Source organism: Chromatiales bacterium, assembly GCA_014323925.1.
In the GTDB taxonomy this organism is placed as follows: Bacteria; Pseudomonadota; Gammaproteobacteria; order Poriferisulfidales; family Oxydemutatoraceae; genus SP5GCR1.
This window is the reverse complement of the sequence record JACONC010000004.1, coordinates 57501-115156: the sequence shown is the minus strand read 5'-3', so window position 1 is coordinate 115156 and position 57656 is coordinate 57501. Positions and strand designations below refer to the sequence as shown.

Here is a 57656-nt window from a genome sequence, read left to right as displayed (position 1 = left end):
GTTTTCTTTGCGACATCCACGCCAATGGTGGTAGCTTGTTTAGGTTTCATCATAATCCTCCGTAGTTGCTATTAAGTAGATGGTATGTCATCATAAGCATGGTCTGGGGAAGCCCTGACTACGACACTTAAACAGGTAAATACGAGATCTAATAAGTCCCAAGCTGCCTTTCGAGTTCTGTAGTCAAAGCACCAGAGGTGTACCAATCATATGGGCGAACTTTTAGTTCATATCTGGTATTGGTGTGTCACCTCTGGCTTCCCAGGCATTGCATATGCCCAAGCGTTTAGCTTACAGTAAATCAGCCGAATCTAAATATACCTGTTTCTGGCATTATACATATACTGTACGATGCCACAGCAGGTGTGATATCAATTTCTTATTTTTTGAAATTAAGTGTTGTATAATTTCCACAAATTTTATGTTTTTTGTGTTTTTTTTTCACATTTGTGACATAAATTTTTGTATAATGCGATGTTATACAACATTCAAATGTAATTGCATAGGAGAGTTAACTCATGAAGAAACTATACCAAATGACAATTTTTTCAGTAACCTTGCTTTGTCTTCCACTGGCTGCTTCGGCACAATCAATGGAAGACAAAATCAAGAGCCTGGAGGCAACCGTTGAGCAACTGCAAGAAACCTTGATGAAGATGCGCGACGAAATGGAAAAGAGCAAAGAGGCAAGTGCATCTAAGTCCGGGGGTGTGGTACGCACCGACGGTGAGAACATTACTGTATCCACTACTGGTGGCGGCATTAAGATGAAGTCCGACAACGGTAATGCCTTTCAGTTCGGCGGTCGTCTGATGTGGGATTACGACAATTATGACTTTGACGGACCAAATATTGGAGACGAAGGCGATTCCTCTGAAGCTCAATGGCGGCGTTTGCGTTTTACTACCAAAGGCACCGTCAAGAAAGATTGGCACTACGAATTGACCATTAATTTTAGAGAGGGAGAAGGTGGTGCTGCCAACGATTCCTCTGATGTCAATATGGCGTATATCAAATACACTGGCTTTAAACCAGTGACCATGACGCTGGGTCACTTCAAAGAACCGTTCAGCTTGGAACGGCTCGCCAGTTCTAACTCTATTTTAACAATAGAGCGCGGTATGATATTGGATGTGGTGAACGAAGGACACGGACAGCCAGAGAACGGTGGTTTTATGGTTTCAGGCGCTTATCCGGAGATGGCAAACTTGAACTGGGCGTTAGGCATATTTGACGATGACAGAGAAGACGAGGACGGCGACGATAATTATGCGATTACTGGTCGAGTTGCTGTAGCCCCAAGCCTCAACTTCGGCAACAACAGCTTTATGCATCTGGGTGCGGCATTTTCCAATCGTGAAAGAGATAATGACCGCTACAGAGTGAGAACCCGCTATGGTATAAGTTCCATAGGAAGAAATCATGAGTGCCCAAACTGTCGCACAACCCTAGGAGATTTACCTGCTGGAGATGACATAATGCAATGGGGCTTGGAAGGGGCATTTGTTACTGGTCCTTTCTCTCTGCAAGCTGAATATGTTGATTTAGAAGTAGATGGCGGAACAGCATTCAATCCCGACGGCACTGTTCTAGAACGGTATAACGACTTGGAAGCTGATGGCTATTACATCCAAGGTGCGTGGACGATTACTGGTGAACAACGCCGCTATAAAACCTCAGGTGGATTCTTTGATAAGGTCAAGCCCAAAGGTCCATACGGAGCATGGGAACTGGTCGCCCGCTACGAAGAAATAGATGTCGAATATGACGGTGTGAGAGGCACACGCGCCGATGCAACTGATAACGAAGCCGAAAAGATGCTACTGGGTCTCAACTGGTATCCAAACAACAATCTCAAGTTTATGCTCAACTATATTGATGCAGAGGGTGAACTACCTGGACAAGATGTAGACGCCGACGCGATTTCATTCCGTGCCCAATATGCCTTCTAAGCAAAACCGCATGATAGGTTAGGCATTTAGTCCGATCTAGAGAGTTTCTAACCTAACATCAGATAAAGAGCTGCCGGCAGCATAGCCAGCAGCTCTTTTTTTATAACCTCTCATTCCTGAAGTGCTATTGTTTACTGGACTCTATTGGTAGTCGATCAATCCAAATACACAGTTCCGAGAGCGTATCAAAAATCGCTTCTGCACCCCAGTCAGCGATATCCGCTTCCTTTGCTCGGTAACCATAAGAGACCGCCAGTGCGCGCATCTCGGCGTGTAGTGCTGCATTGACATCGTTTAAGGTATCTCCTAGATAAGCGCAATGTTGCGGTGCTAGATTAATTTGTTGTGCCGCATAAAGCAAAGGTTTAGGGTGTGGCTTCTTCTCTGTCGTCGTATCACCGTAGACTAAGCAATCGGCATCATCGTATAAGTCCATTTTCTGCAATATCGGCACTGTCAAACGCTCTGATTTATTGGTGACGATACCCCACTTCATGCCGCGCTGCTTGACGCGTGCTATCGTTCCACTCGCTTCTGGGAATAGGGTAGTGGTGTCGTGCATAAGGGTTTGGTATATCTCGAGAAACTCCGATGTCAGTTGGCGGTATTCATCCTCGCTGAGATTATTACCGAAGCCTGCTCTTATCAGCGAATAGCTACCTTGCCCAGCGTGTGGGCGCATCGCTTCTGTCGTACAGGTTGCCAGACCTTTTGTCTCTAATAAGACATTGAGCGAGCGGATTAAATCACCGGCTGTGTCGATGAGTGTGCCGTCAAGGTCAAATAAAATGGCTTGTAGAGGTTTCAAAACCGTTTGCAGTGCATCAGGTAGTTGACCTCAGGTTTGGAAGTCAGCACCGCTGTATCGACGATGGGCAAATAGTGCATCCCGCTGATATCGCAGATATCTGCACCGTTTTTCTTGACCATCGTAGCCAGTTCAGACGGTTTAATCAATTTTTGATAATCGTGGGTGCCTTTGGGGATTAGCTTAGCGATATATTCTGCGCCGACAATTGCGACTAGATAGGCTTTGGGTGTGCGGTTGATAGTTGAAAAGAATAGATCTCCACCAGGCTTAACTGCGCGTATGCAAGCACTTACTACGGATTGCGGCTCAGGGACATGCTCCAGGAGTTCCATGCAGGTGACGATATCGTAGTACTTTTCATGTTGCTCGGCGTGTTGCTCGGCACTTTCACATTGGTAGGCAACCGATAGCCGAGATTCGCGCAGATGCAAACGCGCCGTTTCAAGCGACGCGTTGCCTAAATCAATCCCCGATACTTCCGCTCCTTCGCTTGCCATCGCCTCGCATAATAAACCACCACCGCAACCTACATCTAGTACCCTTTTAGCGGTTAGCGTAGTGCGCGCATTGATATACGCCAAGCGTAGCGGATTGATAATGTGCAGTGTTTTGAATACGCCTTCGGCATCCCACCAACTGCTGGCTGCTGCTTCAAACTTATCTAATTCTTGTTGTTGTACATTCATCTCCATAAGGCTATTCTAACACTGCCGACTGCTTAGCCGCCTGATGTTGACCTTTATGTATAACCTTATGTATACAAGGCTATGATTGATCAGCTTTGCCATATCTTTCATCTATCCCTAGTGCCTTATTGGGTATTTGTGGTATGATACAGGCTTAAAGTATTGCTGTAACAAAGGCTTGTTGCTGCAGTTAGTCATACTGTAAATTATAGGAGAATAGTTATGCCCAAAATAATCAGTAAATTATTTCCTGCACTATTTCTAGTGGTAGGTCTGGTATCCGTTGCGCAAGCGGACGAGACTTGCATGTCGCCTTATATGGCAAAGATAGTTGGACAGGAAGATTATGTATATGTTTGGACGCTAGGTGTTGAAGGTTTAGGAGACGAGCAAGACAAGCTGGTCACCGTAGATGTCAATCCGCAGTCGGCCACTTATGGAAAAGTCGTTCACACTTTATCGGTCGGTGGACGCAATGAAGCACACCACTCAGGTTTGAGTGATGACCGCCGTTATTTGTGGGCTGGTGGTCTTGATAGTAATAGAGTGTTCATATTTGATGTGCATAGCAACCCGCGTAAGCCGAGCTTGCATAAAGTGATTAACAACTTCGTTGCTAAAACTGGTGGTTTGGTGGGACCGCATACTTTTTATGCGCTACCTGGACGAGTGATGATTACCGCGTTGTCCAACAATAAGGATCACGGCGGACGCACCGGCTTGGCTGAATATACCAACGAAGGTGAATATGTCGCTACGCACTGGAAGCCTACTGATGGTGATTTACGCGGTGCGGTAAAGACCGGTAAACTGGCTGACGGCTACGGTTATGATCTGCGTGCCTTGCCGCGCCGTAATATTATGTTGACCTCGTCTTTTACCGGCTGGTCTAACTATATGATGGACTTTGGCAAGATGCTCAAGGACCAAGAAGCGATGAAGCGTTTTGGCAACACGATGGTGCTGTGGGATCTGCATACTCGTCAACCTAAGAAAATATTTGATGTGCCTGGTGCACCTTTGGAAATACGCTGTGCTTGGGGCGCGAAGAATAACTACTGCTTCACTACTACCGCACTGACTTCTAAAATCTGGTTGATTTACGAAGATGAGGATAGCGGTCAATGGGACGCCAAGGCAGTCGCCGATATTGGTAACCCAGCTGATGTACCTCTACCAGTGGATATTTCCATTACTGCTGACGACAGCGGTCTTTGGGTGCAGACTTTTATGGATGGCAAAACTCGGTATTTTGATATCACCGACCCATTCGAGCCTGAGCAGATCTATGAGCATGTCATTGGTTCGCAGGTCAATATGATATCGCAAAGCTGGGACGGTGAACGCGCTTACTTCACTTCATCTTTGCTTTCAATGTGGGATAAAACAGGTGAAAACGACGAGCAATTCTTCAAGGCTTATGTCTGGGATGGTGATGAGCTTGATCTTAAATTCACCATTGACTTCTACGCTGAGAAGCTAGGTCGAGCGCATCAGATGCGTTTCGGTGCTTATTCTCTATACGGTGCTGCACCGGCAGAGAGTGAAACAAAAGTAACCTATAGTCAATAAATATTGATTATCCTATAGATGCTCCTATTAGTTGAGAGTTCCGCCGCACAATGCGGCGGAACTTCTGCTACTAATTTTCTGCCGCTATGGGAGAGCTAAAACAACCTGCTGTTCGCCTGCATTATTATCGTGGGCGAGGCGCATTAAGCCAGCCAGCCGCTCGCTTTGCAAAAACACATAGCGAGGCGGTAGTCGATGATTGGCGCGCTGACGAAGTTAATTGCCAAGAGGGTGCTGATGCTGTATTGCCGCCGACGGTATTGCACCCGGCACCAATACGCAGTCTAATCAACTATAACAATTCACCGGATATTACATTTGATCGCACTATTAATCCATATCGCGGTTGTGAACACGGTTGTATCTATTGCTTTGCTCGCCCAAGCCACAGCTATCTGGATTTGTCCGCCGGTCTGGATTTTGAGACACAGATATACTATAAGCCTGATGCGGCTGCGGTGCTGACTGGCGAACTATCAAAAAAGAGCTACCGTTGCCGTCCTATCGTGTTGGGTGCAAATACCGACGCTTATCAGCCTGCCGAAAAAAAACTAAAGTTGAGTCGTGCGATACTTGAGATACTGCACCAAAGCCGCCATCCGGTGTCGCTGATTACCAAATCCACTTTGATAAGGCGCGATTTAGATCTATTATCCGAGATGGCTAAACAGCGTCTAGTTGATGTGTGGATTTCAGTGACTACCATAGACCGTGAGTTATCCCGTCGCCTCGAACCGCGCACTTCTATTCCTGACGAGCGATTGAAAACGATAAAAGCATTGGCTGATGCCGGAGTGCCGACTGGGGTTATTGCAGCACCAATGATACCCGTGTTAAACGACCACCAGCTGGAGAAAATACTAGCGGCTGCTCGCAATGCTGGCGCTAAACACGCTGGCTATATCTTATTGCGTTTACCACATGAATTACAAACACTATTTAAGGAATGGTTGCAGCAGCATTATCCTGATAGGATGCAGCATATATTGAATCGTTTGCGGGATAGCCATGGAGGCGAGCTTTATCAATCATCTTTTAAGACTCGCATGAAAGGGCGAGGGTGGTATGCCGATATGCTTGCTAAGCGTTTTAAGGTAGCCTATCGGCGACTAGGCTTCACTGCACGCTCACAATTGGATTGCTCGCAATTCCAGCCACCGTTGGCAGATAGTGCTCAGCTGACATTATTCAGTGAATAACGGTGAACTGTGGTCAGCATATCAGCAAGTTGCCTTTAAGCTAATGGATACACCACCGCAAGGGTGCGTTTTATGATAATAACTGCCAACACTCCTCAAGCTAGGAAGCTCACCAAAACCTCGCGTGTGCATAGCAGACCTTGCGCGTGCATAGCAGTTTTACAAAGCATTGATGCTCTATAGCCTTCTAAATTGCCGATACGGATGTCCAAAATAGCTTTATACAATTTATTGAAACGGATACCTAATGTGTCTGATGACGCAATAAAGGAAGCGGTTGCTGATATTGCGAGCTCAAAGGATGTGGCAACTAAACAGGATATAACGGAGGTAAAGTTGGATTTGTTAAAGCTAGAAATTAGACTAGTGAAACAAATGTATCTGGTTGCTGGAATAATAATCTTAGTGAATATAGCTACGGTTGGGTTAGTGATACTTTAAGTTGAGTGATTACCAGTGCGCAGTGTTCATTTCCTCTGTCTTTACAGCAGCAGAGAAAAGTAGCTATAGCGGACATTAAAGCAGAGATATAAGGAATAAACTATCTAAAACTGACTTGAAAAGGTTATGATACAACTTATCTATAAGCATAAGGAGTAAATATAGATGTCCGAAATAGCTTTATATAATTTATTGAAACAGATACCTAATGTATCTGATGACGCAGTAAAGGAAGCGGTTGCTGATATTGCGAGCTCAAGGGATGTGGCGACTAAAAAGGATATAACGGAGGTAAAGTCGGAGTTAAAATCGGACTTGTTAAAGCTAGAAATGAGACTAGTAAAACAAATGTATATGGCTGCTGTAGTAATAATCGTAGTGAATATAGCTGCGGTCGGATTAACGATAAGGTTTTTAAATTAAGTGATTGCTGATATTGCGAAATCAAAGGATATGGTAACTAAAGCAGATTTAGCAAGCCTAGAGACCAGGCTAACGAAACTAATATATGCAGTTGTTGCAATAAATACTGGAATAATCATCGCTGCGGTCGGATTGATGATAAGGTTTTTAAATTGAGTGATTACCAGCCCGCAGTGTTCATTTCCCCTTTCTCTCCAGCAGCAGAGAAAAGTAGCTATAGCAGACATTAAAGCAGAGATACATCGCACAAACATCCGTACGATTGTATGGGTAGCTGGTGCTGGTCTTGCGGTGGTCGGACTTATTAAATATCTTTGATAATGTTGTAGTCAATCGCAATGACGCCATCGCATCCTAAAAACCGAAGCCCATAGCTTGCGCTACAGCAACTATCTCACTGTAAGCGATAACAAAACTTTCTAGTCCTCAGCTTTAGGGTTTGCCGCAATATCGTTTGGCGATATGCTAAAATTACCTAGGCGTATGACCAGAACGCGATTTATTAAGTGCATAACGACTGTCTTTATTGACAACCTTGCCTGATAAGCCCTAAGAGCAAAGTTTTGGAGCAAAGTTTTGGTCGGCACTTTTACAAGTGCATCGTACATCGTATAGAGATTTTGATCACCAGTACAAACAAAATAGACGGTATGTTTACTCCAGTCATAGCTTTGGCTTACGCTATTTTCTTTGCGCAATGAAAGAGTCTTTAGAAATTGCTCTAATCAGCGATACTTGCGGCTGGCATTGCCAACAACTACAGGCAGCCTTTGATGCACACCAAGCTAAAACTAGCATAGTCTCGTTAGCCGATTGCATAATTTCCACCGAAGACCAGCCAAACATAAGGCTACCTGGTTTTACCAAGCATAAGCCCGACGGTGCCTTTGTTAGAGGTGTGCCTGGTGGTTCATTGGAGAATGTGGTTTTTTATTTAGATATACTGCACGGTCTAGAGCGACTCGGTGTGCATGTTTATAACAATGCGTCTATGATAGAGCGTAGTGTGGATAAGGCGATGACGAGTTTTTTACTAAAAAATGCTGGGATTAACACACCACCGACTTGGGTGACAGTAGATTACCAAAAGGCCTGTGAAATTAGCGCTCGACTCATTGCTGAGCATCAAGCTGTTGTGCTAAAACCAATATTCGGTTCTCAAGGTAAGGATATACAGCTTATCAGCGATATTTCGCAATTGCCTGAAGCCGAGAGTGAGCAGCCGAGAGTTTACTACCTACAGCAATTTGTAAAAAGCACTCAGCCACATGATTGGCGGGTTTTTGTCGTCGGTGACCAGATTGTCTCTGCGATGCAGCGATACGGGAAAGATTGGCTACACAATGCGGCACTAGGTGCTGAATGTCGCTATACGGCAGTCAGTGATGAAATGGCAAAGCTGGCGATTAAAGCCGTGCGTAGTGTAGGATTGTTTTACGCTGGAGTAGATCTTATGTATGACATTAATAATATACTGCAAGTTATTGAAATAAATAGTATTCCATCATGGAAGTCTTTACAAGAAATAAGTTCGGTGAATATTGCCGAGTATTTAGTGGATTATTTTATGGCAACCCGTTACTGCAGTGCTATCTGACCAAACAAAACATTTAGAAAAGCTATTCAAATCGGCGTGTCGGGCAGATGTAGAGGCGATTAAGCCGGGCAATATCAGTATCCATTGCGGAGGTCGTCAAATGCACGCCGATGACTTTATAAACAGTGCGATGGCTTGTGCGGCGGCTATCTGTGCTCCTCATAGCAGCTTAGGTGAGCGCATACTCTGTGCCGTGAAAGAGACCCGTAAAGTAGTCTCTATGAATACTAATCTTGGCATTATTTTGTTATGTGCACCGCTGATACAAGCGGTTTACCTTAATAACAAGCAATCTATCAGACAGTCTTTACAGCAAGTGCTAGCAAATACTACGGTTGATGATGCCCGCCGTGTGTATACGGCAATTCGCCTTGCCGAAGCTGGCGGATTGGGGCAGGTTGCTGAAGCCGATATCAGCACCCATCCTGATATTTCTTTACTGGAAGCGATGAAATTAGCCCATCGGCGAGATCTAATCGCTGCTCAATATGCCAATAATTACCAAGATATATTTGATGATGCTCGCCTCGCGCTACTTGAATTTTATTCTAAATGGGGTTATAATCATTTTTCTGTGAGCGGTTTATACATGAAATTGCTCGCATCGTATCCAGACAGTTTAATCATACGCAAGCGGGGGGAAGCAGCCGCACAAGAAGTATGCGATCTTGCCTCTGCATTATATGAAAAATACTGCTGCGGTGATAAACCTGAGCGCTTAGATATTCGGTTACTTGAGCTTGACCGCAAGTTAAAGGATAGAGATATCAACCCAGGAACAACGGCAGATTTGACTGTAGCGACTATCTTTTTAGTCGCACTGGAATAATCAAACTTGACGATAAGGAGAGAAAAGTCAATGAAAATTAATAAAGTAATGGTAGGCGAAGCTTTAGTGAACGATAATGATCCGTCTGGGACGATGGCTGAGATTGCCCATATAGACTTACTGATCGGCCCCCGCAATTCCGCTGTAGAAACAGCTTTCTGCAATGGTTTAGTTAACAATAAAGATGGTTTTACCTCTCTGTTGGCGGTGATTGCACCTAATTTACCTTGTAAGCCCAATACGATGATGTTTAATAAAGTCACTATTAAAGGGCAAAAGCAAGCCGTGCAAATGTTCGGTCCCGCTCAGGCAGCCGTTGCCAAAGCTGTCCAAGATTGTGTCGCCGATGGCACCATCCCACAAGATGAGGCTGATGATGTCTATCTTTGCGTCGGTGTTTTCATACACTGGCAAGCTGAAAGCGACGAGGCAATCTATGAAAACAACCATAAAGCGGTTAAGTTGGCAATAGAAAATGCGATTGCCGGCAAGCCGACTGTAGCGGAAGCTACGGCACAAAAGGATAGTGCCGAACACCCGTTCAAAGGCTTCTAAAATTAGTCGCAGAGAATATGACGAAAGCTCCCGATAACTTTTTGTTTATCGGGTGCTTTTCGCCATGATTCACCGACAGTTTATGATTTGCTATTCTTTTATGCGTAAAGGATGGCTAGATGTAACGGCGATGACGGCACGGCTGACACTCAAGTAGCCCAATTAAAAGCTTTCCCGCCTATTGCATCCAACGACGCTGAAGTATTGATACTTGGTTCTATGCCGAGTGTCACATCGCTGAGTGTACAACGCTACTATGCGCATCCACGCAATCATTTTTGGATGATTATGGATGCGTTGTTCGGTATTGATAAAAATCTTTGTTATGCCCAGAGATGTCGCATATTAATTGGCTACCGTATCGCATTGTGGGATGTCATAGACGGTTGCCGGCGACACGGCAGTTTGGACGCTGATATATTGGAAAAGAGTATAAAAACGAATAACTTTAATGCTTTTTTCAAACATCATAGTGCCATCCACTCAGTATTTTTTAATGGCACCAAAGCCGAACAGATCTACGGTAAATATGTATTGCCCACACTATCTGCTAATATAAAGCTGAACTATACTCGGTTGCCTTCCACTAGCCCAGCCAATGCAACCTTTAGTTTAGCTGAAAAATTAAAAGCATGGCGGCTTATCAAGCAGAATGTCAAGCAGAGTGTATTGTAATGCCGCTAAAAATAAACCCAACGGCATACCATGCGTTCAGTATTCGATATGTCTGATTTGGAAGTGCCCTTATAATAGGCAGTATGGATAATCAAGATTTTAAAAAATTGGCTCAGCTAGCACGCTTGCAGATTGTCGAAGGAGAACAAGAGGCTCTGAAAAACTCTCTAAATGAGATATTGAATTTTGTAGAGCATTTAAATACTGCCGACATAGAAGACATAGAACCACTTTCGCATCCTTTGGATATGTATCAAAGGATGCGTTTAGATATAGTGGACGAGGTCGATGAATCCGCTCGACTACAAAAAATTGCCCCTGAATCGCACGACAATTTCTATATCGTCCCTAAAGTATTAGACTAAGCTACTCGATGCTCGGCTATTCATTAAGCGAACTCGCAAAAGGCTTGCGCAAGGGTGATTTTTCAAGTGTTGAATTGACGCGTTTTTTCCTCGAGCGCATAGAACATCATAATACATCGTTAAATGCATTTATTACCGTAACTGCCGATGATGCGTTGCGCACTGCTACACAAGCTGATAAACAATCCTATGACCAAAGCCGTCCGCTTAGTGGCATACCGTTTGCGCATAAAGATTTATTCTGTACGCACGGAGTGCGTACCAGTTGTGCCTCTAAGATTTTAGATAATTTCATTGCGCCTTATGATGCGACTGTGACTACCAAATTAAAACAGTGTCATATGCCAATGCTGGGGAAAACTAATATGGACGAGTTTGCAATGGGCTCATCCAGTGAAACTAGCTTCTACGGGGCAGTGCGCAATCCATGGCAAGAGAACTGTGTGCCGGGAGGATCCTCAGGTGGTTCGGCAGCTGCGGTTGCCGCTGGTCTAGCGCCATGTGCTACTGCAACTGATACCGGTGGCTCGATTAGACAACCGGCAGCTTTTTGCGGTATCACTGGCATCAAACCAACCTACGGCAGAGTGTCGCGCCACGGCATGGTCGCTTATGCTTCTAGTTTAGATCAAGGTGGTGTGCTGGCGCGTAATGCTGAGGATTGCGCATTATTATTAAGGGCAATTGCTGGGTTTGATGAAAAGGACTCAACCAGTGCTTCACGACCAGTGCCTGACTATTTGGCAGGGCTAGGTGATGACATTAAAACATTGCGCATCGGCGTAGCGCAAGAATATCTATCTACTCAGTTAGCACCGCAAATAGCCGACAATGTTACACAGGCGATAGCGGTGTTCAAAGACCTTGGTTGCAGTATCGTTGATCTGAGCCTACCGGCGTTGGATTATGCGGTGGCTGCCTACTATATTATTGCGTCTGCCGAATGTTCGTCTAATCTTGCGCGCTACGACGGCGTGCGCTATGGTTATAGATGCGAAGATGCACAAGACCTATCAGATATGTATACTCGTTCGCGCGCCGAAGGTTTCGGCACTGAAACCAAACGGCGCATTTTAATCGGCACCTATGTATTATCGGCCGGTTATTACGACGCATATTACTTAAAGGCACAAAAAGTACGCCGTTTAATCAGAGATGATTTCGCCAAAGCACTAGAAAAGGTAGATGTGTTGATTGCCCCAGTATCGCCGACCACTGCGTTCAAGATAGGAGAAAAAATATCCGATCCAGTTACTATGTATCTATCCGATATATACACGGTGGCAGTAAATCTAGCCGGCTTGCCGGCGATAGCTCTGCCTTCTGGTTTCGACAACAATAAACCAATGGGCATACAGCTGATCGGCCGTCATTTCGACGAGAGTACTATATTTAAGTTAGCACATCGCTACCAGCAGCAAACCAACTGGCATAACGCAATGCCAGAGAAATACACGCGCACATGACTCAACACTGGCAAGCCACTATCGGACTGGAGATACACATGCAGCTCAGTACCTCGAGCAAGCTATTTTCTGGCGCACAGGTAGGCTACGGTGGCAAAGCGAATACGCGTAGCTGTATGATTGATGCAGCATTACCCGGGATTTTGCCGGTTGTCAACGAGAGAGCAATTGGTATGGCAATTGCCTTCGGACTAGCGGTTGAAGGCAAGATAGCAGAGTATAGCGTATTTGCGCGTAAGAATTATTTTTATCCTGATCTGCCTAAAGGTTACCAAATCAGTCAATACGAAAACCCGATAGTCTCAGGTGGGCGCATACCTATAGAATCGGCTGACGGCACGATACGCTATATCGCATTGGAACGAGCGCACTTAGAGGAAGATGCTGGTAAATTAATCCACGATGCACATCGCAAAAGTAGTTATGTCGACCTTAACCGTGCTGGCACCGCATTGATAGAAATAGTTTCAAAACCAGTGATGGAAAGTGCCACCGAAGCAGTTGCTTATATGAAGCAGATACACGCTATAGGTTGCTATTTGGATATTTGTGATGGCAATATGCAGGAAGGTTCGTTGCGTTGTGATGCCAATGTGTCAGTACGAAGAAAAGGAGACGATAAGCTAGGTGTGCGCACTGAGACGAAGAACTTAAACTCATTTCGTTTTATAGAAAAAGCGATACTCTACGAAATTGACCGTCAAATTGAAGCACTAGAGAGTGGCCAAAAGGTGGTGCAAGAAACCCGCTTATACGACGCCGATGCCGATGAGACACGGGTATTACGCAGCAAGGAAGAAGCCGAAGATTATCGTTATTTTCCAGAACCTGATTTATTGCCGGTGCGAGTGACCCAAGCCTGGATTGACAAGGTGCGCAATTGCTTACCGGAACTAAAACACAATAGATCTAAGCGATTCATTGTTGACTATAGATTGACGAAAGAAGTTGCTGAGCAACTGACTAAAAGCAAAGAAATGGCTGAATACTTTGAAGAATGTGTGCGTAGATCTTCGGCAACGCCTAAATTCATCGCTAATTTGATTACCACGCAACTCGCTGCATTGCTAAATCGAGACAAACTGACGATAGCAGATGCGCCCTTATCAGCCAAGAGTTTATGCGGGCTGATTGATAAAATAGACGCACAAACTATATCGATAAATAATGCTAAGATCGCACTGGAAAAAATGTGGCAACAAAAATGCTCAGCTGACGAAGTGATAGAAGCATTAGGCTTAGAGCAGATTAACGATGATGCCTGGCTCAATGGTATCGTTGATGAGATCATTAAAAATAATCCACAACAAGTGGAGCAATATCTTGCCGGCAAAGAAAAAGTACTCTCTTATTTTATCGGGCTGGCTATGAAAATCAGCAAAGGCAAAGCAAATCCTGCGCAGCTAACTAAATTATTCAAAGCGTGCTTAAGAAAACAAGGCTAAGCAGGGATTTAGCTCGATTAGAGAGACATCTCTTTTCTAAATTCTTCTATATCTTTGCGTTTCGCAGCGATACGCGCCCTTATTGAATGATGCAAGCTGTTACTTCTTTCGGCAAGGGTCAGCTGTTGCAATGCTGCTTCTAGGCGGCCTTCGGTTGTGTAATAGTCGGCAAGATATTCGTGATACACACCGTTTTGCCCGAGTTGCGATGCCGCCTGCGCACCTAGTGTATAAAATTGCGGATAATAATTGTGTAGAGCCGCTACTGCGTTTATTTCCGCTAAGGCTTTTTGTTGTTGTCCACTTTTGAATAGCGCTAACGCTAAATAATAAATAATCGCTGCGCGACCAGGATGCAGCTCGTTTAGTTCGTCTAGTATCGCGATTGCTTTATCCCAGTTTCCTATAATCCTATAGGCGTGAGCAAAAGCTAATTTAACTGGTATATGATGCTGTTCGACAGGTATTTTTTCTAAGTATTCCAGCGCTTGCCTAGGCTGTTGTCTTTCTATCAACACCAGCGCTCGGTGGTAGTTTTGGATGTCTTCATCGGCGTGTTGTGGCGACTCGCTTATTTTGCTGATTGTTAGCAAGCGCGCTTTCGCATATTGGAATTCCGCTCTATCTTTGGTAAAAGTTTTGCGATAGCTAGCTGCGCGCTGTTGTGCTTCAGAGAGACGAGAGATAGTCAATGGGTGGGTGCGTAAAAACTCTATTTGCAAACCTCGGCTTTCCTTTCTTTGTAATTTTTCAAAGAACGCCGGCATACCCCAAGGATCTAACCCAGCGGCAGCCATCAACTGCATGCCGAAGCGATCCGCTTCGTATTCAAAGTTACGACTATGGCTTAGCTGTCTTTCTACCGGTAGCGCAGCACTACCGAATAAAGTCAATTCGGCTAATTCGGAATTATAAGCAGCGGCAATAATCGCACCAATGATGCTCAGCGAGCTGATCAGACCGGAACCACTACTCAACGCTTGCCGTCTGGCTATATGCCGTTGGCTGACATGCGCTATCTCGTGTGCCACCACACCACCTAACTCGCTTTCGTTTTCCGAGACTAACACGAGACCGTCGTTGAAGGCCAGGACACCACCAGGGGTAGCAAAAGCATTGATAGTTGGGTTTTTTATTAATAAAAAGTGAAAATCTATATGATTTGTTTTGCTGTGGGCAAGTATTCTTTGTCCTAGTTGCCGCAGATAACTTTGGATTTCTATATCCTCGATAATCGGTAGCTGAGCGCGCGCTTCGGCAAGGATAACTCTACCCAGCTTTCTCTCCTCGGCGAGGCTCATTACGGCGTATGATGGGTCACTGATATCGGGTAGTGCGTAAGGCTGGGCAGTTGCTTGGACAGAGGCTAAGCAAATAAACAAATAGCAGAACTGTTTCTTCAATTGATTCATGGTTACACCTAGTGCATCTATGCGGCGGCCGCTGTTGATTTTTAGTTTATCAGTGATTCATAATACCTGCAGTGTAAACTTGCAACATCAGCAGCCACCTTCTCTATTTCACTAAATGATATAAAGCTATCATTGACATATTTTTTCTCTATTGTTGAAATTATAATTGTAACACAAACATATCTCTCTCTGGTTAGCCTAAAATTTATCAATAAAACTTTAAGGCGTAGCTCGCTAAATAAGGCATAATAGGCAGTAGATTTTCATTTTGCAGTGATAAATATGTATCTCAATTCTTTCATGTATATAGTCCGACACAGCGTCATAGTTTTGCTCGCAATTTTTATGACATCGTGCGCTAGTATGGGAAGCGCCGATCGGCAAAGCAAATTGCTCGCCGACCAATTCTACGAACTACTAACCGCCGAGATTGCTATACAGCTAGACGACAAGCAACAATCATTAGAACATTATTATCGAGCGGCGTTGCTAACCGAAGACCGGGAGGTTTATCGATCGACTATTGCATTGGCGGTGAACTTAGGAGATTACGAAAAGGCAAGGGCAATAGCTGAGAATTGGTATCGCTTGGATGCCGAAGACCGAGAACTTAATCAAGTGATAGCATTGATTTATCTGCAACTGGAAGACTACGAAAAAGCACTGCAACATATAGAAATTTTGCTTGCCGATGACAACAGCTTTGAGCGCCAACCGATGCTACCGTTGTTGGGAACATTAGAGCTTAAAAAAAGCCAAGAGATCTTAGATAAATTTGAGCAAGCAGTGCCCGGTCAGGCAGCGATTTATTGGTTGCGGGCATATTTAGATTTTTATTACGGGCGCTACCCGGAAGCTTTAACCAATATCGAACAGGCACTGGTATATAAACCTGATTTAATCAAAGCGATTGCCTTAAAGACCGACATATTATTTGCCTTGAGTAAAGATAAGGAAGCTCTGGCGTGGCTCAGCGAGCAAGCGGCATTACACCAGCAAAGCTTTTTATTGCAAGCCAAAGCAGCGTTAACTTTACAAGAATACGGACATATCTTACCGGCGCAAGGATTTTATCAAACAGCTTACGATTTGAATTCAGAACAAGCAACATTTATATTGCAATATATAGCATTTAATATTAGTGAGGATAACCTGTTCATGGCCGATCTACTGCTGGCTCGCTACTTGCAACTCGGCGGCAATTCAGAAATTGCAAACTATTACCGAGGCGCAGTAGCAGAAAAAAGTGGTAATCTACGATTGGCAATAAGCTATTATCGTGCGGTAGGATTAGAAAGTCTACGCACTGAGGCGCGACTCAATATTGCTAAAATCTATTATAAACAAGGCTTGCTTGATAAAGGCAACGAACAATTTCAAGCACTGCGAGATTTGATTGACAGCGAAGACGAGCGTATACGTTATTACATCACCCAGGCCAGTGCGTTGCGAGAAAATGAACTTAAGGATCAGGCGTTGTCTTTGTATGACGAAGCGTTGGCGAGTTATCCCGACTCACTTAGCTTGCTCTATGCAAGAGGTATGTTGAGATTAGAAATGGAGCAAATCGATGCATTTGTTGAAGATATGCAACGGGTGATAGAACTTGATAATGATAACTGGCAAGCACTCAATGCACTCGGCTATACGCTTGCCAACCTCAATCAACAACTTGAGGATGCAAGCACATATATACGCCGTGCCTACGAGTTAAACCCTACTGATCCAGCAGTTATCGATAGCATGGGATGGTTGGAATTTCGCCTCAACAACTTGGAACTGGCAGAACGCTATATAAGCAAAGCAGCATCAGTTTTTCACGACGACGAGATCTTAGGACATTGGGTGGAGATTTTACTTTCAATGGAAAAGCAAGGCAAAGCGACACAGCTACTCAACGAAGCGTTGACCGATTTCCCCGACAGCGATTACTTGTTAGATCTGTATAATCAATTATTTGGCTTGCCGGTGAAGCAATAAAAGGGATATTGAAGTTCGCTATCCAAAGCTAGATAAGAGATGGGTGCCGAACCTATATTGAAATTGATAAGATATCAAGATGACTAGATTGAATTTAAGTCGTGAAAGTTCTTTTAGTTAAAGTTTGTTTTTTCTTGCTAATACTCTGCCCGTTATTCGTCGGCTGTGCGCGGCAAACTATAATACTGGAAGACGATGTCAGCGATTCTAAAATCGCTACTCTACAGGCGCGTGCCGTCGCACTTAAGGAATGGAATATGCAGATGCGGATTGCTCTGAAGCATAAAGATTTGAGTTGGCGAGGGACTATGCAGTGGCAGCAAAGCGACGATAGTTTTAGTATCATTTTCAGCGATCGTATCGGCCGCCGTTTGTTATTGATAGAGAGCCTAGATGACGGTAGCGTATCGGCAGTGGATGCTAAAGGATACCGCAGACAAGCGGCAAACGCCTCGCTATTGATTAAGTCGATACTCGCAGTTGAGGTGCCGCTAGATAATCTGCATTATTGGTTATCTGGTGCACCGGCTCCGGTTGTCAGCTATAATCAGCTTGAGTTCAACAGACAAGGTTTATTAGAATCATACGAGCAAGATGGTTGGGCTATCCGTTATGCGGATTATCGCCAAGACGATTGTGCGAACGAGTTACCTAGTCATATCACTTTAAGCGATAGACAAACACAGCTGTGGCTACAAATACGGTCTCGGCAGTTAACGCAAAATGCGATTAAAACCTCTATCTGTTAACGAGTCTTGAACTACAAAGCACCAGCAAAACTGAATTTATTTCTACATATTAATAAGCGTCGTTGCGATGGCTATCACGAATTACAAACCTTATTTCAACTCATAGATTATTGCGACGAACTTAGCTTTGAACTACGCTCAGGCGGTGAGATAAATATAAATTGTAATATAGATATTCCATACCACGATAACTTGGTATTCAAAGCGGCGCGTTTGTTACAAAAGTATAGGGGCGTATCAGTCGGTGCCGATATCTACTTGCATAAGCATATTGCACTGGGTGCTGGTTTGGGGGGTGGCAGTTCCAATGCGGCTACTACACTTAAGGCGCTAAACCGACTATGGGATTGTCGACTGGATAACAAACAACTGATGGCTTGCGGTAAAGAGTTAGGTGCCGATGTCCCTTTGTTTATCGCCGGACACAGTGCTTGGGGTGAGGGCATAGGGGATAGCTTGCAGGCGGTTGATTTACCACCCCGCTGGTATACGGTGTTTATTCCACCGTACCGTTGTGATACGCAGCTTATGTATCAAGCTGCTAAACTCAAACGCGACTGCACTGTAGTGTCTATTGAAGATTACTTCGCTGGGCGCACCATCAATGTATTTGAAGCAGTCATCAGGCATCGATATCCGCTGATTGCAGATGCTATGGATTGGTTAAACGATCGTAGCACTGCTTATTTGAGCGGCAGCGGCGGCGCTTTTTTTGCAGTATCCGAAACTGAGCAACAAGCGATAGCACTGTCTGAGGATCATCCATCGTATTTACAATCTTTTATTGCCCGCGGTATTAATCAATCGCCGACATAATCCCAGTAAACTATGGTAATATGCGCAATCTATAGTAGAGATGCTCGTTTGGGCCGTCGCCAAGCGGTAAGGCACCGGGTTTTGATCCCGGCATTCGCAGGTTCGAATCCTGCCGGCCCAGCCACTACCTTTCACACAGATTATGGAAAACTACAGAGCAAAAATTGCATTATTTAGCGGCACTGCTAACCCTAAACTTGCCGAAAAAATCGCTGCACACTTAAAAATTGAAATAAGTAAAGCCACTGTTGATCGTTTCAGCGACGGTGAAGTGCATATAGAAATTCTTGAGAATGTCAGAGGTAAAGATGTTTTTATTATCCAACCGATATGTACGCCGGCAGAGTATTTAATTGAGCTATTGATTATGATAGATGCTCTGCATCGCGCATCCGCTGAGCGTATCACCGCAGTGATGCCGTATTTCGGCTATTGTCGTCAAGACCGCCGTGTCCGCTATGCCAGAGTTCCAATTTCAGCTAAGGTTGTTGCCGATATGATTAGCAGTGTACAAGCCGATCGCGCACTCATCGTTGATTTACACGCCGACCAAATACAAGGCTTTTTTAGTTTCCCTATAGATAATATTTATGCTTCGCCAGTATTACTGGACGATATTAATCAACACTATAAGGGCAACAAAGTCATTGTGTCGCCTGATGTAGGTGGTGTGGTAAGGGCGCGGGCGTTGGCGAAGCGTTTAGATGATTCCGATCTGGCAATTATTGACAAACGTCGTCCTCGTCCTAACGAAAGCAAAGTGATGAATGTAATTGGCACCGTGAAAGACAAAGCGTGTATTATCATAGATGATCTGGTAGACACTGCCGGAACATTATGTGCAGCTGCCACTGCGTTAAAGAAAAACGGTGCAGTTAAGGTCAGTGCTTATGCAACCCATCCGTTATTATCTGGTTCAGCAATAGATAGTATTGACGCATCGGTGATTGACGAGGTGGTCGTCACGGATACCATTCCGCTTTCCGATAGCGCGACAAAATGCGTTAAAATCCGTCAGATCAGTGTATCGGCAATGCTTGCTCAAGCGATCGAAAGCATTCATCAGGCTCGTTCTATCAGTAGTTTATTTCCCTAGTTCACTCTCATCAACAGCCATTGGTAGCGTGAATCAACCGTTTATCGGTTATACCTAGCCGTTCGTCTTAAAATCCGATAACCTAGTATTCAATCGATTCAAAATAGTAACTCAAAATAGGCATCCATTCTAATTTGAGATTACTAGGGCTAGCGATGTGTGACAGTAAAAACTATGGTTTTACCTTAATAGAGATATTAATAGCGATTGCTGTGATAGCAGTGCTGAGCAGTGTGGCAATATATAATGTTAATTTCACTGATAAAGTATCGACGGCTGATGAATTGCTACTCAAACAAGTATTGACTGATTATATACCTCAGCAGGTGATGCTTTATTATCTATCCACAGATAGTACAGCGTGGGCAGATAAGGTGGCGCAAATTCAAAATGAGATGGCGAGTTGGCAACATATAAAAAAGACTTCAGCAATTGCCAGAGTATATAAAGGCGATGGTATTGAATTAAATTTTAATACCGTTTATGAAGAGCAAGAAAGAAACAAGCAATTACGAGATCTTCTAGCTACACTACCGATGGTGGAAAGCGCAACTGCCGGAGGTTATCATAAACAGCGATTTACGATAAAATATAAACTTAATTGACACTAAATCATCAGATGATAAAAATTGAAAATGACTATTAAAAATGACTATTAAAACGGCAGATTTGTGTGATAAGTATGGCGATCAATTGCGCTATATCACATTACCATTTAACGACTATGGCGGGGTTGCCGCCTTTTACGGTGAAATTGTAACCGTGCAGTGTTTTGAAGATAATTCGTTTGTTAAGCGAACCTTAGAACAACCGGGCAATGGCCGAGTGTTGCTCGTCGACGGCGGTGCTTCTATGCGTTGTGCGCTGTTGGGTGACATGCTAGCACAGCTTGCAATAGACCATCGCTGGAGCGGTATTGTCATCAATGGTTGCATCAGAGACAGCGATATTATCGGCACACTAGAGATTGGTGTTAAAGCACTCGCCACCCATCCGCGTAAAAGTGAAAAAAAGAATAACGGCTACTGCAATGTGCAAGTTTATATCGGTGGTGCAAGTTGCAATTCTGGTGATTGGTTGTACGCCGACCGCGACGGTATCATCATCAGTAGCGAAGCGCTGCAACTGGCGAACGACTGACACTCAGAGAGCGACCTGTTTCAGAGCTAAAGAAGATAGTGCTAGAATATTTTTAGAGGTGCCTGATGCATGCCTAGGTTATGACTCAGCGCCAGATGGGCTGATTGGGATAGGGGGACTGTGCTACCCGACCTAGTAGGCGGTCGTAGCAAAGGTGTCGCCACTATTGAAGCAGAGCAAAATGTTACAGGCTATCACAGGCTATCCTGTTGTATCGTTGGATGAAGCATCTGAGATTTTACTAAGCGCAAAGTTTTTGAAAGCTAACTTAATATCGGCATTGGTATCTGAGTCAAAGTTCCTCTAAAAGGTCGGTTACGCTAAACTGTTAGCAACGAGAGCGAGAGAATTTTAGTAGCGGGTACTCTTGACATAGCAACAGCTTATAGTCACAATTTACACTTTTATCGCGTCCCCATCGTCTAGTCGGCCTAGGACATCGCCCTTTCACGGCGGTAACAGGGGTTCGAATCCCCTTGGGGACGCCAATTATTGTTTGTGCTGCTTGCCGCTGTAGAGTTCGGTGATTGTACCCAATGCAAGTTCGGCGGTTTGTGCTATGGTCTCGGAATAGGTTGGGTGAGGGTGGATGCTTGCTGCGATATCTTCAAGGTCAGCATCCATTTCAAGCGCTAGGGTAACTTCTGCAATCAGTTCGTCGGCGTTTGCACCACAAACTGCACCGCCTAATAATTTTTTAGTCTGCGCGTGATAGATTAGCTTGCTCAAGCCATGACTTTGTTGAGTGCCTAAGGCGCGTCCGTTCGCTTGCCACGGAAATAATGCACATCGATAGTCTATATCTGCGCTGCGCGCATCGTGCTCGGTTAAGCCAACCCAGGCAAGTTCCGGGTTACTATAGATGACCGACGGGATGGCTTTAGGGTCAAAGCAGACCCGTTTGCCAGAAATATGTTCGGCAGCAATTTTCCCTTGGTGCGCAGCTTTATGCGCTAGCATAGGCGACCCGGTAACATCACCTACCGCATAAATAGTAGGTAAATTCGTGCGCATACACTCGTCGACCATAATATAGCCGTTATCATCGGTTATAAGATTTATGGCTTGCAGATTTAATCGATCGCTGTTCGGCAACCGTCCGGCAGCGACTAAAACAGCATCAAATTGTTTATGTTCGGTACCTTCAGGTGTTTTAATCTCAGCACTGATATGCTTTGTGTTGTTTTCAAGCTGAGTGACTTGCGCTTGGGTATGGATGGCATCGCAAATATGCGTCAAGCGGTCTATCAATGGCTTAGCGATATCGGCATCGCACAGATTGAGTAACTGCGATTCCATCTCAGCTATCGTGACTTCGGACCCTAAACCTTGATAGATAAAAGCATTTTCTATACCAATGTAACCGCCTCCGATAATGAGTAACTGCTTGGGGACACTGGTGATATTTAATGCCGCACTGGAGTACATTATTCGCGGATTATTTGTAGTACCGGCAATAAGACGATTGCGCGATCCACAGGCAATAATGGCTTTATCAAAATTAATGATTTGTTCGCTATCTTGCAATTTTAGTTGGTTTTCGGAATGAAAATGCGCAGTACCTTGCAGCACATTAATGCGCCGTTGCTGTGCAAGTTTAGTAAGTCCGCTATTTAAGCGAGTGATAACATCGTTCTTAAATTCCATTAAGCGTTTAATTTCAATTTTGGGTGATTCAAAGGTAATGCCTTGTTCTTTTAATTCCAGTGCTGTAGCGATGGCGGCAGTTGCGTGTAGCAATGTTTTAGAAGGGATGCAGCCGACATTCAAGCACACGCCACCTAGCATTGGATAATGTTCGATCAATGTGACATCAAATCCCAAATCGGCAGCCCTAAATGCTGCGCTGTAGCCACCAGGACCACCACCGATGACGGCTAAGCGATTTGTGTTTGGAGAAGCAGGCGGCTTTCTATGCATTATTTATTATAAAGCTTTAGGATTAGACAATAAACTACTATAATAGCTGAGAAAAACTACTGCAGAAACTCCGTTATTCAGACGATGATCGTAGGATAGGTGCAATGGTAATATATGCTTAGCTATAAATTGTTTACCGTCCCAGTACGGTGTGATGCGGCTGCGGCTGATACCTAAAATTGCAGCTTCGGGTGCGTTAATTATCGGCGTGAATGCCCCGCTATCTAAACCTCCTAAATTACTAATCGTGATGCATCCTCCAGACATAGCCTTAGCAGTCAATTTGCCGTCTCTAGCTTGCTGAGCTAGGGTTGATATTTCATCGGCTATTGTTTCTATATCTTTGCTATCGGCGTCTCGTATGACTGGCACCAATAGTCCGTTATCAGTATCCACCGCAAACCCAATATGGTAATACTCTCTAATCAATAGGGTATCGCTATCGTCTATCGAGGCGTTAAAATGTGGATGTTCTTTTAGCGATAGCGCAAGTGCTTTAATCAAGAAGGGCAACAGGGTTAGCTTGGCAGTGCGATTATCGGCGTTGTTTAACTGTTGGCGATACGCTTCAAGTCTGCCGATCTCAGCTTCGCCATGCTGGCATACATGAGGGATGGTTTGCCAAGCATTTTGTAGATGCTTGGCGGCAGTGCGCGGGATACGCCCGATGCTTTCGACGCGAGTGTTACCGAATTGCCGGTAATCTACCTGTTTGAGTGATGTTTGTGGCGCAGATGCCGAGACTAAGCTACGAAAGTACTGCGCTACATCAGCTCGGACAATGCGTCCTTTAGCACCGGTTCCGGCTACTGCCGAAAGTTGAACACCTAATTCTCGAGCAAATCGTCTAACCGACGGGCTTGCGCGCAGTGCTGTGCTACTATGCTTGCGCTTCGGTTCTGGTTTTTGCTTATCAACACGCGTTTGTTGGTCGGTTATTGCTTCAGTCGGCGGCTGCGTGGCAGTAGGTTGCTCAGGCACTACCGCTTCATCGCGGTCCTGTGCAGCTTCGTCTTTGTCTTGTGTTGCTTTTAATGTTATCAGTAGGGTGTCGCTCTTAACTTGATCTCCCACCTTGGCGTGTATTTGTTCAACGACACCTGTTTCAGATGACGGAATTTCCATAGCTGCTTTTTCACTTTCTAAGGTTACAACGCTATCGTCGGCATTCACGGTGTCACCTACGGCGACTAAAATCTCGCTGATCTCGACAACATCAAAGTCATCTACATTGGGTACGGTTATTTGATATTCCATAATTAGCGTATTTTACCGAAATGTTACTGCTAACGGCTAAAAATAATAGTTTTATAATCGGCTGTTATCTTCATTTTGATTATCTTCGGCGACTAAACCTTTTACTGATAGCAAAAACTAGGATAATTCCATTTTTACATATTCTTGTCATATTTATCAGTCATTATAGCTATATTGCCGAACATCATGTGGCAATGTCATGATTAACAAATATGGAGTGTGGAATGAAAAAACTTCGATCTTATCTAACTTTCGTTGGATTGTGTCTCTTTGTTATCGGTGCTGCCGATGCCAGAGATCAGATATCCATTGTCGGTTCATCTACCGTATATCCGTTTGCAACTGTGGTAGCTGAACACTTCGGTTTAACCACAAGTTTTAAAACCCCCAAAATAGAAGCCACTGGTTCAGGCGGTGGTTTGAAACTCTTTTGTTCAGGACTCGGAGTACAGACCGCGGATATCACCAATGCATCTCGTCGTATTAAGCAAAGCGAGGTTGATAGCTGCCATAGAAACGGTGTAACCGAAATTATTGAAGTAAAAGTAGGTTATGACGGTATTGTATTAGCTAATTCTAAAAAAGCTGAGGCAATGAAAATCAACCTAAAAGACATTTATCTAGCTCTTGTCAAGGATATACCAAATCCTGATGGTTCAGAGTCATTCGTGCCTAACCCACATAAAATGTGGAGCGATGTTAATCCTGATCTACCTAACGCGGAGATTATGGTTTTAGGTCCTCCACCAACCTCCGGCACCCGTGATGCTTTTGCAGAGCTTGCGATGGAAGGTGGTTGCAAAAAATTTGACTGGATTGTAGCGATGAAGAGCAGCGATAAGAATGCCTACAAAGCGCGTTGTCACAGCATCCGTGAAGACGGTGTTTATGTGGAAACAGGTGAAAACGATAATCTTATCGTGCAAAAGCTCAGTGTTAATCCCGATGCTTTTGGAGTTTTCGGGTTTAGTTTCTTGGAGCAGAACATGGATGTCGTGCAGGGTTCGATTATCGGTGATGTGAGCCCAGTCTTTGAAACAATTTCCGACGGTAGTTATCCGATCTCTAGATCTTTATACTTCTATATTAAAAAGCAACATATAGGTGTAGTACCAGGAATTATTGAGTATGCTAAAGCATTTGTTAGTCCTGAGGCAACGGGTGCGGACGGCTATCTTATAGAGAGAGGTTTAATTCCTATGGATAGCATGGAGCACAAAAAAATTATCGACAATGTAAACCAACTAGAAATTTTACCAGCAACCCTTTAAAAATGAAAAGTCACAATAACATTTAACAATGAAAATTATCAAGCCATAGAGGTAGTGCATCTACCCCTTTTTTTATCCGTGATACCATCCGCACCCTAGAACATGTAGTATAACTGGTCAGTATGACTGGTTGTGCTACTTAAATGTAGAGTCAGCGAGAGGTTCTACTCAGTGAGGTTATCCTCTGCAGTTTTTTTAACTGCACTGTGTTTGCGATAACAGCTTGATGTGAGCAGTCTATCAGTGGCTGCTAGATTGTTATACATTATCGGCTGCGGCTAATAGTAATATAATATGCAAATGCTTCACGACACCATCAAACACAGTGCTCTGATTATCTTGTTATTATTGTCGGCTTGTAGCGGTGAGGTATGGAATAAACCTTATCAGTCATCAATTGACAATACGCTTTATTCTAGTTTCACCGAGCGGCCTAAACATCTAGATCCAGCGCGCGCATATAGTAGCAATGAGTATGCGATACTTGGGCAAATATACGAGCCAGTGTTGCAATACCATTATTTGAAGAGACCTTATCAACTCGTCCCGCTAACCGCAAGCGCAATGCCAGATTTATACTATCTCGATGCGCAAGGCAATATCAGCGATGAGGCACAGGCAAGTTATATCGTCTACGAAGTAGAAATAAAGCCGGCTATTTTGTTTCAACCGCACCCGGCATTCGCAACTGATGCAGAGGGTTATTTATATCATAATATCTCTGAGCAGCAAGCTGCCGAAATCAAGCGCTTAGCCGATTTTGATGATTGGGCAACGCGCGAACTAACCGCATCCGATTATGTATATCAGATTAAGCGCTTAGCCGATCCGGTTCTTCACTCACCGATAGCTAGTATTCTCGGCCAGTATATCGTTGGCTTCTCCGAATTCAGTGAGCGTATCGCTGACTTGCGCCGAGCAGAGGACGCTAAAGCCTGGCTCGATTTGCGCAACGAGGAAATGGCTGGCTTAGAAGTGATTGATAATTATCGTTATAGAATAACGGTAAGCAGCGACTATCCGCAATTTATTTATTGGCTTGCGATGCCATTTTTTTCGGCGATGCCGTGGGAAGCAGAGCGGTTTTATAATCAGCCGTTATTACAGGAGCGTAATATCGTATTAGACTGGTTCCCAGTCGGTAGCGGTGCTTTTATGATGACTGAGAATAATCCCAATTTGCGTATGATACTGGAGCGCAATCCTAATTTTAGAGATGATTACTATCCTAGCGAAGGTGACTTTGGAGATCAAGCAAACAATCTTTTGCAAGATGCCAACAAACGATTGCCATTTTTAGATAAAGTGGTTTATAGCTTGGAGAAAGAGAGCATTCCGTATTGGAATAAATTTCTGCAAGGCTATTACGACAGTTCTGGCATCAGTACTGATAGCTTTGATCAAGCGATACAGATAGGACAGCAGGGTGAGTTGGATTTAACTGACTATATGTCTGCTAAAGGTATCGAACTATCGGTTTCTTATCAATTGTCGACTATCTATATAGGGTTCAATATGCTCGATCCGACTATCGGTGGCAATGGTGAGCGCGCTAGAAAACTACGCCGCGCAATATCTATTGCAATAGATATTGAAGAGTATATCTCAATATTCCTAAACGAGCGTGGCTTGCCAGCACAAAGTCCGTTACCGCTTGGTATATTTGGCAGTCGCGAAGGAGCGGCTGGAGTCAATCCTTATGTTTACGATTGGGTGAACGGACAAGCGCAACGCAAATCCCTTGCCGAAGCCAAACAGCTGCTAGCCGATGCCGGCTATGAGGACGGTATCGATCAGCAAACCCAAAAGCCGTTGATTATACATTTTGATTCGGTAGGTGTGGGACCAGACGCCAAGGCCTGGTTGAACTGGTTGCGCAAGCAATTTGATAACTTAGGTGTACAGCTGGTCATACGCAATACCGACTATAATCGTTTCCAAGATAAAATGCGCAAAGGCACTGCTCAGTTGTTCCGCTGGGGATGGAATGCTGATTATCCTGACCCAGAGAATTTCTTATTCCTATTTTATGGTCCGAATGCTAAGGTTGGCAATCAAGGTACCAATTCTGCCAATTATCAAAATCCGCAATTTGACGAAATGTTTGATCGTATGCGGAGCATGCCCAATGGTGATGAGCGGCAAGCATTATTAGATGAGATGATTGCGTTACTACGCTATGATGCACCGTGGATTTGGGGTTTTCATCCTAAATCTTTTGCACTGTATCACCAATGGCTAGGCAATGTGAAACCAAATCAATTGGCGCATAATAACTTAAAATACTATAGTATAGATAGTGAACTGCGCGTGCAAAAGCAACAACAATGGAACCAACCGTTGTTAGGCCCGATTGTCATTTTTATATTGTTACTATTCGTCTTTATTATTCCAGCCATATATGTGCATAAAAAACGACAACAAGCACCAGCATTATGATTTACTATTTACTACGCCGGGTGATTTATGCGATACCTATTCTGATAGGGGTCAATCTATTGACCTTCGCGTTATTCTTTGTCGTTAACACCCCTGAAGATATTGCTCGCATGCACCTAGGTGATCGTCATGTCACACAGGAGCAGATAGATTTTTGGAAGAGCGAGCGCGGCTACGACAAACCTTTGCTATACAACCGCGAGCAACAAGGTTGGGGTGTCCTAAGTGATACCATCTTCTATGTCAAATCGGTACGCCTGTTTGCGTTTGATTTCGGTCTCTCCGACAATGGTCGCAACATTACGCACGATATCCAACAGCGCATGTGGCCGAGCTTGGCAATTGCCGTGCCAACCTTGCTGATAGGTTTGTTAGTCAATATTAGCTTTGCATTACTGATGGTTTTCTTCAGAGCGACTTATGTAGATTTCAGTTCGGTGTTGCTGTGTGTGGTCCTGATGTCTATCTCGGCACTGTTTTATATCATTGGTGGTCAATATCTGATTGCCAAGCTACTCAAATTGGTGCCAATATCGGGCTACGATGACAGTCTGAGTGCGATTAAATTCGTTGTGTTACCAGTCATTGTAGGTGTTGTCAGTGGCATTGGTGCCGGCAGTCGTTGGTATAGAACTATTTTCCTCGAGGAAGTCAGCAAAGATTATGTCACCACCGCCCAAGCTAAAGGGTTCGGCGACTTTTATATTTTATTCCATCATATATTGCCTAATGCAATGATCCCGATACTGACCGGCGTCGTCGTTATTTTGCCATTGTTGTTTCTGGGTAGCTTGATTATAGAGTCCTTCTTTGGTATTCCCGGTCTTGGTAGCTATACGATAGATGCGATTGCCAACCAAGATTTTGCCATTGTACGAACGATGGTTTTCTTAGGTTCGTTTTTATATATCATCGGTTTACTGCTGACTGATATTTCTTATACCCTGGTAGATCCTAGAGTGCGTTTAGAATGATTAAGCCGGTTATTTTATGGAGTGATGCATTCTTTTTCGTTCTGATAGGGCTGTTCATCGCTTATTTCTATTACGCTCGCACGCGCGCACATCTGCGTGCGATATGGAGGAAACTTTTATGCAGCAAAGCAGCGATGGTCTGTGCGGTGATTTTAGTGTTTTATTTCCTAGTAGCATTTTTAGACTCACTACATTTTCAAGAACCACTAGAACAAAGCGCTGCAGATAGCGAAGTAGTGTATTCAAACGAAGTATTGAGTGCTCTGGATAAATTGCTATGGTCGCTGCGCACTCGTAGCGAGAAGAGTTATTCGGCTCCATTTGCAACCCGCGCTTATGTAAAAGAATTTTATACTGCAGACGGTATGACTAAACAGCATTACCCGCGTTTGCAGCACGGCGGTGCTCACCTAGAGAATCCTGATCAACAAAAAAATTGGGATATATTTAAGCATATTTTGCACGGCATAATTTTCGGTGCAGTGTGGGCAGTGATAATCTATGCATTACTCTGCTGGTTCTATGCAAAGCGCGCCGATAAGCGATGGCTACGAGTAATGTCTATGCTGATACACGACCATCATGAACTGCCGTGGCGGGCAGTGATGTTGACAATGATGTCGTTGATTATCGTCATATCAGTAGTTGGTTTTTTGAGTCAATACTATTATGTATTTGGCACCGATAAAATCGGTTCAGATGTGCTCTATCAAGCGATTAAGAGCATCCGTACTGGATTTTTAATTGGCACATTGACTACCCTGATTATGTTACCTTTTGCACTTGTATTGGGTGTATGCGCTGGCTATTTCTTGGGTAAGATAGACGATGTTATTCAATATCTATATACCACTCTGAATTCTATTCCTGGTGTGCTGTTGGTTGCGGCTGCGATTTTAATGTTGAATGTATATATGGATCAAAACGCCGAACAATTCACCAATCTAAGCGAGCGATCTGATTTGAGATTGCTGTTTTTATGTGGCATACTTGGTATCACTAGTTGGACTGGCTTATGCCGCCTGTTGCGTGCCGAGACATTGAAGATTAAAGAAATGAATTATATAGAAGCAGCGCAGGTGTTAGGTATTCCGCACTGGCAGGTACTGCTGCGTCATATTCTGCCGAATGTGATGCATATTGTTTTCATTACTATCGCACTGGATTTCAGCGGTTTGGTGCTAGCCGAGACAGTACTATCTTATATCAATATAGGTGTTGACCCGACGATGCACAGTTGGGGTAATATGATCAACAGTGCGCGTTTGGAGATGGCACGAGAACCCATTGTCTGGTGGCCATTACTTGCGGCGATGATATTTCTATTCGGCTTGGTGCTGTGTGCTAATCTATTCGCCGACGGTGTTAGAGATGCATTTGATCCGCGTTCTGCGGAGTCAGCAAAATGAAGCCGTTGTTAAGCGTTCGCAATTTGACGATTGAAACGATCGATCCTAGTGCGGGCGGCGTATTGGTTGACAACATCAGCTTTAACATCGCTGCCGGGGAAAGTTTTGCGTTGCTCGGTGAGTCGGGGTCGGGTAAATCGCTGACCGCACTCGCATTATTGCGCCTGTTGCCACCGAACTTACGCATCGTATCAGGCGCTATACATCTTGGTGATGTTAATTTACTAAAGCTGCCAGCCTACCAGATGCGCTTTTACCGTACTGCCAAGATCGCTATGGTGTTTCAAGAACCTATCACCTCATTTAATCCAGTGATGAAAATAAGTAAGCAGATTTTAGAACCGCTGGCTCTGCATCGTAAACTACGCGGCGCGATGGCGCGTAGTTGCGCACTGGACTTATTGAAAGATGTAGGATTACCCGATCCCGAACGAGTGTTTGAATCGTATCCACATCAGCTGTCTGGCGGCATGAAACAACGCGCAATGATTGCCATGGCGCTGGCAGCAAATCCTACTTTATTGATTGCCGATGAACCGACGACCGCGTTGGATGTCACGACACAAGCACAAGTACTTGAACTGCTCAATAATCTACGCAAGCAACGCAACATGGCAATGCTATTCATTTCCCACGACCTAGCGATAGTCAGCAAAATTGCTGAGCGTATTGCGGTGATGCGTCGTGGGAGTATCTTGGAAGAAGCCGATGCCGATGCATTTTTCAAGAAAGCGAGTAGTGATTATACCCGTAGCCTCTATAGTATGCTTCCCGACCAATCTAAGCGCGGTTATTTATTAGCCTGCGAAGGGCAACCACAAACACGGATAACTGCTACCCAGTTAACTGATGGCAAAATAGAAATTAGTGATTTAACGGTGAATTTCGAGCAGCGTAGCGGATTATTAAAACAAAGAAAACATACCGTCAAAGCGGTGGACCGCGTCTCTTTTACGCTCAAGCGCGGAAAAACTTTGGCATTGGTTGGTGAATCAGGTAGCGGTAAAACAACGATAGCTAGAGCTCTGTTAGCACTTAACCGTCCGACGAGTGGTAGCATACGCATTGTTTCGAACAATGGCGATGCCGAGACCGTAGCTGATATTAGAGCACAGACACAAATTGTATTTCAAGATCCTTTTTATTCTCTGAATCCCAAGATGTCTGTGGCACAGATATTGGGTGAAGCCTTAGAATGTAGAGGGTGCAATAATTTGGACGATGAATTAAAAGCACTGTTGCAACAGGTCGCTTTGCCGGCAGATTATGTCCGCCGTTATCCGCATCAGTTGTCGGGTGGGCAACGACAGCGGATCTGCATTGCACGATCACTGGCGACAAATCCTCAATTTATTATTTGGGATGAACCGACTAGCGCACTTGATGTGCTGGTACAAGCGCAAATCCTCAATTTACTCCAAAACTTGCAGGTGCAACTCAGCCTAGGCTATTTATTTATTACCCATGATATATCTATAGTCGCTTACTTGGCACACGAAGTTTTAGTGATCTATAAAGGCAAAATCGTAGAATACGGTGACACAATGAAAGTGCTGTCCAACCCTAGCCATCCGTATACCAAAGAATTATTAGCCGCAGTGCCTACTATTCCAGCAGCATAACGATGTTTAACTTTAAGCAAAAGCGCATTGCGCGTAGTGCATCTCAAAACTCGCTACTATTGGACGAGTGGTATCAAAGCGATGTCAATCGCAAGTTATGGGCAGAGACTGAACCAGCATTACATCCGTGGCTGGAAAAAGCGGTGGGTTATTATGCTGCGCATATCGCTGCGTTTGAAGTGGATACCGGCTTGCTGGCAGCTAGCCGCGTCCGCTCACAAAATATCGTCAATGCGACGCGCTATCCGACTAGCGATTTAGTTGCTGATTTCTCAGCTTTACCCTTAGCGACCGAAAGCATAGACTTGCTCGTTGCGCATCATATTTTTGAGTTTATATCACAGCCACACGAGTTCTTGCGTGAGATAGATAGGGTACTGATTGCTGAAGGTACTCTAGTGGTAATTGCTTTTAATCCAATAAGTTATCAAGGTTTATTCAAGTTGTTTCAATTTCATGGGCGAGCCAATCCGCCGTGGTGTGGTCATTTCTATAGTCCTTTTCGCGTAAAAGATTGGCTGTCAGTACTGGGCTTCAAGGTAAAAGAAATGCGTTATTTTGCTCCGCCGCTGATTCGATATAAAAATCATCATGGTTATCTAGGGAAAATCTCCCGCTTTTGCGGGCGTTCGCTAAAATGGGGTAGTTCTTTCTATGCGATACTCGCAACCAAGCAAGTCTCTCGGATAATACCAGTAGGTCCTATATGGAACGATAGCGTAGTAAAACCTAAAATAGCACAGCCAACAATCTAACAAACACATGAAATCTATCCATATTTATACTGATGGTGCGTGCAGCGGCAATCCTGGTCCTGGCGGTTGGGCTGCACTGCTGATCTATGGGAAACACCAGAAGATGTTGTGCGGTGGTGCCAAAGATACCACTAATAACCGCATGGAACTAACTGCAGCGATACAGGGACTGACAGCGATTAAACAAGACAAACTCAAAGGGCAACAACATACTATTTATATAATTACCGATTCGCGCTATCTCAAAGATGGTATAGAATTGTGGCTTGCCGGTTGGAAGAAAAATAACTGGCACAACTCACAAAAGAAAATAATCAAAAATGTTGATTTATGGATGCAACTGGATCAACTAAACTCACGCTTCCGTGTTAAATGGGAATGGGTAAAAGGACATAGTGGGCACCCTAAGAACGAATATGTTGACCAAATCGCTAAAGACAGTATTCCGCGCTAAAATGTCTATATGATACCAACCCCAAATCAATAATGAGACAAATAGCATTAGATACTGAGACTACTGGATTAGAAGTCAAAGACGGGCACCGCATTCTAGAAATCGGTTGTGTTGAAATCATTAATCGCACTATCAGCGGGCAGACTTTTCATGCCAAGATCAATCCTGAGCGCGAGGTAGACAAGGGGGCACAGGCAACGCATGGTTATACTTGGAAGATGCTTAAAGGTAGCCCATTATTCGCTGACATCTGCGACGACTTGCTATCGTTTGTCGGCAGTGATGAGGTGGTGATACACAATGCGGAGTTTGATTTGGGATTTTTAGATGCCGAACTAAAGCGCATGCAGCGACTGATTTTTAAGAAGGAAGTCGGCTGTCGTGTCATTGATACACTGCGCATGGCTAGAAAAAAGCATAGAGGCCAACCTGCCAGCTTAAATGCACTTTGTGACCGTTACGGGATTGACCGCAGCGATCGCCAGCTCCACGGTGCGTTGAAAGATGCCAATTTACTGGCTAAAGTTTACTTAGCGATGACCAGCGGGCAGACCAATATATCGTTCGACGAACCATCAAATATCGACACCCTTAACACAACGGTTGCCGATGCGGTTGAGAATTTATCTGCTGAAGACTTAAAGGTGATTGAAGCGACCGCAGAGGAACTCGATCGTCACGAGAAATTTATTGCAAGCATGAACGCTGCCAGAGAAAAATAGTACTTTGTATCGCCTCGTATCGTTTTAGAGATTTAAGCGAAAGATATTTTCGCGGAACTGTAAATTCTTTGCCTTAACTACGTAATTTAGTATAGCGCAATTCCTTATAGCAAGGCATTATACAGGCATGCCGCTTGCAGATTACTCTATAGAAGGTCTGCCAAATGTGCTATAGCGTGCCGATGGCACGCTATAGGCAGAATGATTTTTAGATATACTTGATGTATTACTTATATCACTCGTATTACTAATAACACGAAATATTATATTGGTGGGAGATTTATTCGCTGCTGTGTAGCGCTGAAAATATATTCAGTAGATGGACGAATAATACATAGATATTTGCATAGAGCGATACAGTCATCATAATGTAATTGTCTTCACCACCATTTATCATACGACTGGTGTCGTAGAGGATTAAGCCTGACATAATAACGACCGCAACCGACGATATCGTCAATGATAGCAATGGTATCGCTAAAAATATATTGGCTATGATGGCAAGGAGTAAAATTATTAATCCAGTAAATAAAAATCCGCGCATATAGCTGAAATCTTTCTTAGTTGCAAAAGTGTATGCCGAAAGCCCGATAAAAATCGCCGCAGTAGTGGCGAATGTTTGCATCACGATTTGCGGACCGTTACTTAGGCTTAAATATAGGTTCAATATGGGACCTAGCACATAGCCCATAAACCCAGTGAATACAAAGGTAAGCACTAGTCCCCACAGGCTATTGCGAAAGCGATTGATGATGAAAGGCATACCGATAAATATTGCCAACATCAATAACCAGTTTACTGGTTTAGCACCTATGTTCATCGCAATCGCCGCAGTCATCGTGCTGGTTAGCAGGGTAAGCGTAAGTAGTAGGTAGGTATTGCAAATAATTCGGCTATTCGCGATACCCGCTCTAGATCGAGAAATAACTTGTTCCATGACAGACCTCCGTTAATTGGTTGTATTAATTATACCAGATTATGTACAATGTCTTATAAACATTTCAATTATTATCTATGGGCAACTACTTAAAAATCCAATATTCATTTGCGCTGCTGATTATCAGTAGCGCACTATTGTGCACTGCTACCATCGCGCGCGATTCTATACTGTATTACGATGAACAACTTTTTGAAGTAGACGGTGAAACTTGGCGTTTGGTGGTGCCGTCGAACTATGAGCTTGAATTACTGGTTGAGATGAGAAAACCACGCATGCTAACCGTGACTGATGACGATGTGTTGTTGGTTGGTTCATCAGTCGGTAATCTCTATCGTATTAAGCCACCCTATCAAGAAGTTGAAGAGTTGGTTGACTTAGGTGGTTTTCCGCATAGTGTTGCAGTACGCAACGGTGCGTTATTAGTTGGCATGACTGACGGCGTTTACCACGCACCCTACAACGGCAGTAGCGATGCAGTATTGGATAGGCGTGACTTTGAATTGTTAGCTGAGTTGCCAGGCGGCGGTGGGCACGCCAGTCGTACAGTGGCAGTAGGGCCAGATAATAGAATCTATTTAAGTTTAGGCATCACCGGTAATTGTAGCGACCAGTATATAGGGGCAGGATACAGCTTTGACAGGCAACGCGGTGGCATTTTAGTGCTATCCGAACCACCAGGACAGAAACCTCGCTGGCAGCCTTATGCTTCCGGTTTGCGCAACCCAGTTGGCTTTAATTGGCACCCGAATAGCAAGGTGCTTTATGCGAGCAATAACGGTCCTGACCATCACGGCTACGAGTTGCCAGCCGAATATTTCAGCCGTATTGATGCAGGTTCTTTTCACGGTATGCCATGGTTTTGGTTAGACGAAAATAACCGTTTGGTTTTGGATGATTGCATAGATAGTCAACCACCGCGTCGCGACGCACAAATACCCGTTGCGACTTTTCCAGCACGCAGTTCGCCTATGGGTGTTGCCTTTGTACCAGTTGGCGCATTTGCACCACACCTAGCCGGTAGTGCGGTCGTTGCAATACACGGATCTTGGGGAACTCAGCCGCACGGTAGCTATTTCGGTAGTAGAGCGACTCGCCGCGCACCAAGTATTGCGCTGGTCTACTTTGTTAAAGATAAAGTAGCCGATGTTGTAACACTACTCGGCGGCTTACAGGATGCCAAGGGTAATCGTTTGGCAAGGCCTATGGGGGTTGTTTTCACATCAGACGGCACCCTCTACTTCACCAGCGATGGCGGTGACATAGAAGGTCTATTTAGGCTGCGATTGAATCGTTGAGGTTATGGTTGCGCTAGTAATGCGCTTAATTTCATTCCAGTATCTAGTCTAGCATCAGCTGAAAACAGTTGTTTTAGTTTTCAAGCTGTGAAGTTCTTTTTGTCTTGCAGGTTTATTGCAGGTTTATTGCAGGTTTATTGCAGGTTTATTTTTGGGGTTTTCTCTTTGCTTCTTTTGTTGAATGTTGATTTCATAGTGCAGAGTATTAACGATGTTGACGAAAGCAGGCATGCACAAAAGAGATGGAGTGCTCTAACAAATTTTCTAATGCTTATACACTGCTGAGCTTGCTGCTTCAGGGTCAATCTGGTATTTTTGCAATGCAGTAGTCAAGGTTTGTGGTGTTAGTCGTTGGTTGTGAACGAGTGCTTGTAGTGCACTGATTGTTATGTGGTAACGATCTACTTCAAAGAAACTGCGCAGTTGTTCTCGGGTATCCGAGCGGCCGTAGCCGTCGGTGCCGAGTGTGTAGTAGGGCGCCGGAATATAAGCACGGATCTGTTCGGCATAGCTGTGCATGTAGTCGCTGGCAGCGATGACTGGAATATCTGCATCGGGCAGGCATTGCGTAACATAAGGGACACGTCTATCGGCTTCGGGTCTATCGGTTTCGGGCTTATCGGCTTCGGGATGCAATCGGTTCCAGCGTAGCGCCTGGTGACCGTCACGCGATAGTTCGGTGAAACTGGTCACACTATATACTTCGGCGGTAACATTCCAGTCGTCTTGCAGTAGCTTTTGAGCGGCGATGCACTCACGTAAAATAGCACCACTACCCAATAAGCGAACTTGTCGTTGTTTTCTTGTATCTAGGCAATAAATACCGCGGATAATCTGTTGCTCAATACCAGCAGGCATTGCCGGGTGCTGATAGTTCTCGTTCATAACAGTAATATAAAAGAACACATTCTCTTGTTTGCCGACCATTCGTTTTAATCCGTGGTGAATGATGACCGCAAGTTCGTAAGCATAGCAGGGATCGTAGCTGATACAATCAGGTATCACTGCGGCTTGCAGATGGCTTTGCCCGTCTTGATGTTGCAGGCCTTCACCGGCCAGTGTGGTGCGCCCTGAAGTTGCACCGATTAAAAATCCGCGAGCTTCCATATCACCAGCTGCCCAAGCCAGATCACCGATGCGTTGAAAGCCAAAAATAGAATAAAAGATATAAAAAGGCACCATATTTAAGCTATGTTCACTGTACGAAGTAGCGGCTGCAATCCACGACGAAAAAGCACCGGCTTCGCAGATTGACTCTTCTAGTATCTGTCCGGATTTATCCTCCTTGTAATACATAATTTCATCTATATCTTGTGGCTCGTAGAGTTGTCCGACTGATGAATAAATGCCTAGTGTGCGAAACATACCCTCCATACCAAAAGTGCGTGCTTCATCTGGCACGATAGGGACTACATAGCGACCGAATTGTTTATCTCGGCATAGTAGGGTTAGAATTCGTACAAAAGCCATCGTCGTAGAGAATGGCTTAGCAGTTGGTTTTAACAGTGCCGATAAGCTCTGCAGGCTTGGGTAGGGTAGTGGTGATGCTTTGCGCAAGTGGCTTCGTTGAGGCATAAATCCACCTAATTTTGTGCGGTGTTCGTATAGATAATGGTACTCTTCGCTGTCTTTAGGTAGGCGGATATATTCTAGGTTTTCTACCTGCTTGTCGGTTAACGGAAGCTTAAAGCGATCGCGCATTTCTTTCAGAGAGGTTAGAGCCATTTTCTTTTGCTGGTGCGAACGATTTTGTCCTTCACCCGACTCTCCCATGCCGTAGCCTTTGACTGTTTTAGCTAAAATAACGGTCGGTTGGCCTTCGTGATTGATCGCTGCGTGGTAGGCTGCATAAACTTTATTTGGGTCGTGTCCGCCGCGATTCAATCTCCACAAATCCAAGTCAGACAAGTCGGAGACCATTTCTAGTAGCTGCGGATATTTACCAAAGAAGTGCTCGCGTATATACGAACCTTCTCTGGCTTTGTAGTTTTGATAATAGCCGTCTATTACCTCTCCCATCCTCTTGACCAACAGACCCTCATGGTCTTTGCTCAATAATGGATCCCAGTAAGATCCCCAGATTACTTTGATTACATTCCAACCTGATCCTCTGAAGATAGCTTCTAACTCTTGGATAATTTTTCCGTTGCCGCGCACCGGTCCATCCAATCGCTGCAGGTTGCAGTTTATAACGAAAGTTAAATTATCTAACCGCTCGCGACCGGCAAGAGAAATAGCGCCTATCGATTCAGGTTCATCCATCTCGCCGTCACCTAAAAACACCCACACTCTACGACCTTTGCATTTTGCCAGTTTACGATTTTCTAAATAGTGCATAAAACGTGCTTGATATATTCCCATAATTGAAGACAGGCCCATAGAAACCGTTGGAAATTGCCAAAAATCAGGCATCAATCGTGGGTGTGGATACGATGGTAAGCCCTGCGCACTGAGCTCAAAGCGAAAGCCATTGAGCTGCTTCTCGGAAAGACGACCTTCGAGGAAGGCACGTGCATAAATGCCTGGTGCGCTGTGTCCTTGTATGAACAATAGATCGCTTCCGTCGTGATGATTAGGTCCTTTGAAGAAATGGTTGAAGCCGACATCGTAGAGCGTTGCTGCTGATGCAAAAGTCGCTATGTGTCCACCGATGCCTTGGTATTTCATATTGGCGCGTATCACCATGACTGCCGCATTCCAGCGTATCAGCGAGCGGATACGCCATTCTATATCGGCATCACCCGGACTTTTTGCTTGTTCGTCAGCGGCAATGGTATTGATGTATGGTGTGTTGGCGATAGAGGTCTGCGGCGAGATACCTTGTGCTCGGGCATATGCTTCAATGCACTCTAGCAGGTAGGTGGCGCGTTGTTTACCCGCTATCTCAGTAAGGTCAGCAAGCGCATCTAGCCATTCTTGGGTTTCTGTAGGATCTGAATCTATCATCTGTTGCGATTAGTTGCGTATGCGAACACCGCGCACCAGCAGTTGCAAACAAATTGCCGTTAAAACGATTAGGCACACGCTCAATACCATTAGCGAGTGGCGGACTTGTACATCACCGACTCCCAAGCTACCGTATCGGAATACATCTATCATATAAAAAATCGGATTAAACAAAGTGATGCTACGCCAAAACTCAGGTAACATTTCCACTGAGTAAAAAATACCACCTAGGTAGGTCAAAGGCATCAAGATAAAAGTAGGAATAATTGAGATACCATCAAAACTTTTCGCATAAATGCCGTTGATCATGCCGGCGACTGAAAACACCGCCGAGGTTAAAAGCAAGACTACTATAGCTAAGCCAAGATTAGGGAAGGCTAAATTGGCAAATACTGAGGACACCGCCCAAACCACTAGACCGACAACTAGTCCGCGAGCCACGCCGCCGGCAACGAAGCCTAACATTAATATATAAGCCGGCATTGGTGAGATGAGCATCTCTTCAATGTTTTTATGAAAACGCGTACTATAAAAAGAGGTAACTACATTGCTATAAGAGTTGGTAATCACTGACATCAGTATTAATCCTGGGATAATGTATTCCATATAACTATAGCCATAGCTGTAGCCGCGCACCTCAAGCTGCCTGCCGACCAGTTCACCGAATATGACGCAATATAACATCGTCGTCACTGCCGGTGGTAGCAGAGTTTGTATCCAAATACGCATAAATCGCAGTATCTCTCGGCGCAACAGCGTATAGAGAACTATCGCTATATAGTGCGGGTATTCAAAGCGTTTGGGATCCATTGACTAGATCTCTATTTTGAAGCCCAACTAGTGCCGAGCTGTCGTGGTCTGCGACCAGTTTTAGAAATAACTCCTCCAAACGATTGGAGGTGTTGCGCAAACTCAGCAGACGAATATTATGTCGTGATAATTCAGTGAATACTTGCCCTAAATCAGTCTTCGAACTGGTAATCACTTCTAGTGTATAGGCATCTATTTGTTTGAGGGTCACCGAGTCTATAGTTGGCATATTATCGAGGGTGATAGGTTCAGCTAGATAAAGTGTAAACGATTCGGAGTCGGAACTGTTGAGCAAATCGCGCATCGTCGTGTCGGTGATAATTTTTCCTTCGTCTATGATTGCGATATTGCGGCATAATTTCTCCGCTTCTTCAAGGTAGTGGGTGGTGAGTATAATCGTCGTACCTCGCTGATTTAATTCGCTCAGAAAACTCCAAATCATGCGGCGTATTTCTATGTCTACACCCGCGGTAGGTTCGTCTAAAATGAGCAGCTGCGGGTGATGCAGCATGGCTCTGGCAATCATCAAGCGACGCTTCATGCCGCCAGAGAGATTACGCGCTTCTTGATCACGTTTTTCCCATAAACCAAGCTTTTGAAGGTATTCTCTTGCATAGCGCTGCGCTTTGCGCGGTGGCACACCGTAGTAGCCGGCTTGATTGATTAAAATTTCTATCACCGGCTCAAATTGATTGAAGCTGAACTCTTGGGGTACTAAGCCGATATATTTTTTAGCTTTAGTGAAATGGGTATCGATATCTAAACCGTAAATATGTACTTTACCGGCAGTCTTTTTAATCAACGAAGTGATAACGCCAATGGTCGTCGATTTGCCGGCACCATTCGGACCGAGCAGGGCGAAAAAATCACCGTGTTTGACTGTCAAGCTGACATCTTGAAGAGCAACTTGCCCATTAGGATATACTTTGTCTAAGTTGGAGATATGCAGTGCTGCTTTCATAATATACATTGTACGACATAATGAAAATAAAGAGACTATGCAGCACTTAGATATTTCCATTTAGCATATACAATAATATATTGAAAATCAATGAGAGCCATACAAATAAATAGTTTTAAGAGGGCAATTTGAATCTAAATATACCTAAGTTAGTGAGTAACAAGCAATGGAAGGATTAGACCAATTCTATACTGCACCTGAAGTAGCTCGTAAATATGTTGCTAGCATCATCAAGCGGTGGGATGATGAAACCTTGTTTATTGAGCCGAGTGCTGGTGATGGGGCTTTCTTAACTCCTTTATTAGATAAGAGTAAAAAGGTTCGCGCCATTGATAAAGATCCTAAATCGAAAGGAATAATCGAAGGTGATTTTCTTAAATGCGAAAAGATCTTTAGGGGAAGCCATCAATCCATTGTTGTTGTTGGTAATCCACCATTTGGTCGCAATGGTAGCCTGGCAGTTAAGTTTTTCAATCGTGCTGCTGACTATTCAGATGAGATCGCCTTTATTGTTCCAAGAACATTTAGAAAAATGAGCGTCCAAAAACGACTGCATCGATATTTTCATCTTGGCGCTGATGAAGATGTTAAAGAGTATGCCTTTTACCTCAATGGGAAGCCTCATGATGTACCGTGTGCTTGGCAAGTATGGACCAGGAAGCCCAAAGAGAGGAGAGTGCCTGTGCCACCATCTGTTGACCATCTTATTAAATATACAACACCAACACATGCGGACTTTGCTATGAGGCGAGTGGGTTTCTACGCAGGGCGAGTCACGACAACAAACATTAAATCCTTATCGCAAACAACACACTATTTTATTAAAGAAATGACAAAAGGTATTATGAAGACGCTGAGTAATACCGATTGGTCTGATTTAGTCGGACAAACCGTAGGAGCAAGATCACTTTCTAAAACAGAAATAGCATTTAAGCTAAACGAGGTTTATTATGCCTAATTTTGCTACCAGTCAAATGCACCGGAAAAGTTTTGAAAATTTTATAAAAGATGAATATCACTGAGTATAGACTGTTCTGCGTGGCTCCAATGATGGGTTACACCGATAGGCATTTTCGTTATTTGCTGCGATTGATTAGTCAACACGCAATGCTATATACCGAGATGTTGAGTAGCCGGGCAATTTTGAATGGTGATCGCGCATCGCTGCTGGGTTTTTCCGTAGCTGAGCATCCTCTGGCATTGCAAGTCGGCGGCAGTTGTGCCGTCGATATGGCACAGTGTGCAGAATACGCCGAGCAGTGGGGTTATGATGAAATTAATCTCAATGTCGGATGCCCCAGCCGTCGTGTCGGCAACGGACATTTCGGCGCGTGTTTGATGAAAACACCACGACGCGTTGCTGAATGCGTGCGCGCCATATCCGCGGCGAGTGCTTTGCCCATTAGCGTTAAGTGCCGTATAGGTGTCGATGAGTATAGTAGCTATGAGCAGTTTCGTAGTTTTATAGATTGTGTAGCCGCTGCCGGTTGCCGAGTATTTATCATCCATGCACGGCGCGCACTATTGGGAAGACTTTCGCCAAAGCAAAATAGAGAGATACCACCGCTTGATTACGAATATGTATATCAACTGAAAGAGCAGCGTCCCGATTTGCAAATCATTCTCAACGGTGGCTTACAAGATATCAATAGCGCCTATCAGCATGCCACTGCATTGGACGGTGTGATGCTCGGTCGGGTTGTACAAAAGAATCCATTTATTTTGCATAATGTTGATGCATTGTTTTATAATAATGCCAATGCGGGCAGAGCTCGCACTCCTGTAGAAATTGCTGAATTGATGCTACTTTATATAGAGCAGCAGATAAGCCATAATGGCTTGAATATGAAGCTACTGCAGAGTATACATAATTTATTCAAAGGGTATAGGCATACTAAACGATGGCGGCGTAGGCTTGGCGAAGAGGCACGCAAAATAGATAAAAACCACCTGATTGAATGGTTATATCAGCAACTAGAATTATTTAGGACTGACGACAAGCAAGATAAAGAGAGGGATTTAGAAAAACAAAATGAGTTTATGGCTAAGATTTGACTATCAAGGGCAAATACGCATTGGTGTATTGGAAAATAATGAGGTTAGGCTTTGCCATAGCGAAGATGATCATCCTTTCGACAATCCATTGCCCAGCGATGAAACTGTAAAGTTATCTGAAGTCGCATTATTGACTCCTTGTACGCCAAGCAAAATGATTGCGTTATGGAATAACTACGCAGCACTTGCTGAGCAAAACGATTTGGCGCATCCGAGTACGCCACTTTATCTATTCAAACCGCCGAATAGTTTTGCCGGGCAAAATGCAATTATTCGCCGTCCCAAATTTTACCAAGGTGAGGTTTTTTATGAAGGCGAGCTTGGCATCGTTATTGGTAAAACAGTTTGTAACCTTGACACCACCGCTGACGGTAACGATGCGATCTTCGGCTACACCTGTATTAACGATGTGACCGCATTTGGGTTATTAAAAGAGTATCAGGGTTTTGACCAATGGAGTCGTGCCAAAGGTTTTGACGGTTTCGGTATCTTCGGTCCTGGTATCGCAACCCATCTGGATTGGCACAAACTTGAGATTATAACTCGGATAAATGGTGAAATAGTGCAGCACTATCCGGCTAATGATATGATCCTCAGCCCGCCTGATATAGTTGTCAAACTTTCGCGTGATATGACACTTTATCGCGGTGATGTTATTTGTTGTGGCACATCAGTCGGTTTAGCGGCGATGCCCGAAGATTGTAATGTTGAAGTTGAAATCGCCGGTATTGGCTGTCTAAAAAACCGCTATCAGCCATAGTGTGCTATACTACGCCACTTTATATATTTGTTAGGAGATAACTATATGCACATTATTGTTAAACAGGTCTTTATATGCCAGATGTAACTGTCAAACAGCTCTTTGATGCGGGAGCGCATTTAGGGCACCGTCCGTGTTTTTGGAATCCGAAATTTGTACCCTATCTGTACGGCAAACACAACGGCATCCATATAATCAATCTAGATAAAACCCTACCCATGTTCAAAAATGCTCTGGCATTTATTTCGGATATGGCGTCCAAGGGTGGCAAGATACTTTTTGTAGGCACTAAAAGAGCGGCGTCGGAGTCGATAGAAAATGAAGCGCGCCGTTGTGGTATGCCTTATGTGCATTTACACTGGCTAGGTGGGTTTTTAACTAATTACAAAACTGTGCAAAACTCTATCAAAGAATACAACAAGCTTAAAGTGCAAATAGAAAACAACGCACTGGGTGGATTGAGTAAAAAGGAAAATAGGCAAATTGAACGCAAATTTAATAAATTAAGTTGCAGCTTTGAAGGAATATGCGATTTAACCTCACCGCCTGATGCATTATTTGTTATTGATGTTGCCTATGAGGAGATTGCTGTAAAAGAGGCGATGAAATTAGAGATTCCTATCGCGGCTATCGTTGATAGCAATAACTCTATGCATGGTATCAGTTATCCTGTTCCAGCCAATGACGATGCGATTAGTTCAATAGCTCTTTATACTCGTTTGGCAGCCGACGCAGTCATTGAAGGTATTGAAAAAGCACAAGAAGCGGCGAGAGAAGAAGAAATAACGACATCGCCATCAGAAGCGGATGTTGTTGCAAGCGATGAAACATCCATTTCAGACTAACTTGATAGAGTAAAATCGACCATGAACATAACTCCGGCAATGATTAAGCAATTGCGCGAAGCGACTGGTGCTGGCATTATGGAATGTAAAAAAGCCCTAGTAGCAGCCGAAGGTGAAAATAATACTGCAATTGAGATATTGCGTAAGTCTGGGCAAGCTAAAGCGGCTAAGAAATCATCTCGAATAGCGGCTGAAGGATTGATCATTATTCGCATTTCCTCTGACCACAAGATAGCAACATTATTGGAGATCAACTGCGAGACTGATTTTGTCGCAAAAGACGAGCAGTTCGTTGCGTTATGCAACAAAGTAGCTGATGCCACTTTAGATGACACAGTGAATACGATAGAAGATTTGATGGACTTCACTGATGGTAGTACGACAATAAAAGATATGCAATCAGCATTGATCGCAAAGCTTGGAGAGAATATACAAATCAGACGATTTAATAAACTGCACCGCAGTGGAGATGTGTTAGCAAGCTATAGTCACGGTAACCGCATCGGAGTACTCGTCGATATGCAAAATGCCGATGCCACACTGGCTAAAGATATCGCCATGCACATCGCCGCCTGCAAACCGCTCTGTATAAGTGCACAACAAGTGGGTGCTACGCTATTGGCTAAAGAGAAAGAAATTCTAACTGAACAAACAAAACACAGCGGTAAACCCGAGCATATCATTGATAAAATCGTAGCAGGTAGGCTCAAAAAATATCTAAACGAGATCACTTTGTTAGGCCAATCTTTTATCAAAGATACCGATCAGTCAGTTGAACAGTTACTCAAAGAGCATTCGTCATCAGTGCAATCTTTTATACGCTATGAAATCGGTGAAGGCATAGCGCGCGAGCAAGAGAACTTTGCTGAAGAGGTTATGGCACAAGCCGGGCAAAGCTAACAATTTACTATACAGGGCTGCTATACGAGACAATTTTATGGAAGCAGAGGCTCAAGCAATCAGACCCAATCTACGCATCGTATTAAAACTAAGCGGAGAGATTCTCTCCAATGTCGACGGCTACGGCATAGACCGCGATGCATTGACTCGTTTGGCAGACGAGATTAATGCTCTGCATCAAGCCAATGCCGAAGTTGCATTGGTAATTGGCGGTGGCAACATCATCCGCGGCGAGACTTTTTCGGCTAGCGGTGCGGCTCGTACCACTGCCGATTATATGGGCATGTTAGTGACGGTAGTCAACGCTCTAGCATTGCAAGATGCATTAGAAAGTCAAGGCATAGATACGCGAGTGATGTCGGCGATTAAGATCGATGAAGTATGCGAAGGCTATATACGCCGCCGCGCAGTCCGCCATTTGGAAAAGAGACGCATCGTTATATTCGCCGCTGGCACTGGCAACCCTTTTTTCACCACTGATACCGCAGCGAGTTTGAGAGCAGTTGAGATAGAAGCCGATATATTGTGCAAAGCGACTAAGGTTGATGGTGTATATAGTGATAATCCAGATCTAAACCCTGATGCTAAGCTCTATAAAAAGTTGAGTTATGACGAAGCATTATCGCAAAATTTAGCAGTGATGGATACGACTGCGATTGTTTTATGTAGAGAACATAAAATTCCAATACGCGTGTTTAACATGAAAACTCGTGGTGCGTGTGAAAATATCATTAAAGGTTCAGATATCGGTACGCTAATTAGCATATAAGGCACGATGAGTTTGATAGACGAAACAAAAACCAAAATGAACAAAAGCATAGATTCGTTGATAACAGATCTTAGCAAAATTAGAACCGGTCGTGCCCATCCCAGCCTGTTAGACCATATAACAGTAGTCTATTACGATGCGAAAACACCGATCAATCAAATATCTAGCATCATTGCCGAAGATGCGCGAACGCTCAGCATCAAAGTATGGGAAAAAGACAGTATTGCGTTGATTGAGAAAGCGATAGTCAATGCAAATCTGGGGCTCAATCCTATGGTCAAAGGCAATGTGATACGCGTGCCGATGCCACCGTTAACCGAAGAGCGGCGCAAAGAACTCAACAAAATTGTCAAACAGTATGGTGAAACTGCTAAAATCGCAATACGCAACATCCGTCGCGATATCAATCAACATTTGAAGCAACAAACCAAAGCGAAAGAAATCAGCCGCGACGAAGAACAGGCTTGGCATAACGACCTCGAAAAGTTAACCGCTGGTTATGTCGAGAAAATAGATCGTCTATTGGAGCAAAAAGAAAAAGAATTGATGGAAGTGTAGCACGATGAACACACTCGTGCCTCGGCATATCGCTATCATCATGGACGGTAATGGACGATGGGCAGAACTGCGCGGTAAGAGCAGAGTCTACGGTCACCGACAAGGTGTGAAAAGCACGCGCACAGTCGTAGAGTTGGCAGTCGAATATCAAGTGCCAGAACTGACGCTGTATACCTTCAGCAGTGAAAACTGGACTAGACCTTCGGCAGAAGTAGGCGCTTTATTGAAGTTATTCAAAGAAACACTGGCTGCCGAATTGAATGCACTGATAAAAAACGAAGTGCGCTTGAGTTTTATAGGTGATATTCGCGCATTGGATAGAACTATTAGAGAAGCGGTTGCGCACGCCGAACAAGAGACCGCGCAATGCGGAAAACTACAACTAAACATTGCATTGAACTACGGAGGACGATGGGATATTGCAGATGCCGTGTCACATTTATACGATGACGGGTGCGACTTAAGCGATGGTTCTGCTATACAGAAAGGCATATCAGCACATCTATCTCGCTATAGCGTAGGTGATGTAGATTTAATGATCCGCACCGGCGGAGAGTTTAGGATTAGCAACTTCTTATTATGGCAAAATGCTTATGCAGAGCTGTATTTTTGTGACACTTTCTGGCCTGATTTTCACCGCCAAGATTTTGTCAAAGCCTTGCAATGGTTTGAGTCAAGACAGCGACGATTCGGAGGTGTAAGCGATTAATATGAATACACACCGGCAGAGATTATTAGTCGGGCTAGCATTACTGGCATTGATAATACCCAGTGTGATAGGGCTGCCGAGTGCTATGCTCAACTTTATCTTTGCATTGCTGTGTATCATCGCTATCTACGAGTGGGGCGACCTAGTCAATATCAGTAGCAGCAATATAACGCGTTCTTTGTATAGATTGTTCTTTGTAATCAGTACCCTAGCGATAGGGTGGTGGTCTATTTATTATGATAGTAAAATTATTCTCTATGTTGGCGTTTTGTGGTGGTTCATAGCACTCACCATCAGCACTTTTTATACCAACAGTCTATGCAACAGCATTGCGTTTAGAGGATTTTTATATGTGCATATCATCATCGTACTCGCGGCCTGCATCGTTGCCGTAGATCTGCTACACCAAATTAGTCGCCTTTGGTTGTTATATGCAGCGCTACTGGTTGCCGTGAGCGATACAGCCGCCTATTATGTCGGCCGCCGATTTGGGAAGCATCAACTGGCGGCAACTATCAGCGCAGGTAAAACAAAAGAGGGGCTGTGGGGGGCATTGCTAGCGACGCTTATTTTTAGCCTACTCACCGGAACTTTATTATTGGATAATGCGACGGTATGGCATGTGTTATCATTGGTATTGCTGAGCTTAATTGCTTGCATAGCTGGCGTAATAGGTGATTTAACGGAAAGCATGGCGAAGCGGTGTGCTGGCGTTAAAGATAGTGGTAGACTACTCGCTGGACACGGCGGATTGCTTGATAGAATAGATGCTTTTATCGCCGCCACACCAGTGATTGCGCTGGGTTTTTTATATCGTTAATATTGAAGAGGTTCTATGAGTTCGGGTAGCAATAAAATCATCGTTTTAGGTTCTACCGGTAGCATTGGGGCGCACGCCTTAGATGTCATACGTTCATCTTCTAATCTTTATAAAGTCTTCGCTTTAACTGCTTATAATTCTGCAGAAAAACTAGCCAAACAATGTGCGGAGTTTAAGCCTCGCTATGCAGTACTCTCCGATGCTAATCAACTCATAGAATTACAAGCACTATTGCAAAAATACAAATTGAACACCCAAGCACTGCCGGCAACCATGCTAACCGAACTGATAGCCGAAGCTGACTATGACACTGTTGTGACCGGTATATCAGGGATGGCAGGGTTATCACCAATACTGGCTGCCGCACAAGCAGGCAAACGTATCCTGTTCGCAAATAAAGAAGCACTGGTCGCCGCCGGCGATTTACTGATGAAGACCGTTGAACAACATTCAGCGGAACTGTTACCCATAGATAGTGAACACAATGCAATTTTTCAATGTTTAGGTGGTAGTTCGCAGATTGGTATAGATGTCCGCAATATCACACTCACCGCATCGGGTGGTCCGCTGTTCACTTGGCCGTTAGGCAAACTACATCTGGCAACACCTGAGCAAGCATGCACCCATCCGAATTGGGATATGGGAGCAAAAATTTCGGTGGATTCAGCGACTCTGATGAATAAAGGTTTAGAGGTCATAGAAGCGCGATGGCTATTTGGTATAGAACTTTCTCGCATCAAAGTTTTAATACACCCACAGAGTATCGTGCACGGCTTAGTTGAGATGAAAGATGGATCGATTATTGCGCAACTATCAAAACCTGATATGCGCATTCCTATTGCCTACTCTTTAGCATGGCCAAAACGCTTGGCGGCTGGCAAACAAGTATATTTAGATCTTGAGCAATGCAGCAAATTGGAATTCTATCCTGTAGACTCCAAGAGATTTCCGTGCTTATCCTTAGCCTATCAGGCGATGAAAACAGGTGCCAGCGCACCCGCAGTATTAAATGCAGCAAACGAAGAAGCGGTGCATGCCTTTTTGGACGGCCGCATCACTTTTGATAATATCGCCGAAATCTGTGCTGGGGTTATGGAGCAAAGCAAATTTGAGAATACCGATAGTTTAGAGCATATATTAGAAGTAGATAGTCGTAGCCGCCGCATCGCCCAATCATTGATTAACATAGATAAAAGCAATGTGGTGTCTTTCCCCAACAAAAGCAACCCTCGTTATGCGGCAAAGTTTTAGCTAACAGAGGCAATATCCTCCACCACTAAATCAGGTATAATATCCGCCATATTAACATAAACAGAATACACAAAGATGTCTGAGATAGCTTTATATAGTGGATTGACGAAACTAGGCTTTACGCCTTATCTATGGGAAAACGGTCGGTTGATAGGGTTCAATCTACAGATGACCTATGCAGAGTACTGCGGTGTGGCGGCGAATGATGGGCGAATGATGACTGGGAGGTATTAGTATGGAGTTTTTTATTGGAGCATTAGGGTTTATTTTAGCACTCACCTTGCTGGTTGCATTCCACGAGTTTGGACACTATTGGGTGGCGCGCAGAGCCAATATTAAAGTTTTGTGTTTTGCTATCGGTTTCGGTAAAGCTATCTATAAGAGGAAGTTCGGTCCCGATGATAGTACATTTGTTATCGGCAGCATCCCCTTAGGCGGTTATGTGAAGATGTTAGACGAACGTGAGGGCTCAGTTGCAGACGAGGAACTAGATCGATCGTTTAATCGTCAATCCTTGGCAGTGCGCACCATGGTGGTTGCTGCCGGTCCTCTGGCGAATCTCTTGTTGGCATTTCTCCTCTACATTATGGTTTTCATGATAGGTTCTTTTGAGCAGAGGGTAATCGTTGGTGAGATACAACCGAATAGTGCAGCGATGGCCGCTGGTATGCAACCAGGTGATGAAATATACGCAGTGGAAGGCAATGAGGTCAGAGGGGCGCGACAAACGATGCTTGAAATCCTTGATGTAGCATTGGGCAGTGACACGATTACACTTGAGGTTGCGACTGCGACAGGCGAGCGGCGACTACATACCTTGAAGATAGACAGCAAGACATTCCTCAACGACGATAGCCGTTCGGCATATGAGAAATTAGGTATCATTATGATGTTGCCTGAATTGGAAGCGATAGTCGGTAGAGTATTAAGCGATAGTGCCGCCGAGCGTTACGGTTTAATGGAGAATGACAAGATTACCCATTTCAACGGCTTGCCGATACGCAATTGGCGGCATTTAACCCAACAAATTCGCAGTCACCCTGATGCTTCAGTAGTGCTGACGATACTGCGTGGTGAACAAGAGATGACAATGAATTTCAGGCCTGACACCAGAGAACAAGGTGATCGTTTAATTGGTGTCGCTGGCATAGTAGCTTATAGTTCACCGTCGTTGCTGGATAAATATCAAGTGCATATACGCTATGGATTGTTTGACTCTATCATAAAAGCTGCTGACCAGACTTGGACGATAACCATGCTCACTTTTAAGTTTATCGGAAGCATGATTACCGGCAGCGTTTCTCTATCAAATATCAGTGGCCCAGTGACCATCGCCGAGGTTGCTGGTGTTTCCTTTCTTATGGGTATAGTCAGTTATTTAAGCGTACTGGCGATTATCAGCATCAGCATAGGTGTGCTTAATCTGCTACCAGTGCCCATGCTTGATGGCGGTCATTTGTTGCATTACTTATGGGAGTTTATCGCTGGTAAACCACTGTCTATGATTGCACAGCTCAGAGCGCAATATGTAGGCATGGTAATGATAGGTTCTTTAATAGCGTTGGCGCTTTACAATGATATGCAACGTTTGTTTGGCTTCTGATAGGGTGTTTGCCATTGAAAATTACCTCTGTATTGTTAGCTTTTATACTCATTATCTTAACTGGCATTGCTAAAGCCGATGGGTTTATCATCAAGGATATAAAAATAATCGGCTTGGATCGTGTTGATGCAAGCAGTATATTTTTAATACTGCCATTTCGCATCAACGATTATTTTGATTATGCAAGTTCGCCGGCATTGATGCGATTACTGTACGAACAGGGTTATTTTGAAGATGTCGAATTGCGTGGTGATAATGGCGATTTATATATTGTGCTCTCCGAAAGACCTGGCATTGCTTCGATACGAATAGAAGGAAACGATGAAGTTCCTGAAGAAGGGATACTGGAAGCTCTAGAATTCAACGGTATTGCGCCGGGACGCATTTATAAATATGCTAGTTTTGATGTCATTAAGCGCGAGTTACGCAAACAATATCACGCGCTCGGCAAGTATGCAGTCAGGATAGATGTAGAGACTATCGCATTGTCAAATAATCAGCTTAGTCTCTACATACGCATTAATGAAAATGAAACCACCCGCGTTAGAGATATTACCATTTTAGGAAATTATCGTCTCTCGGATAAGTTACTGACTAAAGATTTTCAGTCAGGCAGTAAAAAGTGGTATGAATTTTGGAAAGATAAAGATAAGTACTCTAGATTCAAGTTGGCAGCCGATATCGAATCGCTGCAAGCCATATACCAAGACTACGGTTATTTAGATTTCGCAGTAGAAGAAACTAAAGTTACACTGACTCCAGACCGCCGTTTTATAGATGTATTGATAAAGATCAAAGAAGGGCAGCAGTATCGAGTGAACCAAGCCAATCTTGCTGCTTCGTCTATAACGGAGCGCAAGAAAATTACCAAAGTGATAGACCAGCACATTAAAAAAGGCGCGATTTTTTCCCGTAAAGATACACTGGCAGCAAGTAGCGAGATAGTCAATATCTTAAGAGACAAAGGTTATGCTACCGCTAAAGTGGATGCAATCCCGCAACCTGATACCCAGCAGCGCACCGTTGATGTGACCTTTTTCCCGAATCTCGGGTCGTTGACCTATGTAAGACGCATCAACATACGCGGTAATACTGCCACCGACGACCAAGTATTCAGACATGAGTTAAGACAACTGGAAAGTGCACCTTATTCGGCAAAAAAAATAGATCTTTCTAAAAAGAGAATGCAGCGATTACCTTTCGTTGGCGAGGTCACTGTTGAACAGCGGGCAGTTGAGCAGTCAGTTGACCAAATAGACTTGGATTTTAATATAGAAGAACGCAAATCAGGTAGTTTTAACATAGGGGCAGGATATTCTGATAGCGATGGCGCGGTGTTGACACTGCAGCTCAGTCAATCTAATTTTCTGGGTACTGGCAATCAATTTAGTACGATATTCAATAATAGTAAATCAAATACGCGCTACGCAGTGCGCTTCACTGATCCTAATCACACTATGGACGGTATCAGTCGTACACTGTCAGCTAGTTACAGCTCAGTAGACTACGAAGAGCGCGATGTCTCGCGTATCGATACTGAAGCGACCAATTTATCTGCATCTTATGGTATCCCGATTTCTGAAGCCGACACTTTAGGCCTAGGTTTGCGCTGGGAAGATATACGTTTTAGTGCCAGTTCCGATAGGCAAGATGATTTAGAAGAATGTTTGGGGCGGGAAGGTGAGACTTTTGATTATTACCAGTTTAGAAGTTATATACTCACCGCAGGGTTGGCTTACGATACCAGAGACAGTGCACTGTTTCCTAAAGAAGGTGCGAGGATCTCGAGCAACTTGGAGGTATACGGCCCCGGCAGTGGCTTGAAATATTACAAAGCAAGTTATTCTCATCGTCATTTTTTTCCATTAGATAGCGATAAGGATTTTGTCTTTGCACCGCGACTGCTACTATCATACGCTGATAGATACGGTAATACACCTGAGGTGCCGTGCACTGATCGTTTTTTTGCCGGTGGTACTAAAACAGTACGCGGCTATTTGAATAACTCGCTAGGCCCTGAAAACTCTTTCGGTGACCCTGAGGGTGGTAATTTTAGAGTGGTAGGGAACTTTGACTTATATTTTCCTACTGGTTTTCTCTATGATCCTAAACGACTGCGAGCGAGTGTCTTTACCGATATAGGCAATGTATATGAAGATATTAGCGACTTTGATACCTCTGAACTCAGAGGCGCCCTTGGTATAAATGTAAGCTGGATAACTGCGATAGGAGCAGTTACTTTTAATTTTGCAACGCAGTATAATGATAAACCAGGAGATGATACCGAATCATTTCAATTTGATTTAGGAACTAACTTTTAAGACTATGAATAAGACAATCAAAAAAAAATATATACCCCTACTAATAATCCTACTAAAATTATTTACTTTAATGACCATTGCTTTACTACTTGCCACCAACAGCTATGCAGCAGGAGTTGGTTTCGTAAATATTTCTATAGTGATGCAGAAAGCACCACAATCTATATCTGCCGTGCAGCGGTTGGAAAGCGAATTTGATAGAAAGGATGCGCAATTGCTCGAGCTAGAAGACGATATTAGAAAAGGTGAAATTTTACTCAGACGCTCGTCACGAGAAATGGATGATGATAAAAGAGAACGACTACAAAGCAGAATTATTACGATGAAGCGCGAACTTAAAGAGCGACGCGAAGAATTCAGAGAAGAATTCAACAAACGACGCACTGAAGAGCAATCCAAAATCCAAAAGCAAGTATTAGAGATTATCCAAGATATAGCAAAAAGCAAGAATTACGACATAGTCGTATCCGAACCCATACTTTATGCTGATGATCAGGTTAATTTAACCGAACAAGTACTGGATATACTGGAGAAGCGAGCTAAATAACCAGTTGTTTATCCGGCCATTGTTGCGATTTAACATGCCTGAACGATTTTATACTTTAGCCGAACTAGCAGAGCATATAAATACCGACCCACCATCGTCGGATATCAAAATCAGCGGTTTTGCTAGTCTGGAGAATGCTCAATCCAGTGACCTTGCATTCTATGCCAATGCTAAGCAACGAGACTTTTTAGCAAAGACGATGGCCGGTGCAGTGTTGCTCAAGCACGAAGATAAACACCTATGCACGCGTCCGACATTACTTTGCGATAATCCGTATCTGGCATTTGCCAAACTAACTCTATTATTTGCGTCACCGACCGACCCAAGCGCAACCGCAATCCATCCTTCGGCGACCATCGCAAGTGATGTGCTTATAGGTTCTAATGTGGCTATAGGTGCTAATGTCGTAATTGGTAGGAAATGTGTGTTAAGTGATGGTGTGACAATACGCGCGAATTGTGTGATAGGTGATGACTGCTATATCGGAGCGAATAGCTTGATTAAAGAGCAAGTGGTGGTGGCCGATAAAAGTCACCTAGGTGAGCGCGTCATCGTGCAACCAGGCGCGGTAATTGGTGGCGATGGCTTTGGGTTTGTTGCCGACAGTGATGGATGGGCGAAAATTGCACATCTGGGCAATGTTGAGATAGGTAATGATGTTGAAATAGGTGCAAATACCGCAATAGACAGAGCCACTTTAGACAGTACCCGCATAGGCAATGGTGTTAAGATAGATAATTTGGTGCATATCAGCCATAATGATATTATTGGTGATCGAACGGTTATCGCCGCCTGTGTCGGCATCGCTGGTAGTACTACTATCGGCAAAGACTGCCAAATCGGCGGGGCAGCGATGATCAATGGGCAAATTAGCATCTGCGATGGCACCATCATTACGCCTGCTACCCGTATTCATAAATCGATTACCCGTAAGGGGCGCTATAGTTCTGGTCTATTGCCAGTAGAGCATAGTGAATGGCTAAAAAATAGCGCTTATTTCAAACGATTATATAAAATATTTGATAAATTAAATAAATTACAGTAAAGATAGATACCTATTGAGAGATATTATGGACAAATACGATTTTGAAAAAGAAATTAAATGCATACTACCGCACCGTTTCCCAATGCTGTTGGTAGATAGAGTGATCGAGTATAAAAAAGCTGATTACCTGACCGCAATTAAGAATGTAACCATTAACGAAGACTTTTTTAACGGACACTTTCCGAATAAAGCAGTGATGCCGGGTGTGTTAATAATAGAAGCGATGGCACAAGCATCGTGTTTGCTATTATTGAAGGAAGCGCACCTTAGCGAGCAAGCAGCTGCGAACAACGACGAGCGATTAATTTTGTTAGCCGGCATAGAACAAGCGAGATTTAAGGCACCCGTTGTACCCGGAGATCAACTGGTCTTGCATGCAACTCTGGATAAATTCAAAAAAAATTATGCGGTATTTCAATGCTCAGCACGAGTTGATGAAGGCACGGTTGCAACAGCAACCTTGAAATGCATGATGAAATAAAAACTTGCGACTCTAGCACTCGTTTGATGATACATCCTACCGCGATTATAGCTGACGATGCAGTAATTGCCGACGATGTATTGGTAGGCGCGTATAGCATTATCGGTAGCCAAGTTTCTATAGAGGCAGGTACGCATATAGCCTCGCATGTGATTATTAACGGTCCTACCCACATTGGTTGTGCTAATCGAATTTTTCAATTTTGCTCAATCGGTGAATTACCACAAGATAAACAATGTCGCAATCCCACTGCCGATAACTGCAGTGGCCGTTTACTGATAGGAGATAACAACACTATCCGTGAATACTGCACCATCAATCGTGGAACGGTAGCAGGCGGTGGGCAAACTACGATAGGCAATGATAACTTCTTCATGGCCTATGTGCATATCGCCCATGATTGCATAATCGCTAATCACACGATTTTTGCCAACGCGGCAAGTCTAGCAGGACATGTCGAAGTAGGTGACTATGCTATATTGAGCGGCTTTGTTATGGTGCACCAATTCTGTCGTATTGGGCAACATTCCTACAGCGGGATGGGCAGCGGACTAGCCAAAGATCTGCCACCTTATGTGTTAGCAGCAGGGCTTCCGGCACACACTCGTGGACTTAATAAAATAGGATTACGAAGAGCCGGGTTTGACGAAGCCGTGATACAAAAACTACACCGAGCTTATATAGATCTGCTACATCCACTGTCGGGATATAAGGCACATATCATTGCGCACCGCAACATAGCCAAACAATGTCCAGAAGTAGCACACTTAATAGAATTTATCGAACTCAGTCTGTCCGACGGCAGGCGTGGTCTTTTGCCAAGCATCAAAGGCTAGCAGTAAACAGCGTATTCGTTATGATACAATCGATATTGGTTTGGGGCTATAGCTCAGCTGGGAGAGCACTTGCATGGCATGCAAGGGGTCGGCGGTTCGATCCCGCCTAGCTCCACCAGATCAATCTCCGGTTCACTAACTAGGTGGGTTCCTGCGGCGTCGGGCTAGTGCTTTTAGTGTCGCGCACGATAGGCAGATAAAATGCCTGTTCATCCGTGTAGACTTGCATATTGAGAGTATCGTCTTCTTCTAAGCCACTTAGTAGATACGCCATGCCTTCGTACACACCATCTAATTCATAGCAAGAGTTGACTCGTAATTTAAGTCGATAGGCGTTGTAATCGGCAGCGATAACGCTTATTTCGCCCTCGTAACCACAGCCGTTGGTATCGGCACCGTCAATGCGACCGTTGTCGGCGATGGTAAATTTAGTAATCGTGAAACCATGATAGTAAATCCACTGGTCAGCCACTTTACTGAGTTGCGCACCTCTCTCGTATAGCGCTTTGTCTCGCCGTAGCTTGAGCGTACCGCTATCGGCGGCGTCAGTAGTGAGAAATTGTGCCTCTATCTCGTTTGGCGAGATCACCTTACCGTTTAAGGTCACCGAGTCAAAATAGCTACCGTTGACTAACAGATACATTCGCATATAGGAGCGGTAGTCACTACCATTGAAGTCTACCGTTCCGCGATAAGATGCTCTGGCATCCGGAGTGTAAGCAATGAGCTCATTGCCTACATAGAGCGCATTAAACTGATAATTACCGCGGCCGTTAATATCAAAATTTCCACTCCATATACCATCATAGTTCGTTGCAATAGATTGTGATTTATCTAAATCAACCTTAGCCAACCACCAGCTACCCAGTACGAGCAATACGATAACGACCGAAAGAATAATAAATTGTTTCATTACACTAGTTTACGCATTATTATACAGCATAATTTATACAGCATAATTTATGGGGCAGTGCGTGTATGTACGATGCCACGACATCTAAGACAGGTGTATTTAGGCCAGGTATATTCAGACTCGGCTTATTTACTGTAAGCTAAACGCTTGGGTATATGCAATGCCTGGGAAGCCAGAGCTAAACACTGATTTGAGAGCTGAGCTAAAAGTTCGCCTATTTGCTTGGTACATCTTTGGCACTATACAATAATGCGGAATG

Annotated in this window: 54 protein-coding genes and 3 tRNA genes; 47 read left to right on the top strand and 10 right to left on the bottom strand. The window is 44.1% G+C overall.

Features of this window, described 5'->3' with window-relative positions:
• The first annotated feature begins 518 nt into the window (after window positions 1-518).
• Window positions 519-1952, top strand: a complete 1434-nt coding sequence (locus tag GDA45_03155) for a porin (GenBank protein MBC6413919.1) — start codon at window positions 519-521, stop codon at window positions 1950-1952.
• A 124-nt stretch (window positions 1953-2076) separates the two neighbouring features.
• Here GDA45_03155 and GDA45_03150 read toward each other — a convergent pair whose 3' ends face one another.
• Together GDA45_03150 and ubiG are read right to left on the bottom strand one after the other, a co-directional pair.
• On the bottom strand, window positions 2077-2760 hold the full coding sequence (locus tag GDA45_03150) for an HAD-IA family hydrolase (GenBank protein ID MBC6413918.1): 684 nt from the start codon (window positions 2758-2760) through the stop codon (window positions 2077-2079).
• Window positions 2757-3455, bottom strand: a complete 699-nt coding sequence (gene ubiG, locus GDA45_03145; GenBank protein MBC6413917.1) for a bifunctional 2-polyprenyl-6-hydroxyphenol methylase/3-demethylubiquinol 3-O-methyltransferase UbiG — start codon at window positions 3453-3455, stop codon at window positions 2757-2759. Before ubiG ends, GDA45_03150 begins: the two co-directional genes overlap by 4 nt.
• A 216-nt stretch (window positions 3456-3671) precedes the next feature.
• Here ubiG and GDA45_03140 point away from each other — a divergent pair, with 216 nt between their 5' ends.
• The 11 genes from GDA45_03140 to gatB all read left to right on the top strand — a co-directional run bounded on the left by GDA45_03140 (window position 3672) and on the right by gatB (window position 14016).
• Window positions 3672-5021, top strand: a complete 1350-nt coding sequence (locus GDA45_03140) for a selenium-binding protein (GenBank protein MBC6413916.1) — start codon at window positions 3672-3674, stop codon at window positions 5019-5021.
• 86 nt (window positions 5022-5107) lie between these two features.
• Window positions 5108-6220 carry a PA0069 family radical SAM protein gene (locus tag GDA45_03135; GenBank protein ID MBC6413915.1) on the top strand — a complete coding sequence of 371 codons (1113 nt, stop codon included), beginning with the start codon at window positions 5108-5110 and terminating at the stop codon, window positions 6218-6220.
• A 204-nt stretch (window positions 6221-6424) separates the two neighbouring features.
• A complete protein-coding gene (locus GDA45_03130) occupies window positions 6425-6661 on the top strand; it encodes a hypothetical protein (GenBank protein ID MBC6413914.1) in 237 nt (78 codons plus the stop codon).
• A 165-nt stretch (window positions 6662-6826) separates the two neighbouring features.
• Window positions 6827-7084, top strand: a complete 258-nt coding sequence (locus GDA45_03125; protein ID MBC6413913.1) for a hypothetical protein — start codon at window positions 6827-6829, stop codon at window positions 7082-7084.
• Between the two features lie 697 nt (window positions 7085-7781).
• Window positions 7782-8681, top strand: coding sequence for a RimK family alpha-L-glutamate ligase (locus GDA45_03120; protein ID MBC6413912.1), 900 nt, complete (start codon window positions 7782-7784; stop codon window positions 8679-8681).
• Window positions 8671-9510 (top strand): triphosphoribosyl-dephospho-CoA synthase, encoded by an 840-nt coding sequence (locus GDA45_03115; protein MBC6413911.1) that lies wholly within the window; start codon window positions 8671-8673, stop codon window positions 9508-9510. Before GDA45_03120 ends, GDA45_03115 begins: the two co-directional genes overlap by 11 nt.
• A 30-nt stretch (window positions 9511-9540) precedes the next feature.
• Window positions 9541-10065, top strand: coding sequence for a formaldehyde-activating enzyme (gene fae / locus GDA45_03110; protein MBC6413910.1), 525 nt, complete (start codon window positions 9541-9543; stop codon window positions 10063-10065).
• Window positions 10066-10176: 111 nt separating this feature from the next.
• Complete coding sequence (locus GDA45_03105; GenBank protein MBC6413909.1) at window positions 10177-10740, top strand: DNA-deoxyinosine glycosylase; 564 nt, start codon at window positions 10177-10179, stop codon at window positions 10738-10740.
• Window positions 10741-10823: 83 nt separating this feature from the next.
• Window positions 10824-11105: an Asp-tRNA(Asn)/Glu-tRNA(Gln) amidotransferase subunit GatC gene (gene gatC / locus GDA45_03100; protein ID MBC6413908.1), complete on the top strand. Its 282-nt coding sequence runs from the start codon at window positions 10824-10826 to the stop codon at window positions 11103-11105.
• An 8-nt stretch (window positions 11106-11113) separates the two neighbouring features.
• Complete coding sequence (gene gatA / locus GDA45_03095; protein MBC6413907.1) at window positions 11114-12571, top strand: Asp-tRNA(Asn)/Glu-tRNA(Gln) amidotransferase subunit GatA; 1458 nt, start codon at window positions 11114-11116, stop codon at window positions 12569-12571.
• Window positions 12568-14016, top strand: a complete 1449-nt coding sequence (gene gatB / locus GDA45_03090; protein ID MBC6413906.1) for an Asp-tRNA(Asn)/Glu-tRNA(Gln) amidotransferase subunit GatB — start codon at window positions 12568-12570, stop codon at window positions 14014-14016. Before gatA ends, gatB begins: the two co-directional genes overlap by 4 nt.
• 17 nt (window positions 14017-14033) lie before the next feature.
• On the opposite strand, the gene GDA45_03085 is transcribed toward gatB, so the two are convergent.
• Window positions 14034-15428 (bottom strand): M48 family metalloprotease, encoded by a 1395-nt coding sequence (locus GDA45_03085; GenBank protein ID MBC6413905.1) that lies wholly within the window; start codon window positions 15426-15428, stop codon window positions 14034-14036.
• A 363-nt stretch (window positions 15429-15791) separates the two neighbouring features.
• Here GDA45_03085 and GDA45_03080 point away from each other — a divergent pair, with 363 nt between their 5' ends.
• The 8 genes from GDA45_03080 (at window position 15792) to GDA45_03045 (ending at window position 21697) form a co-directional block, all read left to right on the top strand.
• A complete protein-coding gene (locus GDA45_03080; protein MBC6413904.1) occupies window positions 15792-17408 on the top strand; it encodes a tetratricopeptide repeat protein in 1617 nt (538 codons plus the stop codon).
• A 101-nt stretch (window positions 17409-17509) separates the two neighbouring features.
• Complete coding sequence (gene lolB / locus GDA45_03075; GenBank protein MBC6413903.1) at window positions 17510-18157, top strand: outer membrane lipoprotein LolB; 648 nt, start codon at window positions 17510-17512, stop codon at window positions 18155-18157.
• 6 nt (window positions 18158-18163) lie between these two features.
• The gene (gene ispE / locus GDA45_03070) at window positions 18164-18973 is read left to right on the top strand and encodes a 4-(cytidine 5'-diphospho)-2-C-methyl-D-erythritol kinase (protein MBC6413902.1); all 810 of its coding nucleotides are present in this window, start codon (window positions 18164-18166) and stop codon (window positions 18971-18973) included.
• A 49-nt stretch (window positions 18974-19022) separates the two neighbouring features.
• Window positions 19023-19097: transfer RNA gene (locus GDA45_03065), tRNA-Gln, on the top strand.
• 18 nt (window positions 19098-19115) lie between these two features.
• Window positions 19116-20069: a ribose-phosphate pyrophosphokinase gene (locus tag GDA45_03060; GenBank protein ID MBC6413901.1), complete on the top strand. Its 954-nt coding sequence runs from the start codon at window positions 19116-19118 to the stop codon at window positions 20067-20069.
• Between the two features lie 155 nt (window positions 20070-20224).
• A complete protein-coding gene (locus GDA45_03055) occupies window positions 20225-20674 on the top strand; it encodes a prepilin-type N-terminal cleavage/methylation domain-containing protein (GenBank protein ID MBC6413900.1) in 450 nt (149 codons plus the stop codon).
• A gap of 43 nt (window positions 20675-20717) precedes the next feature.
• The gene (rraA, locus tag GDA45_03050; protein MBC6413899.1) at window positions 20718-21209 is read left to right on the top strand and encodes a ribonuclease E activity regulator RraA; all 492 of its coding nucleotides are present in this window, start codon (window positions 20718-20720) and stop codon (window positions 21207-21209) included.
• A 411-nt stretch (window positions 21210-21620) separates the two neighbouring features.
• Window positions 21621-21697: transfer RNA gene (locus GDA45_03045), tRNA-Glu, on the top strand.
• Between the two features lies 1 nt (window position 21698).
• Here the strand turns inward: GDA45_03045 and lpdA are convergent.
• Together lpdA and GDA45_03035 are read right to left on the bottom strand one after the other, a co-directional pair.
• Window positions 21699-23129 (bottom strand): dihydrolipoyl dehydrogenase, encoded by a 1431-nt coding sequence (gene lpdA / locus GDA45_03040; protein MBC6413898.1) that lies wholly within the window; start codon window positions 23127-23129, stop codon window positions 21699-21701.
• A 6-nt stretch (window positions 23130-23135) separates the two neighbouring features.
• Window positions 23136-24386, bottom strand: coding sequence for a 2-oxo acid dehydrogenase subunit E2 (locus GDA45_03035; protein ID MBC6413897.1), 1251 nt, complete (start codon window positions 24384-24386; stop codon window positions 23136-23138).
• Window positions 24387-24610: 224 nt separating this feature from the next.
• On the opposite strand from GDA45_03035, the gene GDA45_03030 reads away from it, so the two are divergent.
• The 8 genes from GDA45_03030 (at window position 24611) to dnaQ (ending at window position 34032) form a co-directional block, all read left to right on the top strand.
• The gene (locus GDA45_03030; GenBank protein ID MBC6413896.1) at window positions 24611-25657 is read left to right on the top strand and encodes a substrate-binding domain-containing protein; all 1047 of its coding nucleotides are present in this window, start codon (window positions 24611-24613) and stop codon (window positions 25655-25657) included.
• Between the two features lie 294 nt (window positions 25658-25951).
• Complete coding sequence (locus GDA45_03025) at window positions 25952-28096, top strand: ABC transporter substrate-binding protein (GenBank protein ID MBC6413895.1); 2145 nt, start codon at window positions 25952-25954, stop codon at window positions 28094-28096.
• Window positions 28093-29070: an ABC transporter permease gene (locus GDA45_03020; protein MBC6413894.1), complete on the top strand. Its 978-nt coding sequence runs from the start codon at window positions 28093-28095 to the stop codon at window positions 29068-29070. The genes GDA45_03025 and GDA45_03020 overlap by 4 nt, the downstream gene beginning before the upstream one ends.
• Entirely contained in the window at window positions 29067-30479 is a 1413-nt protein-coding gene (locus GDA45_03015; protein MBC6413893.1) for an ABC transporter permease subunit, read from the top strand. Before GDA45_03020 ends, GDA45_03015 begins: the two co-directional genes overlap by 4 nt.
• Window positions 30476-32101: an ABC transporter ATP-binding protein gene (locus GDA45_03010; protein ID MBC6413892.1), complete on the top strand. Its 1626-nt coding sequence runs from the start codon at window positions 30476-30478 to the stop codon at window positions 32099-32101. The genes GDA45_03015 and GDA45_03010 overlap by 4 nt, the downstream gene beginning before the upstream one ends.
• 2 nt (window positions 32102-32103) lie before the next feature.
• Window positions 32104-32856: a methyltransferase domain-containing protein gene (locus tag GDA45_03005; GenBank protein ID MBC6413891.1), complete on the top strand. Its 753-nt coding sequence runs from the start codon at window positions 32104-32106 to the stop codon at window positions 32854-32856.
• A gap of 7 nt (window positions 32857-32863) precedes the next feature.
• Window positions 32864-33310 (top strand): ribonuclease HI, encoded by a 447-nt coding sequence (rnhA, locus tag GDA45_03000; protein MBC6413890.1) that lies wholly within the window; start codon window positions 32864-32866, stop codon window positions 33308-33310.
• 32 nt (window positions 33311-33342) lie between these two features.
• Window positions 33343-34032: a DNA polymerase III subunit epsilon gene (gene dnaQ, locus GDA45_02995; GenBank protein MBC6413889.1), complete on the top strand. Its 690-nt coding sequence runs from the start codon at window positions 33343-33345 to the stop codon at window positions 34030-34032.
• 280 nt (window positions 34033-34312) lie between these two features.
• Here dnaQ and GDA45_02990 read toward each other — a convergent pair whose 3' ends face one another.
• Window positions 34313-34969: a Bax inhibitor-1/YccA family protein gene (locus tag GDA45_02990; protein ID MBC6413888.1), complete on the bottom strand. Its 657-nt coding sequence runs from the start codon at window positions 34967-34969 to the stop codon at window positions 34313-34315.
• Between the two features lie 77 nt (window positions 34970-35046).
• Between GDA45_02990 and GDA45_02985 the strand changes: the two genes are divergently transcribed.
• A complete protein-coding gene (locus GDA45_02985) occupies window positions 35047-36267 on the top strand; it encodes a PQQ-dependent sugar dehydrogenase (protein MBC6413887.1) in 1221 nt (406 codons plus the stop codon).
• Between the two features lie 264 nt (window positions 36268-36531).
• Here the strand turns inward: GDA45_02985 and aceE are convergent, their stop codons facing one another.
• The 3 genes from aceE to GDA45_02970 are packed head-to-tail and all read right to left on the bottom strand — an operon-like array spanning window position 36532 to window position 40984.
• Window positions 36532-39213, bottom strand: coding sequence for a pyruvate dehydrogenase (acetyl-transferring), homodimeric type (gene aceE / locus GDA45_02980; protein MBC6413886.1), 2682 nt, complete (start codon window positions 39211-39213; stop codon window positions 36532-36534).
• Window positions 39214-39222: 9 nt separating this feature from the next.
• Window positions 39223-40023, bottom strand: a complete 801-nt coding sequence (locus tag GDA45_02975; protein ID MBC6413885.1) for an ABC transporter permease — start codon at window positions 40021-40023, stop codon at window positions 39223-39225.
• The gene (locus GDA45_02970; GenBank protein MBC6413884.1) at window positions 40004-40984 is read right to left on the bottom strand and encodes an ABC transporter ATP-binding protein; all 981 of its coding nucleotides are present in this window, start codon (window positions 40982-40984) and stop codon (window positions 40004-40006) included. The genes GDA45_02975 and GDA45_02970 overlap by 20 nt, the downstream gene beginning before the upstream one ends.
• Before the next feature lie 166 nt (window positions 40985-41150).
• Here GDA45_02970 and GDA45_02965 point away from each other — a divergent pair, with 166 nt between their 5' ends.
• The 18 genes from GDA45_02965 (at window position 41151) to GDA45_02880 (ending at window position 56602) form a co-directional block, all read left to right on the top strand.
• The gene (locus tag GDA45_02965) at window positions 41151-41942 is read left to right on the top strand and encodes an SAM-dependent methyltransferase (protein ID MBC6413883.1); all 792 of its coding nucleotides are present in this window, start codon (window positions 41151-41153) and stop codon (window positions 41940-41942) included.
• Window positions 41943-41992: 50 nt separating this feature from the next.
• Window positions 41993-43039, top strand: coding sequence for a tRNA dihydrouridine(20/20a) synthase DusA (dusA, locus tag GDA45_02960; GenBank protein MBC6413882.1), 1047 nt, complete (start codon window positions 41993-41995; stop codon window positions 43037-43039).
• The gene (locus tag GDA45_02955; protein MBC6413881.1) at window positions 43017-43799 is read left to right on the top strand and encodes a fumarylacetoacetate hydrolase family protein; all 783 of its coding nucleotides are present in this window, start codon (window positions 43017-43019) and stop codon (window positions 43797-43799) included. Before dusA ends, GDA45_02955 begins: the two co-directional genes overlap by 23 nt.
• Window positions 43800-43873: 74 nt before the next feature.
• Complete coding sequence (gene rpsB / locus GDA45_02950; protein ID MBC6413880.1) at window positions 43874-44644, top strand: 30S ribosomal protein S2; 771 nt, start codon at window positions 43874-43876, stop codon at window positions 44642-44644.
• 21 nt (window positions 44645-44665) lie between these two features.
• Complete coding sequence (locus GDA45_02945; protein ID MBC6413879.1) at window positions 44666-45544, top strand: elongation factor Ts; 879 nt, start codon at window positions 44666-44668, stop codon at window positions 45542-45544.
• A gap of 37 nt (window positions 45545-45581) precedes the next feature.
• The gene (locus tag GDA45_02940) at window positions 45582-46313 is read left to right on the top strand and encodes a UMP kinase (protein MBC6413878.1); all 732 of its coding nucleotides are present in this window, start codon (window positions 45582-45584) and stop codon (window positions 46311-46313) included.
• Window positions 46314-46319: 6 nt separating this feature from the next.
• Window positions 46320-46871, top strand: coding sequence for a ribosome recycling factor (gene frr, locus GDA45_02935; protein ID MBC6413877.1), 552 nt, complete (start codon window positions 46320-46322; stop codon window positions 46869-46871).
• Window positions 46872-46875: 4 nt separating this feature from the next.
• Window positions 46876-47580: a di-trans,poly-cis-decaprenylcistransferase gene (uppS, locus tag GDA45_02930; protein ID MBC6413876.1), complete on the top strand. Its 705-nt coding sequence runs from the start codon at window positions 46876-46878 to the stop codon at window positions 47578-47580.
• A 1-nt stretch (window position 47581) separates the two neighbouring features.
• On the top strand, window positions 47582-48400 hold the full coding sequence (locus GDA45_02925) for a phosphatidate cytidylyltransferase (GenBank protein MBC6413875.1): 819 nt from the start codon (window positions 47582-47584) through the stop codon (window positions 48398-48400).
• Window positions 48401-48415: 15 nt separating this feature from the next.
• Window positions 48416-49651 (top strand): 1-deoxy-D-xylulose-5-phosphate reductoisomerase, encoded by a 1236-nt coding sequence (locus GDA45_02920; GenBank protein ID MBC6413874.1) that lies wholly within the window; start codon window positions 48416-48418, stop codon window positions 49649-49651.
• A gap of 75 nt (window positions 49652-49726) precedes the next feature.
• Complete coding sequence (locus GDA45_02915) at window positions 49727-49885, top strand: hypothetical protein (GenBank protein ID MBC6413873.1); 159 nt, start codon at window positions 49727-49729, stop codon at window positions 49883-49885.
• Between the two features lies 1 nt (window position 49886).
• Window positions 49887-51254, top strand: coding sequence for an RIP metalloprotease RseP (rseP, locus tag GDA45_02910; protein MBC6413872.1), 1368 nt, complete (start codon window positions 49887-49889; stop codon window positions 51252-51254).
• A 14-nt stretch (window positions 51255-51268) separates the two neighbouring features.
• Complete coding sequence (gene bamA, locus GDA45_02905; GenBank protein MBC6413871.1) at window positions 51269-53575, top strand: outer membrane protein assembly factor BamA; 2307 nt, start codon at window positions 51269-51271, stop codon at window positions 53573-53575.
• A 70-nt stretch (window positions 53576-53645) separates the two neighbouring features.
• A complete protein-coding gene (locus GDA45_02900) occupies window positions 53646-54122 on the top strand; it encodes an OmpH family outer membrane protein (GenBank protein MBC6413870.1) in 477 nt (158 codons plus the stop codon).
• Window positions 54123-54156: 34 nt separating this feature from the next.
• Window positions 54157-55167, top strand: a complete 1011-nt coding sequence (gene lpxD / locus GDA45_02895) for a UDP-3-O-(3-hydroxymyristoyl)glucosamine N-acyltransferase (protein MBC6413869.1) — start codon at window positions 54157-54159, stop codon at window positions 55165-55167.
• A gap of 25 nt (window positions 55168-55192) precedes the next feature.
• Window positions 55193-55648, top strand: coding sequence for a 3-hydroxyacyl-ACP dehydratase FabZ (fabZ, locus tag GDA45_02890; protein MBC6413868.1), 456 nt, complete (start codon window positions 55193-55195; stop codon window positions 55646-55648).
• A gap of 26 nt (window positions 55649-55674) precedes the next feature.
• Window positions 55675-56484 carry an acyl-ACP--UDP-N-acetylglucosamine O-acyltransferase gene (gene lpxA / locus GDA45_02885; protein MBC6413867.1) on the top strand — a complete coding sequence of 270 codons (810 nt, stop codon included), beginning with the start codon at window positions 55675-55677 and terminating at the stop codon, window positions 56482-56484.
• 42 nt (window positions 56485-56526) lie between these two features.
• A tRNA-Ala gene (locus GDA45_02880) sits at window positions 56527-56602 on the top strand.
• Between the two features lie 21 nt (window positions 56603-56623).
• Here GDA45_02880 and GDA45_02875 read toward each other — a convergent pair.
• On the bottom strand, window positions 56624-57397 hold the full coding sequence (locus GDA45_02875; protein MBC6413866.1) for a hypothetical protein: 774 nt from the start codon (window positions 57395-57397) through the stop codon (window positions 56624-56626).
• Between the last annotated feature and the right edge of the window lie 259 nt (window positions 57398-57656).

What these genes read in the sequence shown, in the direction of transcription:
- GDA45_03155 (MBC6413919.1), top strand. Translation starts at nt 519, where the DNA reads ATGAAGAAACTATACCAAATGACAATTTTTTCAGTAACCTTGCTTTGT.
- ubiG (MBC6413917.1), bottom strand. Translation starts at nt 3,455, where the DNA reads ATGGAGATGAATGTACAACAACAAGAATTAGATAAGTTTGAAGCAGCA.
- GDA45_03140 (MBC6413916.1), top strand. Translation starts at nt 3,672, where the DNA reads ATGCCCAAAATAATCAGTAAATTATTTCCTGCACTATTTCTAGTGGTA.
- GDA45_03135 (MBC6413915.1), top strand. Translation starts at nt 5,108, where the DNA reads ATGGGAGAGCTAAAACAACCTGCTGTTCGCCTGCATTATTATCGTGGG.
- GDA45_03130 (MBC6413914.1), top strand. Translation starts at nt 6,425, where the DNA reads ATGTCCAAAATAGCTTTATACAATTTATTGAAACGGATACCTAATGTG.
- GDA45_03125 (MBC6413913.1), top strand. Translation starts at nt 6,827, where the DNA reads ATGTCCGAAATAGCTTTATATAATTTATTGAAACAGATACCTAATGTA.
- GDA45_03120 (MBC6413912.1), top strand. Translation starts at nt 7,782, where the DNA reads ATGAAAGAGTCTTTAGAAATTGCTCTAATCAGCGATACTTGCGGCTGG.
- fae (MBC6413910.1), top strand. Translation starts at nt 9,541, where the DNA reads ATGAAAATTAATAAAGTAATGGTAGGCGAAGCTTTAGTGAACGATAAT.
- GDA45_03105 (MBC6413909.1), top strand. Translation starts at nt 10,177, where the DNA reads ATGGCTAGATGTAACGGCGATGACGGCACGGCTGACACTCAAGTAGCC.
- gatC (MBC6413908.1), top strand. Translation starts at nt 10,824, where the DNA reads ATGGATAATCAAGATTTTAAAAAATTGGCTCAGCTAGCACGCTTGCAG.
- gatA (MBC6413907.1), top strand. Translation starts at nt 11,114, where the DNA reads ATGCTCGGCTATTCATTAAGCGAACTCGCAAAAGGCTTGCGCAAGGGT.
- gatB (MBC6413906.1), top strand. Translation starts at nt 12,568, where the DNA reads ATGACTCAACACTGGCAAGCCACTATCGGACTGGAGATACACATGCAG.
- GDA45_03085 (MBC6413905.1), bottom strand. Translation starts at nt 15,428, where the DNA reads ATGAATCAATTGAAGAAACAGTTCTGCTATTTGTTTATTTGCTTAGCC.
- GDA45_03080 (MBC6413904.1), top strand. Translation starts at nt 15,792, where the DNA reads ATGGGAAGCGCCGATCGGCAAAGCAAATTGCTCGCCGACCAATTCTAC.
- GDA45_03060 (MBC6413901.1), top strand. Translation starts at nt 19,116, where the DNA reads ATGGAAAACTACAGAGCAAAAATTGCATTATTTAGCGGCACTGCTAAC.
- GDA45_03055 (MBC6413900.1), top strand. Translation starts at nt 20,225, where the DNA reads ATGTGTGACAGTAAAAACTATGGTTTTACCTTAATAGAGATATTAATA.
- rraA (MBC6413899.1), top strand. Translation starts at nt 20,718, where the DNA reads ATGACTATTAAAACGGCAGATTTGTGTGATAAGTATGGCGATCAATTG.
- lpdA (MBC6413898.1), bottom strand. Translation starts at nt 23,129, where the DNA reads ATGCATAGAAAGCCGCCTGCTTCTCCAAACACAAATCGCTTAGCCGTC.
- GDA45_03035 (MBC6413897.1), bottom strand. Translation starts at nt 24,386, where the DNA reads ATGGAATATCAAATAACCGTACCCAATGTAGATGACTTTGATGTTGTC.
- GDA45_03030 (MBC6413896.1), top strand. Translation starts at nt 24,611, where the DNA reads ATGAAAAAACTTCGATCTTATCTAACTTTCGTTGGATTGTGTCTCTTT.
- GDA45_03025 (MBC6413895.1), top strand. Translation starts at nt 25,952, where the DNA reads ATGCAAATGCTTCACGACACCATCAAACACAGTGCTCTGATTATCTTG.
- GDA45_03020 (MBC6413894.1), top strand. Translation starts at nt 28,093, where the DNA reads ATGATTTACTATTTACTACGCCGGGTGATTTATGCGATACCTATTCTG.
- GDA45_03015 (MBC6413893.1), top strand. Translation starts at nt 29,067, where the DNA reads ATGATTAAGCCGGTTATTTTATGGAGTGATGCATTCTTTTTCGTTCTG.
- GDA45_03010 (MBC6413892.1), top strand. Translation starts at nt 30,476, where the DNA reads ATGAAGCCGTTGTTAAGCGTTCGCAATTTGACGATTGAAACGATCGAT.
- GDA45_03005 (MBC6413891.1), top strand. Translation starts at nt 32,104, where the DNA reads ATGTTTAACTTTAAGCAAAAGCGCATTGCGCGTAGTGCATCTCAAAAC.
- rnhA (MBC6413890.1), top strand. Translation starts at nt 32,864, where the DNA reads ATGAAATCTATCCATATTTATACTGATGGTGCGTGCAGCGGCAATCCT.
- dnaQ (MBC6413889.1), top strand. Translation starts at nt 33,343, where the DNA reads ATGAGACAAATAGCATTAGATACTGAGACTACTGGATTAGAAGTCAAA.
- GDA45_02990 (MBC6413888.1), bottom strand. Translation starts at nt 34,969, where the DNA reads ATGGAACAAGTTATTTCTCGATCTAGAGCGGGTATCGCGAATAGCCGA.
- GDA45_02985 (MBC6413887.1), top strand. Translation starts at nt 35,047, where the DNA reads ATGGGCAACTACTTAAAAATCCAATATTCATTTGCGCTGCTGATTATC.
- aceE (MBC6413886.1), bottom strand. Translation starts at nt 39,213, where the DNA reads ATGATAGATTCAGATCCTACAGAAACCCAAGAATGGCTAGATGCGCTT.
- GDA45_02975 (MBC6413885.1), bottom strand. Translation starts at nt 40,023, where the DNA reads ATGGATCCCAAACGCTTTGAATACCCGCACTATATAGCGATAGTTCTC.
- GDA45_02970 (MBC6413884.1), bottom strand. Translation starts at nt 40,984, where the DNA reads ATGAAAGCAGCACTGCATATCTCCAACTTAGACAAAGTATATCCTAAT.
- GDA45_02965 (MBC6413883.1), top strand. Translation starts at nt 41,151, where the DNA reads ATGGAAGGATTAGACCAATTCTATACTGCACCTGAAGTAGCTCGTAAA.
- dusA (MBC6413882.1), top strand. Translation starts at nt 41,993, where the DNA reads ATGAATATCACTGAGTATAGACTGTTCTGCGTGGCTCCAATGATGGGT.
- GDA45_02955 (MBC6413881.1), top strand. Translation starts at nt 43,017, where the DNA reads ATGAGTTTATGGCTAAGATTTGACTATCAAGGGCAAATACGCATTGGT.
- rpsB (MBC6413880.1), top strand. Translation starts at nt 43,874, where the DNA reads ATGCCAGATGTAACTGTCAAACAGCTCTTTGATGCGGGAGCGCATTTA.
- GDA45_02945 (MBC6413879.1), top strand. Translation starts at nt 44,666, where the DNA reads ATGAACATAACTCCGGCAATGATTAAGCAATTGCGCGAAGCGACTGGT.
- GDA45_02940 (MBC6413878.1), top strand. Translation starts at nt 45,582, where the DNA reads ATGGAAGCAGAGGCTCAAGCAATCAGACCCAATCTACGCATCGTATTA.
- frr (MBC6413877.1), top strand. Translation starts at nt 46,320, where the DNA reads ATGAGTTTGATAGACGAAACAAAAACCAAAATGAACAAAAGCATAGAT.
- uppS (MBC6413876.1), top strand. Translation starts at nt 46,876, where the DNA reads ATGAACACACTCGTGCCTCGGCATATCGCTATCATCATGGACGGTAAT.
- GDA45_02925 (MBC6413875.1), top strand. Translation starts at nt 47,582, where the DNA reads ATGAATACACACCGGCAGAGATTATTAGTCGGGCTAGCATTACTGGCA.
- GDA45_02920 (MBC6413874.1), top strand. Translation starts at nt 48,416, where the DNA reads ATGAGTTCGGGTAGCAATAAAATCATCGTTTTAGGTTCTACCGGTAGC.
- GDA45_02915 (MBC6413873.1), top strand. Translation starts at nt 49,727, where the DNA reads ATGTCTGAGATAGCTTTATATAGTGGATTGACGAAACTAGGCTTTACG.
- rseP (MBC6413872.1), top strand. Translation starts at nt 49,887, where the DNA reads ATGGAGTTTTTTATTGGAGCATTAGGGTTTATTTTAGCACTCACCTTG.
- GDA45_02900 (MBC6413870.1), top strand. Translation starts at nt 53,646, where the DNA reads ATGACCATTGCTTTACTACTTGCCACCAACAGCTATGCAGCAGGAGTT.
- lpxD (MBC6413869.1), top strand. Translation starts at nt 54,157, where the DNA reads ATGCCTGAACGATTTTATACTTTAGCCGAACTAGCAGAGCATATAAAT.
- fabZ (MBC6413868.1), top strand. Translation starts at nt 55,193, where the DNA reads ATGGACAAATACGATTTTGAAAAAGAAATTAAATGCATACTACCGCAC.
- lpxA (MBC6413867.1), top strand. Translation starts at nt 55,675, where the DNA reads ATGATACATCCTACCGCGATTATAGCTGACGATGCAGTAATTGCCGAC.
- GDA45_02875 (MBC6413866.1), bottom strand. Translation starts at nt 57,397, where the DNA reads ATGAAACAATTTATTATTCTTTCGGTCGTTATCGTATTGCTCGTACTG.